Source organism: Nostoc sp. UHCC 0251 (assembly GCF_034932245.1).
Classification (GTDB): domain Bacteria; phylum Cyanobacteriota; class Cyanobacteriia; order Cyanobacteriales; family Nostocaceae; genus Nostoc.
In genome coordinates this window covers 1-52,407 of sequence record NZ_JAYGHD010000287.1, presented here as the reverse complement: position 1 = coordinate 52,407, position 52,407 = coordinate 1, and the positions used below count along the sequence as shown (strand labels likewise).

36 protein-coding genes, 1 tRNA gene and 3 pseudogenes are annotated in these 52,407 nt (G+C 38.9%); 26 read left to right on the top strand and 14 right to left on the bottom strand.

Annotated features, from left to right (window positions below):
- Positions 1–140 precede the first annotated feature (140 nt).
- Complete coding sequence (locus VB740_RS18955; RefSeq protein WP_323201484.1) at positions 141–1,337, top strand: serine hydrolase domain-containing protein; 1,197 nt, start codon at positions 141–143, stop codon at positions 1,335–1,337.
- A gap of 164 nt (positions 1,338–1,501) precedes the next feature.
- Here the strand turns inward: VB740_RS18955 and VB740_RS18950 are convergent, their stop codons facing one another.
- Both VB740_RS18950 and VB740_RS18945 read right to left on the bottom strand, forming a co-directional pair.
- Complete coding sequence (locus VB740_RS18950) at positions 1,502–2,533, bottom strand: VOC family protein (protein WP_323201483.1); 1,032 nt, start codon at positions 2,531–2,533, stop codon at positions 1,502–1,504.
- Between the two features lie 347 nt (positions 2,534–2,880).
- Complete coding sequence (locus VB740_RS18945; protein ID WP_323201482.1) at positions 2,881–3,501, bottom strand: rRNA large subunit pseudouridine synthase E; 621 nt, start codon at positions 3,499–3,501, stop codon at positions 2,881–2,883.
- Between the two features lie 351 nt (positions 3,502–3,852).
- Here VB740_RS18945 and hisC point away from each other — a divergent pair, with 351 nt between their 5' ends.
- Positions 3,853–4,908 carry a histidinol-phosphate transaminase gene (gene hisC / locus VB740_RS18940; protein WP_323201481.1) on the top strand — a complete coding sequence of 352 codons (1,056 nt, stop codon included), beginning with the start codon at positions 3,853–3,855 and terminating at the stop codon, positions 4,906–4,908.
- A gap of 174 nt (positions 4,909–5,082) precedes the next feature.
- On the opposite strand, the gene VB740_RS18935 is transcribed toward hisC, so the two are convergent.
- The 3 genes from VB740_RS18935 to VB740_RS18925 form a co-directional block, all read right to left on the bottom strand.
- The gene (locus VB740_RS18935; protein WP_323201480.1) at positions 5,083–5,334 is read right to left on the bottom strand and encodes a hypothetical protein; all 252 of its coding nucleotides are present in this window, start codon (positions 5,332–5,334) and stop codon (positions 5,083–5,085) included.
- 462 nt (positions 5,335–5,796) lie between these two features.
- The gene (locus VB740_RS18930; RefSeq protein ID WP_323201479.1) at positions 5,797–11,238 is read right to left on the bottom strand and encodes an AAA family ATPase; all 5,442 of its coding nucleotides are present in this window, start codon (positions 11,236–11,238) and stop codon (positions 5,797–5,799) included.
- 511 nt (positions 11,239–11,749) lie between these two features.
- A complete protein-coding gene (locus VB740_RS18925) occupies positions 11,750–12,232 on the bottom strand; it encodes a hypothetical protein (RefSeq protein ID WP_323201478.1) in 483 nt (160 codons plus the stop codon).
- Positions 12,233–12,398: 166 nt separating this feature from the next.
- On the opposite strand from VB740_RS18925, the gene VB740_RS18920 reads away from it, so the two are divergent.
- Positions 12,399–13,952, top strand: a complete 1,554-nt coding sequence (locus VB740_RS18920) for an ATP-binding protein (RefSeq protein ID WP_323201477.1) — start codon at positions 12,399–12,401, stop codon at positions 13,950–13,952.
- 109 nt (positions 13,953–14,061) lie between these two features.
- Positions 14,062–14,433, top strand: a complete 372-nt coding sequence (locus tag VB740_RS18915; RefSeq protein ID WP_323201476.1) for a response regulator — start codon at positions 14,062–14,064, stop codon at positions 14,431–14,433.
- Positions 14,434–14,920: 487 nt separating this feature from the next.
- Here the strand turns inward: VB740_RS18915 and VB740_RS18910 are convergent, their stop codons facing one another.
- The 4 genes and pseudogenes from VB740_RS18910 to VB740_RS18895 form a co-directional block, all read right to left on the bottom strand.
- Positions 14,921–15,952: a sugar transferase gene (locus VB740_RS18910; protein ID WP_323201511.1), complete on the bottom strand. Its 1,032-nt coding sequence runs from the start codon at positions 15,950–15,952 to the stop codon at positions 14,921–14,923.
- A gap of 129 nt (positions 15,953–16,081) precedes the next feature.
- Positions 16,082–17,098 (bottom strand): annotated as a pseudogene (locus VB740_RS18905) (glycosyltransferase family 4 protein); the annotation flags it as partial.
- 315 nt (positions 17,099–17,413) lie between these two features.
- On the bottom strand, positions 17,414–17,665 hold the full coding sequence (locus VB740_RS18900) for a choice-of-anchor Q domain-containing protein (protein WP_323201475.1): 252 nt from the start codon (positions 17,663–17,665) through the stop codon (positions 17,414–17,416).
- Between the two features lie 140 nt (positions 17,666–17,805).
- A complete protein-coding gene (locus tag VB740_RS18895; protein WP_323201474.1) occupies positions 17,806–18,006 on the bottom strand; it encodes a hypothetical protein in 201 nt (66 codons plus the stop codon).
- A gap of 772 nt (positions 18,007–18,778) precedes the next feature.
- On the opposite strand from VB740_RS18895, the gene VB740_RS18890 reads away from it, so the two are divergent.
- The 16 genes from VB740_RS18890 (at position 18,779) to VB740_RS18815 (ending at position 42,119) form a co-directional block, all read left to right on the top strand.
- Positions 18,779–20,089: a WecB/TagA/CpsF family glycosyltransferase gene (locus VB740_RS18890; protein WP_323201473.1), complete on the top strand. Its 1,311-nt coding sequence runs from the start codon at positions 18,779–18,781 to the stop codon at positions 20,087–20,089.
- Positions 20,090–20,201: 112 nt separating this feature from the next.
- On the top strand, positions 20,202–24,125 hold the full coding sequence (locus VB740_RS18885) for a malectin domain-containing carbohydrate-binding protein (RefSeq protein WP_323201472.1): 3,924 nt from the start codon (positions 20,202–20,204) through the stop codon (positions 24,123–24,125).
- A gap of 189 nt (positions 24,126–24,314) precedes the next feature.
- Complete coding sequence (locus tag VB740_RS18880) at positions 24,315–25,235, top strand: capsular polysaccharide synthesis protein (RefSeq protein ID WP_323201471.1); 921 nt, start codon at positions 24,315–24,317, stop codon at positions 25,233–25,235.
- Between the two features lie 63 nt (positions 25,236–25,298).
- On the top strand, positions 25,299–26,351 hold the full coding sequence (locus VB740_RS18875) for a glycosyltransferase family A protein (RefSeq protein ID WP_323201470.1): 1,053 nt from the start codon (positions 25,299–25,301) through the stop codon (positions 26,349–26,351).
- A 9-nt stretch (positions 26,352–26,360) separates the two neighbouring features.
- Positions 26,361–28,175, top strand: coding sequence for an ABC transporter ATP-binding protein (locus VB740_RS18870; protein ID WP_323201469.1), 1,815 nt, complete (start codon positions 26,361–26,363; stop codon positions 28,173–28,175).
- Between the two features lie 161 nt (positions 28,176–28,336).
- Entirely contained in the window at positions 28,337–29,494 is a 1,158-nt protein-coding gene (locus VB740_RS18865; RefSeq protein ID WP_323201468.1) for a glycosyltransferase family 4 protein, read from the top strand.
- 46 nt (positions 29,495–29,540) lie between these two features.
- Complete coding sequence (locus VB740_RS18860) at positions 29,541–30,596, top strand: glycosyltransferase (RefSeq protein ID WP_323201467.1); 1,056 nt, start codon at positions 29,541–29,543, stop codon at positions 30,594–30,596.
- Positions 30,597–30,621: 25 nt separating this feature from the next.
- Entirely contained in the window at positions 30,622–31,833 is a 1,212-nt protein-coding gene (locus VB740_RS18855) for a glycosyltransferase (RefSeq protein ID WP_323201466.1), read from the top strand.
- A 79-nt stretch (positions 31,834–31,912) separates the two neighbouring features.
- The gene (locus tag VB740_RS18850) at positions 31,913–33,223 is read left to right on the top strand and encodes a DegT/DnrJ/EryC1/StrS aminotransferase family protein (protein WP_323201465.1); all 1,311 of its coding nucleotides are present in this window, start codon (positions 31,913–31,915) and stop codon (positions 33,221–33,223) included.
- A gap of 92 nt (positions 33,224–33,315) precedes the next feature.
- Positions 33,316–34,380 (top strand): acyltransferase family protein, encoded by a 1,065-nt coding sequence (locus VB740_RS18845; protein WP_323201510.1) that lies wholly within the window; start codon positions 33,316–33,318, stop codon positions 34,378–34,380.
- Between the two features lie 84 nt (positions 34,381–34,464).
- Complete coding sequence (locus VB740_RS18840) at positions 34,465–36,141, top strand: FAD-dependent oxidoreductase (RefSeq protein WP_323201464.1); 1,677 nt, start codon at positions 34,465–34,467, stop codon at positions 36,139–36,141.
- 459 nt (positions 36,142–36,600) lie between these two features.
- Positions 36,601–37,626: a hypothetical protein gene (locus VB740_RS18835; protein WP_323201463.1), complete on the top strand. Its 1,026-nt coding sequence runs from the start codon at positions 36,601–36,603 to the stop codon at positions 37,624–37,626.
- A gap of 63 nt (positions 37,627–37,689) precedes the next feature.
- Complete coding sequence (locus VB740_RS18830; protein ID WP_323201462.1) at positions 37,690–38,811, top strand: glycosyltransferase family 1 protein; 1,122 nt, start codon at positions 37,690–37,692, stop codon at positions 38,809–38,811.
- 163 nt (positions 38,812–38,974) lie between these two features.
- Positions 38,975–39,514, top strand: a complete 540-nt coding sequence (locus VB740_RS18825) for a hypothetical protein (protein ID WP_323201461.1) — start codon at positions 38,975–38,977, stop codon at positions 39,512–39,514.
- Positions 39,515–39,545: 31 nt separating this feature from the next.
- Positions 39,546–40,676 (top strand): acyltransferase, encoded by a 1,131-nt coding sequence (locus VB740_RS18820; protein ID WP_323201460.1) that lies wholly within the window; start codon positions 39,546–39,548, stop codon positions 40,674–40,676.
- A 192-nt stretch (positions 40,677–40,868) separates the two neighbouring features.
- On the top strand, positions 40,869–42,119 hold the full coding sequence (locus VB740_RS18815; RefSeq protein ID WP_323201459.1) for a glycosyltransferase: 1,251 nt from the start codon (positions 40,869–40,871) through the stop codon (positions 42,117–42,119).
- 311 nt (positions 42,120–42,430) lie between these two features.
- On the opposite strand, the gene VB740_RS18810 is transcribed toward VB740_RS18815, so the two are convergent.
- Positions 42,431–42,661 carry a hypothetical protein gene (locus VB740_RS18810; protein WP_323201458.1) on the bottom strand — a complete coding sequence of 77 codons (231 nt, stop codon included), beginning with the start codon at positions 42,659–42,661 and terminating at the stop codon, positions 42,431–42,433.
- Between the two features lie 73 nt (positions 42,662–42,734).
- On the opposite strand from VB740_RS18810, the gene VB740_RS18805 reads away from it, so the two are divergent.
- Both VB740_RS18805 and VB740_RS18800 read left to right on the top strand, forming a co-directional pair.
- The gene (locus VB740_RS18805; protein WP_323201457.1) at positions 42,735–43,691 is read left to right on the top strand and encodes a hypothetical protein; all 957 of its coding nucleotides are present in this window, start codon (positions 42,735–42,737) and stop codon (positions 43,689–43,691) included.
- Between the two features lie 38 nt (positions 43,692–43,729).
- Entirely contained in the window at positions 43,730–45,676 is a 1,947-nt protein-coding gene (locus VB740_RS18800; protein ID WP_323201456.1) for a right-handed parallel beta-helix repeat-containing protein, read from the top strand.
- Between the two features lie 260 nt (positions 45,677–45,936).
- Here VB740_RS18800 and VB740_RS18795 read toward each other — a convergent pair whose 3' ends face one another.
- Complete coding sequence (locus VB740_RS18795) at positions 45,937–48,063, bottom strand: GumC family protein (protein ID WP_323201455.1); 2,127 nt, start codon at positions 48,061–48,063, stop codon at positions 45,937–45,939.
- Positions 48,064–48,123: 60 nt separating this feature from the next.
- Between VB740_RS18795 and VB740_RS18790 the strand changes: the two genes are divergently transcribed.
- Positions 48,124–48,270: a hypothetical protein gene (locus VB740_RS18790; protein WP_323201454.1), complete on the top strand. Its 147-nt coding sequence runs from the start codon at positions 48,124–48,126 to the stop codon at positions 48,268–48,270.
- A 329-nt stretch (positions 48,271–48,599) separates the two neighbouring features.
- Here VB740_RS18790 and VB740_RS36820 read toward each other — a convergent pair.
- Positions 48,600–48,846, bottom strand: a pseudogene (locus VB740_RS36820) (transposase); the annotation flags it as partial.
- Between the two features lie 849 nt (positions 48,847–49,695).
- On the opposite strand from VB740_RS36820, the pseudogene VB740_RS18785 reads away from it, so the two are divergent.
- From VB740_RS18785 to VB740_RS18775, 3 genes and pseudogenes are all read left to right on the top strand, one after another.
- A pseudogene (locus tag VB740_RS18785) lies at positions 49,696–49,896 on the top strand (reverse transcriptase domain-containing protein); the annotation flags it as partial.
- Between the two features lie 335 nt (positions 49,897–50,231).
- Positions 50,232–50,489 carry a hypothetical protein gene (locus tag VB740_RS18780; RefSeq protein ID WP_323201453.1) on the top strand — a complete coding sequence of 86 codons (258 nt, stop codon included), beginning with the start codon at positions 50,232–50,234 and terminating at the stop codon, positions 50,487–50,489.
- 15 nt (positions 50,490–50,504) lie between these two features.
- Positions 50,505–51,113, top strand: coding sequence for a HEAT repeat domain-containing protein (locus VB740_RS18775; RefSeq protein WP_323201452.1), 609 nt, complete (start codon positions 50,505–50,507; stop codon positions 51,111–51,113).
- A 246-nt stretch (positions 51,114–51,359) separates the two neighbouring features.
- On the opposite strand, the gene VB740_RS18770 is transcribed toward VB740_RS18775, so the two are convergent.
- Together VB740_RS18770 and VB740_RS18765 are read right to left on the bottom strand one after the other, a co-directional pair.
- A tRNA-Cys gene (locus VB740_RS18770) sits at positions 51,360–51,430 on the bottom strand.
- Positions 51,431–51,704: 274 nt separating this feature from the next.
- Positions 51,705–52,295 (bottom strand): chromophore lyase CpcT/CpeT, encoded by a 591-nt coding sequence (locus VB740_RS18765; protein ID WP_323201451.1) that lies wholly within the window; start codon positions 52,293–52,295, stop codon positions 51,705–51,707.
- Positions 52,296–52,407: the final 112 nt, after the last annotated feature.

Sequence of the window (52,407 nt, the reverse complement as noted above, 5' to 3'; positions counted from 1 at the left end):
TATAACGCACAAACATTCAACATGACCCTTGGCAGAATTTTAAGTACAGGAAACAGCAAAGATATAACGCAATACGGTTCAGTTAAGGCTAAAACAGTTTGTCAAAGTCAATTGTTGTAACGATGAGGATATAGCTTAATATGAATTTTTCTTTAAAAAGCCGTCGGCGATTTATGCAGTTAATGGGCATGGGTTCAGCCACAGTAATTCTGGCTGATTTATTCCCAAATCAACGGGTAAATGGTTACACTATCAACGGTCAAGACACAGATGCTGCTCTCTGGAAAAGTCAAAAGGCTTATAAGTCTTCAGAACTAAAAGCCATTGATCAAACTGTGGCTGAGTATATGCAAAATTATGATGTTCCCGGTCTTTCCTTCGCTATTGCTAAAGATGAGCTATTAGTCTTATCCAGAAGCTACGGCTTTGCTGACAAATCGACAGGTGAAAAAGTCACACCGCGTCACCGCTTCCGCATTGCCAGTGTATCAAAACCAATTACCGCGATCGCCATTATGAAACTGGTAGAACTAGGCCAGTTACAATTAAGCGATCGCATTTTCGGTGAAGGTGGCATCTTAAGCACTACCTACGGCACAACCCCCTATAATACCAATATCGAAAACATCACCGTAGAACATTTACTCACCCATTTGGGTGGCGGTTGGCCTAACGATAACGATGACCCGATGTTTCATAATCTCTTCATGAACCAGACCCAACTAATTAGTTGGGTATTAGATAACCGTCCTTTAGATAATGTACCAGGGACTACACATACTTACTCTAATTTTGGTTTCTGTCTTTTGGGGCGGGTAATCGAACGGGTCACAGGGCAAACCTACGAAAATTATGTCAAAACTAATATTCTCAAACCATCCGGTATCACCGATATGGAAATTGGCGGTGATACCCTAGAGGAGAAAAAAGCCAATGAAGTTACTTATTACGGTCAAGATGGTCAAAATCCTTACGATATGAAAATAGCACGGATGGATGCTCACGGCGGTTGGATTGCTAAACCTAGTGACCTAGTACGGTTGGCAGTGCGGGTAGATGGTTTGAATTCCAAACCTGATATTCTTAGTGCTAATGCGATCGCTACTATGTATCAAGGCTCAAGTGTCAACCCTGGATACGCTAAAGGATGGGCTATAAATACAGCCAATAACCGTTGGCACACTGGCAGTTTACGCGGAGAACAAGCATTACTAATCAATACTGGCGATGGTTTCTCGTGGGCAGTGCTAGTTAATACCCGCAGTCCAAAACCAGACTTCGGTTTACACCTCGACCAACTCATGTGGAACATTAGAAGCAAAGTTCCTAATTGGTAATCCATCTAGACCTCGGCAAGGGTACTCCCACCACACCGGAAAGTCAATCTCAAGGGTGGCGCTTACGCCGGGTTTTGACTAATCCAAAGAGCTTTTGATGTTCAACAAGATAAGGAACAGCAAGACAAGCATCACCACGGAAAAACTTTTTGGTTTACTGATAGTTAATTACCTTCTAGCAAAGTCCAGAAGTAGCCATCTGGTGCAACAAAGGAAAAACTCATCTCACCAAACTCATTACTAATGATGTTTGTAACTTTTTGTACAGTACTTGCTTTGATGCGATCGTAATATTCCTGTATTCCCTTAACTCGATAGGTATATAAAGACATACCCAAGCTACCTGGTTGGGCTGCCTCAAAGTGCGATTCTAAATTAATCTTTTCTGGGAATCGAACAATATAAAGCCTACCACTACGTGTAGCCATCAGATCAGACTTAGAAGAACGGGGATCATCAAAGGTAGTGACAATAAACTTTTCACCAGGGTTAAGGTCAAAAATATCTCGACCGGCTGGCGAAGATTCATAGCTAGTTTCAACATCATCACGCACACGCAGTAAACCTAAAACTTCTTCATAAAACTTTAGGGTTTCTTTGCTATCATCTTGAACAATAATCCCAATATGGGTAAACTGACTAGTCTTGAGAGCAGCATTATGGTTAACTTGTCCGTAATGCGGTAGCGTATAGCCAAACCGTTGAAATAAAACCTGTCGAGCTAACGGTTGCAGTAATAGCATTTCTCGCACACCAACTGCTGGCTCAATAAAAGGACGGCTTTTCCTCTCTTTGTTGTAGATAACTTCCCAATAAGGGATAGAGTATCTAATAGGCAAACCTGCGGATTTTGCATTCTCTATATGATTTAAGATACTTAACACATCCGCCGTTAAACTTGTCGCCCAGCGATTTCCTTTAATTTTCATCGACGCTATTCCCAAACCTTCATGGGTGGGATTTTGCCAAACCATTAGCCGAATCAAACCATGATCTGCATTTTGGTGGTAGAGGCGAATTGAGCGTAAAGATGAATTCACACCATATAATTGATTAGCTATATCTGCGGTTAATTCACCTACCTCACCAATACGATAGCCAAATTGCTCCCAATACTGAATTGCAGAAATTGGCTCTGGGATACCAATACAGACTTCATAGATACCTTCAATTGCGGTTTGTTGTTTGTGAGTCATACCAATTTTGAATTTTAGATTTTACATTGGGTCAAAATTGTCAAAATTACTTGTTTCTTTGTTACCGTGATCTGCATGGGAACAAAAGAAGAGCAATAAAGTGTTTACAAAAGGATCTCTTAAAGAATCTGAAAAGCAACAACTTTATTTTGTAGCTTATAATCTACTTACAAAAATAAGATATCTAACGCTTTTCAAGTGTGCCATTCGGTAAGGTGTCGTAAACTCTTTGCTGGAATATGTTGTATATTGTTCAAAGTTTTGGTTAATATAACCACGCATCGCAAATCTGCAAAATGCCCCTCAGACTGGAAGTTACTGACTTACAATAGAAGGTCGAATTCCTGTTAGAAAGCATTCGCCTTTGGAGAAATACTTTTCGATTTACTGAAATTATGCAGAAATTGAAGTTCAGATGTGGTGAGGTCGCGCCATTGACCCAATTGTAGGTCATCTAATTGTAGATGGGCTATACTTACCCTGACCAGCCGCAAAGTCGGAAACCCAACAGCCGCAGTCATACGCCGTACTTGGCGGTTTTTTCCCTCTGTCAAGGTCATTTCTAGCCAAGCTGTCGGTACATTTTTGCGAAATCTAATCGGTGGGGTACGTTCAGGTAGCTGTGGCTCTTGTGGTAATAGCCTAACTTCTGCTGGCTGAGTGCGGTAATTTTGAATTTCTACACCTGTTTGCAACTTTTTTATGGCATCTGCATCTGGAATTCGCTCTACCTGTACCCAGTAAGTACGTTGATGACCAAAACGCGGATGGGCGAGACGATGTTGCAATTGCCCATCGTTTGTTAACAGCAGCAACCCTTCACTATCCCAATCTAAGCGTCCTACAGGATACACATCAGGTACGTCAATATAATCTTTCAAGGTGCTATGTGTGGGAGCATCTTTTGTAAACTGGCTGAGAACGCCATAGGGTTTATAAAAAATAATATATCGATAATGATTTGTCATTAGTCATTTGTCATTGGGCATTAATCAATAATTCTTCTTCCCCTGCTCTCCTGCCCCCTCTGAATACTTCTGGGTTAAGCCCAAAATCAGGTAGATTAACAGTTATTCGATAATACCTTTTATGCGGAACATTACGCGTAGCTTGCTTCCCTTGAACCAAGGATTGAATGTCTAGTGGTCTGGCAAGTCAATTTTGATGGGTGAGGACTGGGGAAAGGAGAAAGGGGAAAGGGTAAGGGATTTAAACCCTTTCCCCCTTCCCCCTTACCCTTTACCCCGCCAAGTTCACTTGGCGAACTACTAGTGAACTCCTAAGTAATAAAATTCTGTTTTTTCCATATCTCATGCTCTATGACCAACTACTTTCGCTCTAATATAGATGCAATGGCTAGCTACATTCCCGGTGAGCAGCCTCAACGCGGTACACAGATCATTAAACTCAACAGTAACGAGAATCCCTATCCTCCTTCGCCTGCGGCGCTAGCTGTGCTGCGGAATATCGATGGCGAATGGTTGCGGCGGTATCCAGAACCTTTCGGGGGGGAGTTTCGGCAAGCTGCAAGTAAAGTTTTAGGAGTTCCTAGTGATTGGATCATTGTAGGAAATGGCAGTGACGAATTATTGAGTGTAGTGATTCGAGCCTGTGCAGAACCTGGGAAGAAGGTAGTTTATCCGATGCCAACTTACGTGCTATATCGCACATTAACAGAAATGCAAGCTGCGGAAATTATTGAGATTCCCTACAGCGAGGACTACAGTTTACCTTTGGAAGAACTAGTTGCTGCCAATGGCTCTGTGACATTCATTGCGTCGCCTAATAGTCCATCTGGGCATGTGGTAGCAATCAATGATTTACGAAAATTAGCCAGCCAGTTATCTGGAGTTTTAGTGATTGACGAAGCATACGTCGATTTTACCGAAGAGGATGCATTGGCTTTGGTAAAGGAATATGAAAACGTCATTGTAATTCGCACACTTTCTAAAGGGTACTCATTGGCAGGATTGCGGCTGGGATTTGGGGTGGCGAATCCCAAGCTGTTGCAGGGATTGTTTAAGGTGAAAGATAGCTATAACATTGATGCGATCGCTTGTGCAATTGGCACGGCTGCTATTACCGATCAAGCTTATAAAAATGCTTGTGTGGCAAAGATTAAAGCATCACGGACTAAGTTAGCAACAGACTTAAAACAATTAGGTTTTCATCTTTGGGATTCTCAAACTAACTTTTTACTGGTACAGCCAAGAGAAGCAAACGCAGAATATCTCTATCAAAAACTGAAGGAACGGGGCATTTTAATCCGCTACTTCAAGCAGCCTGGACTAGATGATAAATTACGCATTACTGTTGGCACCGATGAACAAAATCAGGCTCTCGTGGAGGCACTAATTTATTTGTTGGCGACTTAGAGTAAGGGAGGAGGGGAAGCAAGGGAAGTAGAGGGAGTAGGCTACGGTGTACACACAAGTCGGAAAAACTTCATCTACCAAAGATTTACGGTGCGTTACGCTGGCGTGACAAAGCTAAATTGTTGCAATCATGGCGATGCTTGCGGTGGTCACTGAGCTTTGTCGAAGTGCGGGCTACACCAACGCATTTGTTATTTCGGCGAACTCATTTGTTACTTCGGCGGACACATTTGTTAATTTGGCGTTCGCATTTGTTGATTCGGAGTTCGCATTTGTTGATTCGGCGATCGCATTTGTTGATTTAGCGTTCGCATTTGTTGATTCGGCGATCGCATTTGTTAATTCGGCGTTCGCATTTGTTGATTTAGCGTTCGCATTTGTTGATTCGGCGATCGCATTTGTTACTTCGGCGTGTCCATAACGCACCCTACGAAACTACTAAAAGAGTTGAAACCTGTACTGGTCATACTTGTGTGTACATCCTAGCCGATGTATTGGGAAGGGAACTAGATTTTCCGGTTTCTCCCCAATGCATCGGTGGGATTAAGGGGGGTAATCCGACTTGTTGTACACCGTAGGGGGAGCAGGGGGAGCATTGGTGTCAACTTAAGCTCAAATGCATGTCCCACAGGCGTTTTACCCCCCTTAGTCCCCCCTTGTCAAGGGGGGAAACAGGAAATTTGTTCCCTCCCCTTGACAAGGGGAGGGTTAGGGTGGGGTGACGCGGATAGTGATGGGAAGCCAAAGAACTGAATATCACATCATTACAAGGGTTTCACGTTAAGTTGACACGTATGCAGGGGGAGAAAAAAGGGTTAACTGAACCGTATTCAGATATAAAGTATGTTTTACTCGTGACTCCTAATATCAATATTTATATTAGAGAAATTAGAGACTTAGGGCTTCTAGCTTCGCCTGAAGCGGGATAGAGATAATAAATTCAGCCCCTTGTCCTAAAACGGATACACACTCTAACTGTCCTCGATGCTTATTGGTCACAATCTGGTAACTAATAGATAGCCCTAAACCAGTGCCTTTACCAACAGGTTTGGTGGTAAAAAAGGGTGTGAAGAGTTGTCGCCGCACATTTTCGTCGATACCAGAACCGTTGTCAGCAATGCGAATGACGGCGGCATCTCCTTCAACAGTAGTACGAATTGTAATGATACTTGGCTGACGTGCGATATCAGTATAAGTTCGGTGTTCGTTAAATTCCTCTAACGAGTCGATCGCATTTGCGATTAAATTCATAAATACCTGATTTAGTTGCCCAGGGTAACATTCTACGGGTGGCAGGTTGCCGTACTCCTGTATTACCTGAATTCCCGGAGAATCTGGGTGGGGTTTTAGCCGATTTTGCAAAATCATTAAGGTGCTATCAATGCCCTCATGGATATCAACGGCTTTAACTTCGGCTTCGTCTAGGCGGGAAAAGTTTCGTAAAGATAATACAATTTGGCGAATGCGATCGGTTCCCACTTGCATTGAAGCCAACAACTTAGGTAAGTCTTCCATCAAAAAATCTAAATCAACCGCATCTATCTCACTTTGAACTTTAGGTGGTAAATTCTGGTTTTGCTGTTGATAAAGTTGTACTACACTCATCAAGTCTTTGACATAATTATTGGCGTAAGTAAGGTTGCCGTAGATAAAGCTGACTGGGTTATTGATTTCGTGAGCAACACCCGCCACTAACTGCCCCAGACTAGACATTTTTTCGCTTTGCACCATCTGGGACTGGGTGAGCTTCAATTCATTCAGCGTCTGCTCTAGCTGCTTTGCTTTCTCACGCGCTTGTGTTTCCGAAATCTCTAACTCCTGGGAGTATATGTGCAAATTTGTGTAGAGCCGAGCATTTTCTATAGAGATGGAAACTTGTGAAGTCAGTAAATTCAGTACTTCTAATCGCTCTGCATTAAAGGCTCCGGTAGTGAGGTTATTTTCCAGGTAAAGAACTCCAGTTAGTTTACCCTGATGAGCGAAAGGCGAACACAAAACTGATTTGGGTTGATTGGCAACAATATAGTCGTCACTCGCAAAACGCTTTGTGTGGCTAGCATTGTCTAAAACCAAATTTTCTTTTGTTCTTTCAACATAGTTAATTAGCAAAAGTGGTAGTTTATGCTTTACTTGAAAAAGACTGGACGATCGCACTGTCACTTCATCTCGATCAATGCTTCCTTCGGCTTCAATCACCCACTGGTTCTCCCGTTTTACAAGTAGATAACCCATTTGGGCCCCAGCATTCTCGATCGCAATTGTCATCATCTTCTCTAGCAGCCGACTTAGCTCCATCTCACTTGAGAGTGCCTGCGATGCTTTAATCGCTGTGCTGATATCTAGAGCTTGGGTTTTAGCTTCAGAAATGTCCTGAATCTGCTTTGTAGCCATACGCCGCTCGACTGTATCTCTAAAAATTTGGGAATATTGTTCGTCTAGTTGCCGAACTTTACCCGTAGCTTGCCACTTTAAATAGCCATAGCGGGCTTCTTTTAAATAAATTTTGGCAAAGTTTTTCCTATCCTTGGCTAAGTAAAATCGAAATGCCAGTTCGTTTGCTAAGGCTTCATTTTGTAAATAACCATTTTCGGCAGCAGAAGCGATCGCCTTATCATACAGCTCCATTGCCTGATAATCTTGTTGGTGAATCCGAGCCACTTCTGCTTGAATCAGCAGGAACTTGTGTTGATAATTAGTTGGGCAGTGCATTGCCCATTGCTGGAATTTTTCTAAGTTGGTATTTAGTTTATCCAGATAAATCACTTGAGTTGTGGTATCTACCTCCGCATAAGCTCCAGCCAAGGCAATACTTTGGTGAAAGTAGAAAACAGGATTAATAAAAATTCCTCGCGATCCCCCAACAAATTTTTCGGCATTGTCTGCATACTCAACAGCTTTGGTAGATTCTCCATACCAGTTACAGAGCGCAAGTTTATAGATGTAAACTACAAATGCACTCAACATATCCGAAGATGCCAACGCAAACTCTAGCACTTGCTGTTCATCTGCCCAAGCTCCAACAAGCTCATCAATCTTTCCTGCTGGCTTAGTTAGGTTAGCGATCGCTTCCCTAGCCAGCAGATGGTAGTTCAACATATTTTTGTCAATCTTGCGGAGGGTAGGAATAAAATCGTCGGCTACTTCTGCGGTTTTTTCCAAAGATTCATTCCCAAATAAGCATTGCCATAAAAAATTAACTGAACAATAACCAGACCATTGATAAGAACCTGTTTCTAAACCACTATTAAATCCCTTTAATAAATAAGGTTTTCCCTGGCTAATATGGTCTTTATAGTGACAGATTAAACCTCCCCACATATTCAAAATATTTGCTTCTAATTCCTTTGTTCTTAAAATTTCATGCAAACGCAGAGAAAGCTCACCAAACTCATAACCTGAATCTACCTCACCATATTGAAAAACTAAGTTGAAAGAATACAGCATATAACCAAATACTGAAATTGGTGAGTTGCCATACTGAACAGAAAGTTGAGTTATATTCATCGATGTGATATGCAACGCTTTAGATCCTAAAAAGTAGGCAATGGGCCAGACTTCTTTTAAGATGCGTTGAGCCATTAACTTCTCTTCGTCTTGCATTTGTGGTAGTTCTGCAAGACTAGAAGTTGAGCGATCGCCAATAATTTTTTTTGTCTGATTAAGTTTTGCCAACAGATATGCATCATCAGGATAAGCTGTAAACTTCAAACCTAAAAGTTCCAAGGTATTTAACCCAATTTCATAGGCGGAGTTTAAGTCATTCTCCATGCGATAACACATAATCCGATATTCATTCACGCGACACATATCAAGAGTAGTTTTAACTTGGCTGAAAGTCCCCTCAAAAATCAGCAAAGCTTCTTCATATTTACCATTTAAAAATTCCGCTTCTCCAGATTGTAAATATAAAGTTAATGTAAGCGAATATTTATCTTCCCAGCTATTTTCAGGTAGATAGCTCATCCCTATTTTCAGCAATTTTAGTGCAGTTACAAATGCCGAAGATGATTTTGCTCGCTGACCTGCTTTCAGATTTAGTTCTGCCAGTTCGTATCTTTCTGCTTGCTCTACAATCAATGAACTGCCAGCATTGAGATGATTGACGATCTCAAAAAGATGCTCCTCTAACTGGGATTTTTCAGTATTATGTAATAGTAATTTTCCTACCTTTAGGTGGACTTGCTGTTGCTGATCAGTTGGAATTAAAGAATAGGCAGCTTGCTGAACGCGATCGTGCAAAAACTTATAGTCAACTTGTACGGCAGTATCGCAGTATGTTGCCAATTCCGACTGATTCAACAACTGGGGAATTTTGTAAGTATCGCTTAAGGGAAGAATTAATCCTGCCTGCAAAGCTTCCCATAAATCAACTGCTGTTGCTGATGGAGATTTTTCGTTTACTACAGCTAGAATTTCTAAATCAAATCGGTTACCAACACAAGCAGCTAATTGTAAAACTTGCTGCGTCGGTTCTGACAGCCTCTGAATTTTATTCACCATTAAATCGACAACATTATCGGTAATGGCTTGTTCCTGAATCCTGTTGAGATCCCACTTCCAGAAACCCGAACGATAATCAAATGTTAAAAGATTATCTTGATGCAGTACTTTTAGTAACTGAGTCAAGAAAAAGGGATTACCTTGGGTTTTTTGAAATAGCAAATTAGCTAAAGGTTCTGCTTGAGATGATTCGCAATTGAACGTGTCAGTAACCAGTTGAGTAATATGAGGTGCTGCTAATGGCTTCAAAAGTAACTCTTCAACGGTTGCTCCAAATGCTTGAATTGTCTCTAGCATTAGCATCAGCGGATGGGTGGGACTAACTTCGTTATCTCGGTAAGCCCCAATTAGCAAGAGATACTGACTTTCTGGGTCAGTCATCAGATTCTCGACCAGGTTCACAGAGGCAGCATCTGCCCATTGGAGGTCATCTAAAAACAGTACTAAGGGATGTCCAACAGCAGTAAAGGCATGGATAAATTGCTTAAACACCCGATTAAAACGGTTTTGAGACTCAGCAACTCCCAACTGCGGTACAGGCGCTTGCTGCCCAATAATCAGTTCTACTTCCGGGATGACATCAATAATAACTTGACCATTAACTCCTAATGCTCGTAGTAATTTATTTTTCCAAACCTCAATTCTGGCTTGACTTTCAGTTAATAGTTGTCGCATCAATTCTCGAAATGCTTGAATCAAAGAAGCATAAGGAATATCTCGCTTGAGTTGGTCAAATTTGCCACCGATAAAGTAACCTCGTTGTCGCACAATCGGTTTGTGAACTTCGTTAACTAGTGAGGATTTGCCGATACCTGAGTATCCTCCTACCAACACAATTTCGCTGGAACCAAGGCTAACTTTTTCAAAGGCAGCCATTAAAGCCGCTACTTCTACTTCCCGACCGTAAAGTTTTTGAGCTATTTGGAATTGATGCGAAAAATCTTGCTGGCCTAAGTTAAAAAGGTCAATGCTGCCTTTTGTTTGCAGTTGTATCGCTGCTTGCTCTAGGTCAGCCTTTAATCCGTGAGCACTCTGATAACGGTCTTCAGCAGTTTTGCTCAGAAGTTTCATAGCGATCGCAGAGATTGCCAGTGGTACTTTAGGATTAATCTCATGCGGAGCTACTGGAATTTTCGCAATGTGACAATGCACCAACTCCATTGGGTCTTGAGCATTCTGGAAGGGGAGCCGACCCGTGAGCATTTCGTAGAAAATGACACCTAATGAGTAAAAATCTGTCCGATAATCTAAGGTTCGGTTGATGCGTCCGGTTTGCTCTGGCGACATATAAGCCAGTGTTCCTTCTAGGAGGTTGAGGCTACTGATTTCTGGGCTTTCTTTTGACAGCAGCGAAGCGATGCTGAAGTCAATCAATTTTATTTTTTCGGTATTGGGGTTATAAAGAATGTTTTCGGGCTGAAGATCCTTATGGATAATGTGGTGGGTATGTAACTCTCCTAAAGTCTCAGTAATTTGACGAGCAATGTTGAGAAATTTTATAAGTTCAAAGCCTGTATTAGATATCTGAGCTTTTAAAGATTCTCCACCAAAGTCTTCTAAAATAAGTGCTAGACCATTACTATAGCCGTTGTCGTAACTAATTAATTCATGAGCTTTGATGACACCTGTAATGTTTAAGTTTTGGATAATTTCGTATTCATGCTTGATCTGAGCAATCTCTTTGACAGTAGGATACTCTGCTTTAAGCACTTTAATAACAACTGAGTGTCCGTTAGCCTTGGAGTATGCTCGATAAATTATTGTGGCAGTAGCTTCATAAATTAAACCTGTAATACTATAATCTGGAATGCGAGAAATTAATTTAGACATTATTACTTCGCTGAATGTTGTCTTATAAGAGATTTTGGTGGCTCTTATAATAATTCCCGAAATTAAGGTTAAATTAACTCTTTAAGCCGTAAGTGAAGAACGCAGAAGGCAGTTCTTGCTATCTTGCTGGAGTTAAGAATTTAGATAAAGCTTCTCTACAAAACGTTTTAATCTCAACCCCATCTAATTCCAAGCAACCCTTACGGGTAAGGCTCATTCCGATGCTACCGATATGAAAATAGCCAGTTGTCTCAGTATGGAGACGACTATATTTACTGCTTCCCTGCGTGTCATAACTATCCCTATAACTTACTGTTTCTGCTTTTTTTACTGATTATACTCTTGACGTAGTAACAAAAGAGGGATAATTCGTAATTAATGAAATTATATTTAATTAGCGATCGCAGCCCTAATTTTAGAATTTTTTGACAAATAAAAAGTATAAATATAAAAAAATAAGCGTTTAATTTGCATGGTCTAGTACCCATACAGATTAAACGCTTAGAGTTGATTAATTTGTTGCTAAAGCTGGTTCTGCCAAGAAATATTTCAGATTTTCTTGCTGAGTGGCAAATTTCAAATACTGAGATGCCATTTCTGGTGTTAGCAATTCTATCATTAATCTGTTTTCCACCCAGAACTCAATCACATCAAAGAAAGAATCGCGGTTACAGCGCACTACACGCCAACCTTCACGGACACCGATTTGTTCAATTTCTTTTTGACTAATGGGTACAGAAATAGCTGCATGAATATCTGTAAATATAGAGGTAATTGCAGTATGCACAAATACACATTGTTCATCGCCTTCTCCAGGTTCAATTTGAGAGCCTAAAGGATAAAGTTCAATGGCTGTACCGTATTCATCAAAAGGTAGAACCATGTAGCTTCCTGGGTTGGGAGGAAAGGGAACAGCTTGCGCTTTTAAGATTTCTGCCAGAACTTGAGCAACATGGCTAGGGTTTCTAACAGCAATTGAAATATGATGAATCATAGAATAACCTCAGTTCGATATTTTATAAATTAGGAAACAATCGGGGAGAACTAGGGGAGATAAATAGGTAATTGATATTTTTTTGTAAATGATTATTAAGACATAGAACTAAGGTTAAATTACTAGAGTGAATTAGTAGCCGATTCTGGCTAAAGTCGATATTGCCATGCCTAAAGAGCCACTCAACTTGCCAAAAGCAGACATACTGGTAATTGATGACACGCCAGAAAACCTAATCCTCCTATCTACCATGCTGACGGAACAGGGATATAAAGTTCGCAGCGTAACTAAAGGTTCTACTGGGTTACGGGGGGCAAATGCAGTTCCCCCCGACTTGATTTTGTTGGATGTGAATATGCCTGAGATGAATGGCTATGAAGTCTGCCAACAACTGAAGGCAAACGATCGCACCCGCGAAATCCCAGTAATTTTTATCAGCGCTTTGGGTGATGTACTGGATAAGGTAAAGGCGTTTGCAGTTGGTGGGGTGGACTATATAACTAAGCCTTTTCAACTAGAAGAAGTCTTAGCACGAATTGAAAATCACTTGACAATTTGGAAACTGCAACAACAACTCCAAGCTCAAAATGAGTGCTTGCAGCAGGAAATTCACGACCGCGCCAAAGCAGAAGAGAAATTTACTAAAGTTTTTCGCTCTAGTCCCAATCCGATCGCGATCGCCACCATTTCTGAAGCACGCTTTATTGATGTCAATCCTAGTTTCTTGAGGATGAGTGGCTACTCGCTGGAGGAAGTAATTGGACAGACTGCTACTGTACTGAATTTGGGTAAGGATACAGTAGCGATCGCCCAGATCATCCAGCTTTTATCTGATACTGGGTCATTCCATAATCAGGAATTTGAATTTTCTACCAAGTCCGGAGAAGTCAAGACTATACTGCTATCTATCGAATTTATTGACCTGGGTGGGGTGCAATGCGCTTTATTGATTGCCAACGACATCACCGAACGTAAACGCTTAGAAAACGAGTTTATCTCTCTAGTTAGTCACGAATTACGTACACCTTTAACCTCTACAATGGGAGCATTAGATTTGTTGGGTTCAGGACAATTAGGAACTCTAACCGAACAAGGACAAAAAGTTCTCAGCATTGCTACTACTAATACTGAACGCCTGATCCGATTGATAAATGATATTCTCGATTTAGAGCGGATGAAATCAGTCAAAATCTTCATGCAGAAGGTGAAGTGCAACGTTGCTGATCTGTTAATTCTGGCAACAGAAACAATGCAAGCAATGGCAGATAAATTGCAAGTGAAACTGATTGTCCATCCTCTAACAATTGAACTTTGGGCAGACCCCGATCGCCTACTGCAAACTCTGACCAACTTAATAAGTAACGCTATTAAGTTTTCTGAACCAGGTGATACCGTGTGGATAAGTGCCACAGTCACAGAACACAAGGGTGTTGGGTTGGAAGAAAATGACCATTCTTCAACACAAGGCACTCCATTAACCAGTTTCCTGCTAATTAGTATCCGAGATGAAGGGCGAGGAATTCCTCAAGATAAATTACAAATAATCTTCGAGCGCTTTCAGCAGGTAGATGCATCCGACTCGCGCAACAAAGGAGGAACAGGTTTAGGACTGGCTATTTGCCGAAATATTGTCCAGCAACATAACGGTAAAATCTGGGTTGAGAGCATTTTGGGTGAAGGTAGCACGTTTTATGTACTGTTACCTTTGGCAACTTTCTAATAAATGGCTTCTCGCTGGTTAGTTCTCCCCAGCTTTTCCCCGATTTAGCTTTAGAATATCTCAAGAGCGATCAAGCAAATCAGCACGTACATTGTACAAGAGTGTCATTATGAGCAAAAATATCTTGATTGTTGATGATGAAGAAGATGTGCGGGCGATCGCAAAGTTGGGATTAGAAATGGGTGCTGGCTGGAATGTTTTAACAGCTAGTTCTGGTCAAGAAGCCTTAAACGTAGCTGTTAACCATAAACTAGATGTCATCTTACTAGATATGATGATGCCTGATATGGATGGGCGCGCAACTCTGCAACAACTGAAAGCTAACCCCACCACTAAGCAAATTCCAGTAATTTTATTAACAGCCAAATTTCAGCTATCGGATCGAGAGAGTTTTACTAACTTGGATGTTGCTGCTATTTTTGCCAAGCCTTTCCGTCCATTGAAACTGGCAGAGCAAATCAGTGAAGTACTGGATAGTTAGCCCGACTTTGATGAACGGCGGAGAATACATACTGGTTATATTCCTGCATCCCATGTAGTTTAATTATGGGTATTTAGTCAAATAAATGTGCAAATCAGACACATTATGGACATCAGGATAATCTGCACTTTCCTATTATCAATATTATATTTACTTATATTCCATCCCTTATGCCATTAAATCATTTACTGGTTGGGTATCTGAGGCGATCGCTAGGACATTAAAATACCCCAGTGGTTAACGGGGGTTTAATATGGCTATCAGTTTGAATATCATTTTTTGAGAATATTCGCAATTCCGTGTAATACATGGAAAATCTTCCTAATTCTATGTATTATTTGGTAGATTCTTGTACCTATTAATTTGTTTTAAACAGCCACACATACTTTCAATTTATTATTTAGCAATATTTTCAATAGATCCCAGGTTCTATCAATTAGTTGTACACTATTATTGATAATAGCTGTCATCATCAGAATTGCTGGTCTTAGTAAGCACCACTATTTTTAGTAAACAGAACGGCAAAAGTTCTAACAATCAACTTCAAATCGTACATCAGACTCCAGTTCTTTTGATAGAACAAATCCATACGAATTACATCTTCAAAACTATGGACTCTAGAACGACCATTTACTTGCCATTCTCCCGTCATACCTGGTTTGATGTCCAAACGCTGCCATTGTAGTACTTCATAGCGTTCTACTTCATCAGGTGTCGGTGGTCTTGTCCCAACTAAACTCATATCTCCTTTCAACACATTCCAAAATTGTGGCAGTTCATCAATACTGGTTCGCCGGATAAATTTACCGACTCTCGTAACTCTGGGGTCTTGTTCATTCTTAAAAAAAGCACCCTGTACTTGATTTTTAACTTGGGATTTTTTCGCTTCTGCATCTATACACATAGAGCGAAACTTCCAAATTCTGAACTTCTTACCCATCCAACCACAACGAATTTGGCTAAAGAAAATAGGCCCAGGATCATCGATTTGAATAGCAATTACAACCGGAACAAACACAATTCCTGTTATAACTAAACCAACTAAAGCACCAATAACATCTATAAATCTTTTAATCCAAGATTTTACAGAAAGATGAGTTGCTGGTAGTTTGTCTTTGTTCATGCGAAAAGCCCTCTCTTTATCCAAGGCATAATCTGCTACTATAAAATGCGTTTCAAAACTAGATTTAATAGAAAAAACTGTATCTAGCCCTGTCAGGCTTAACACTGACCAAACCTGGGGTGTAACATTCTTGAAAAGCACGATAACTCCCTTTGCTTGAGCAGTTTTCCAAATACTAACCAAAGCTCCTAAACCGCTACTGTCCATAAAAATGGTTTGGTAGAAGTCAATAATTATTTCTTTGAAACTAGCCTCTCCTTGGGTTATTTCTTGGCAAATGTGCTTTAAATTTACTGCTTCAAATACGCTCAATCTCTCAGGAATTTGTATGATAATTCCTTCATCTAAAGTAGTAACAGTAAATTTTACCTTAGTGAGTTTGTCAGTCTCTTGTATATTTTTCCAAAATTGGGTTTCTCCTTCCAAATTGAATCTAGAGTATAAGTTTAAATACTGTTTGGCTATATTTGATTTCTCAAAACGAAATACATTAGTATAGCTTGATAAACTAGACCTGTTGATAGATTGAATAATGGCTTGGACTAGATTAGCAACAGCATCATCTTCTAAAGAAAAATAAGTGCATTTATAAGTACCGATTTCTCTAAAAATTGGTATGTCAGAGCATACAATTTTATTACTCCAATACAACGCTTCAGCTAGGGGAAAGCAAAAACCTTCTGTAGAGGATGGGATTACAAAAGCTTGGCAATTTTGATATAGCCAGCATAATTCTGAATCATCGATGGCTGCTAGCAAAACTACTTTAGTCTCTAAAGATAAATCGCTAATTAAATTCTTAATATTTTGAGTTTCAGGCCCAGAAGTACCAACAATCACTAACTTAGCATCTGGATTTAATTTTTTGTTATCTAATAAGCAAGAATAAGCTTTAATCAATAAATCTAAATTTTTATTTTGACGGTGCTGGGCAACAGACAATAAAAATGAACTGTTTTTCGGTAGTTGTTGGGGTATCTTAGGTTCACACCTTTCAAAATCAACATAATTATAAATCACATCGATTTCTTTATGTGGATCAAGATGAGGAAAATAAACTTTTAGTTTTTCTAATGTAACTTGAGATACACAAGCAAGTCCATCGCTATTGTTAATGCATTGGTTTAAAAATAAACGATTAAACCAAGCTTGAGGAAAGCCAAAGTTTTCAGGACATTCGTAAGGGTATAAATCATGAATTGTAGTAACTACATAAGCGTTAAAACTAGCTCTAACAAAAGGTAAAGGAAAGGAAAGGTGAACAATATCTGAACCGAGATTATTTGCTAATTTAGGTAAACCACTAAAAAACCAACTATTCCTGACAACGGAACTGTTTTTTATGTTGACACTAATTAGTTTAATTTTCTCAGAATCAAGATAGAAAGCAGTTTTAAAATAATGTTGTTGCCAAGAGCCGATAACTAAACTGATTCTGGTAACTTCTTTATTTTCTGCTAAACAGTAGGCTAGATTAGCAGCATGTCTGCAAACACCAGTTGGTTGAATAGGTCTATGTAAAGCTGCTATTAAAATATGCATATTTAATTACTTTTTTAGGGTGTAATCTAAGCTCTGATTTGTTAAGAGAATTTAATAAAAAATATCTAATTTATCTAGGAGTAGGCTGTAGGCTAAATCGAGCCTAGTTTAATAGCTATAACCGACTATGCACGAGCAGTCGAAGTGTTATATCTTTGCAGATTCGCGTTGGGACGTTTAGGGACAATTGCCTTCACGAAGCGATTGAAAGAGTTGTCTTCAAGTTGTTTGGATAGACTATGACTATTCAAGAGCAAAGTTTGCTCAAGGATTTTTATACAGAAGTTGGTGAAGCAGTGATTTATAGCTCATTGATTAGTCTGATGGTAAAGAGAATGATGGATTAAGCTTTTGTTTACGAGTTGTATTTAAAGTCGAGCCAGCTTTCCAGATAGGTGCGCCTCGCTCGTATGCACCGATATCAGGTTTTTTTCCCACAAAATCATCTGTAATTCCAGGAATTATAGCCCCAGCATCTACAGCTGGAGAGTCTGACTGTAAAGTGAAGTTAGGAATAGACTGAGAAGCTTGTCTTGGAGGTTGGGAAAATCGAGCATCTTTATCCATAAACAAATTGTGAGACTTTTCACCTGTTCTGTTCCTAAAATAGTTACATTTTCGTTTTTATATGCTGCAAAGGTTATTAGTTTGGCATCTGTTCGCGAACCCCAAAGGCGCACAGTTTCTCGATAAATCCCTTCCTTCAGCTAACAGGCTTGTCCTGGTTGAACAATATTGGCGCATTTTTGAATGGTTTTGAATGAGCGATTGATTGTTCCAGGATTTTGATCTGAACCCTTAGGATAAACAAAATAGCTTTGATCATAGCTTGACATACCTAAATTTACAAAAATCCTAGTACCAATGCCCACAAGTGAAAGTCTAAATTGATTGATAAAAATAAACATTTTTTAACCAGAAAATTGTATGTTTTAAAAAAATATAATTTTGAGCGTATAGCGATTGCTTGTCTACCGAATGCTTTATAACCAGGATTAATAATCAATGATTTTGCCGATAAAAAATATCTGCAACTAAACTCTTTATAGCCTAAATTTCTATCCAATTTATCTACAATTTGTTGTCCAAAATAAAATGTTAATGAGGCAAATAGGCTACAGCTAACCTGATTTTAGGTTTACACTTCAGAATGCTTTTAGTTTCTTATACAAAACCACTGTCACCATTATCCACTATGATGTCAATGTTCAATCCCTAAATTTTACTTAGATTTTATTAAACATATCTAATATGTAAGAATTGAAACAACTTTGGTTTAATTGCACTAATATCTATTGACTTAAGCTGGTCATAATACTTAGCATACGAGGAAGATAAGTAACAACAAGTATAAAAATATGAAATAAATAAACTATCTAGGTAAAGATAAGTAAATCCCTATGATGTATCTACCAAGCTAATAGCTACATGAATAGCCGTTAAAGGGTATTGAAAACTCTGTTTAACTTGAAAATGACAGATGTACCGCAGAAAATAAAAGATCGAGCAGAAGTAATCAGATTGAACGCAGATAATTGATATGTAATGAGAATAGCGGCTCATTTTGATTGGAATGCACAAACGGCGAGAGCAGTTATAAGCTGACATTTACGTTTCCTTGTGATAGTTGCATAAGCACTATAAAACTTTACGAATATCTAAATACTACTGATAAAACCAATGATACCCAAGAAAGGTTTGTTTAATGTCCCTATTACGTGTTTGCCTTTGGATGAGCAGATTATGTTAATTTTGCGCTGGGCAAATATGAGGGCTAGTAAGGTTGTCTATTTAGCCAATGTTCATATGCTTATGGAAGCCCATTGGAACTTTTCATTTAGAAAAATTTTAAATAAAGCAGATTTGGTTACCCCTGATGGCAAGCCTTTAGTGTTGATGTTACGCCAATTGGGGATTTATCACCAAAATCAAGTATCAGGAATGGATGTTTTCCTTAATTTGTGTGCTTTAGCTGAAATCACTGGAAAGCCAGTTTATTTTCTTGGCTCTACACAAGAGATTTTAGACAAAATTAAGCGAAAACTAGACGAAGAATATCCGATTTTAAAAGTTGCAGGAATGAAATCTATTCCTTTTGTTCCTATTGATGAGATTGACAAAAGTCATAATACAGAATTAATTGAAGAAATTAATCAAAGCGGTGCGGGAATTATTTTTGTTTGTTTGGGATGTCCTAAACAGGAAATTTGGATGTCTCACTATCACGGAAAAATTCAAGCAGTAATGGTTGGTGTAGGTGCAGTATTCTCTATGTACGCAGGGATTACTCCACGCGCTCCCCATTGGGTTCAACAATTATGTTTGGAATGGTTGTATCGGTTAACACAAGAGCCACTTCGTCTTTGGAAGCGTTACGCTTCAACAATTCCATATTTTATCTATTTAGCTACTAAGGAGTTGGCAATCGCCCATAAGCAGAATTCTAGTCAAACAAAGAATCTTTTATTAGGGACAGATATAGAAAACTTAGATTTTACGCCTGAAAAAATTGGTGAAATTTTTATTCGGCAAAATATTGTAACTAGAGAAGATATCAGACAAGCTTTACTAGAGCAAAGCTTAAACCCAAATTTAAAAATTGGTGAGATTTTAGTGTCAAAGCAATTAATATCTTTAAAACAGTTAAAGTTTTATCTGAAGAACCAAAATATTCAATTTGGTAGCCTTGTATTAGAAAAAAAGCTTGTAAGAAAGCAGTTTCTGGATAAAATTCTAGCGTTACAAAGTGCTACTAACCATAAGTTAGGAGAGCTTCTTGTCCGGCAAGGACAGTTTTCTGAAGATATTTTAAAGGAGGTTCTTATTGAACAATCCCTAAGACGCAAGGGGCTATTTTTAGTTGAAAATACCTCAGATAAAAACACTTCTCAAGTTGAGCAACAACAACTGTATTTTACTTGTGGTCAACAAAAATTAAAAATAAAAATTTGGGAGCATCCCAATTTGGAAAAAATAAAAGAGCCAAGATAATTCGCGAGCAATAATCGCGAATTATCTTGGTGTCATTAATCCTGTGGCTCTTCTGACTCTTGCTCAGATCCAGAACTAATGTCTAGCAGACAATCATCAAGCAGCAAAAAATATGGCAATTATTGATGACGTTCCCGGTTCGATTTTCATCAATACAGGTGGCGGCACTTACACGGATAATTTAGGACAGGTATGGAGCGCTGATCAACTGTTTACTGGTGGTAGCACATATTCAACCACCTCTGCCATTGCCAACACTACTAGTGACCCACTGTTCCAAACGGAGCGCACTGGAACTAACTTCTCCTACGCCATTCCGGTTGCCAACGGCAGCTATGAAGTAGACCTGGGCTTTGCAGAACTGTATTGGAATAGCGCGAATAATCGGGTGTTTAGCGTCACAGCCGAAGGGCAAACCCTGCTAAGTAATTATGACATCTGGACAGATGCAGGGGGAGCTAATATAGCCGTCATTAAAAAGTTCACAGTCAATGTCACCGACGGTGTTCTCAACCTCAACTTCACCGCCAGCAAAGACCAGGCGAAAGTTGACTTTATTCAGGTCACACCAACAACACTCGCTCCGGGAGTAACTCCAGTCCAAACGGGTGGTAGCACAACTGTGACAGAAGGCGGTGCAACTGACAGCTACAGTTTGGTTTTGAACACCCAACCGACGGACAATGTGACTCTCACACTCAATACAGGGACTCAGTTGACGACCAGTGCAACCACACTGACCTTCACCCCTACCAACTGGAATGTGGCTCAAACTGTGACGGTGACGGCAGTGGATGACTTTGTAGTTGAAGGCAATCACACGGGGATAATCACCCATACTGTCACCAGTACAGACCCCAACTACAGCGGAGTGACTATTGCACCCATCACCATTGCCATTACCGATAACGACACCAACACCGTTCCCGGTTCGATTTTCATCAATACAGGTAGCGGCACTTACACGGATAATTTAGGACAGGTATGGAGCGCTGATCAACTGTTTACTGGTGGTAGCACATATTCAACCACCTCTGCCATTGCCAACACTACTAGTGACCCACTGTTCCAAACGGAGCGCACTGGAACTAACTTCTCCTACGCCATTCCGGTTGCCAACGGCAGCTATGAAGTAGACCTGGGCTTTGCAGAACTGTATTGGAATAGCGCGAATAATCGGGTGTTTAGCGTCACAGCCGAAGGGCAAACCCTGCTAAGTAATTATGACATCTGGACAGATGCAGGGGGAGCTAATATAGCCGTCATTAAAAAGTTCACAGTCAATGTCACCGACGGTGTTCTCAACCTCAACTTCACCGCCAGCAAAGACCAGGCGAAAGTTGACTTTATTCAGGTCACACCAACAACACTCGCTCCGGGAGTAACTCCAGTCCAAACGGGTGGTAGCACAACTGTGACAGAAGGCGGTGCAACTGACAGCTACAGTTTGGTTTTGAACACCCAACCGACGGACAATGTGACTCTCACACTCAATACAGGGACTCAGTTGACGACCAGTGCAACCACACTGACCTTCACCCCTACCAACTGGAATGTGGCTCAAACTGTGACGGTGACGGCAGTGGATGACTTTGTAGTTGAAGGCAATCACACGGGGATAATCACCCATACTGTCACCAGTACAGACCCCAACTACAGCGAAGTGACTATCAACCCCGTCAATGTCTCCATCACTGATAATGACGGAGCTATTCGCATCAACGTAGGCGGTGGAGCCTACACTGATACAGTCGGTAACATTTGGCAGGCAGATAGCTTCTTCACTGGAGGCAGCACGTACTCAATTACTGACCCTATTTTCAAAACAGAAGATGACCCGCTCTACCAAAGCGAGCGCTCCGCTGCTAACTTGTCCTACCAAATACCTGTTGCCAATGGCAACTACCTGGTAAAATTTCATTTTGCGGAAACTTACTGGGATGATTTTCAGAAGCGGGTCTTTGATATATCGATAGAGAACAATCTAGCCTTTGACGACGTTGATATCTTCGCTAAATCAAAGAATGCTTTCTTCCCTGGCAAAGACTCAGCGTTAGTGCTTTCTAAACCCACAGTTAACGTATCTGACGGGCTACTGAATCTCGATCTTTTAGCATCTGTTGATAATGCCAAACTCTCTGCAATTGAGATTATTCCTCTAGAAGGTCCTCAAGTTATTTTTCAGGAAACCAACGGGCAAACAGTTGTTTCAGAGGCTGGTGCAACAGATACATATTCGGTTGTTCTCAATACGCAACCCTCTGCTGATGTAACAATTAAAATTGGTGTTGACAGTCAAATTAACACCAGTAAAATAGCGCTGACTTTTACCTCGGCGAACTGGAATATTCCCCAAACTGTGACAGTTTCCGCAGTAAATGACATCCTGCAAGAAGGGACTCACTTTAGTAGCATTACTCATACAGTAACCAGTACTGATAGCAGCTACAGTAGTTTGAACCTGACGGCACTGCCCGTCACAGTTCAAGATAATGATGTGGTTGCGATTAGCTTTACCAAAAAGACTGTTGCAACCAATGTAGATGCTCTCGGTACTTATGCTAAAGGTGCGACCACTGGAGCTTGGGGACCTGATGGTCGCTTATATGTCGGAACCTACAGCGGGGAGATTAAGGCATACACATTTGATGACAATTACAACGTCATTGCCATCCAGTCGATTACTACAATGACAGGGTTATACAACAAAGATATCTTAGGGATTGCGTTTAACCCCTTTGACGATCCCTCTGGTCCCATCAGGATATATGTTGCCCATAGCCAACTGTATGGCAATGGTGGAGCTTCCTTTCCAGTTACGGAACAGTCTAAATACAGCGGACAAGTTTCGATTCTTGAAGGTCTAAACTTTTCGACAGTGACACCATTAATTACAGGGTTGCCAGTCTCAAATCACGATCATGGCATCAACGGGATGGATTTTGATTCGGCAGGGAATCTTTATATTTCGGTAGGGAGCAATACTAATGCGGGTATTCCAGACACTGCCCTTGGCGGTATTCCGGAATCGCCCTTGACTGCTGCAATTCTCAAGGCTACAGTTAATAAGTCTAACTTTAATGGCGCAATTACCTATTCGCTTCCGTCCGATTTCGTACCGCCTGATGGACTAACCTTTGCTCCAGAAACCAGTCAAGTATTTGGAAATATTGCAAACATTGTCCCTGGAAACGATGTATCAGTTTACGCAAGTGGTTTCCGTAATCCCTATGATGTGGTATGGACAACAAAGGGATTGTTATACGCCACGAATAATGGTTCTAATACTGGGTTTGGAGATGTTTCAACTTCGGCAACAACTCAAAAGCCTTACACCGGGACTGACGCTGATGAATTGAATCTTGTAATTCAGGACGCTTATTACGGACATCCTAATCGAAATCGAGGACAATATGATGATCGTCAAAATGTCTTCTACAGCGCTTTTGATAATGGAATTCCAGGTGTAGTCACTGCTCCTCTAGCAACTATATCTGCTTCGACTAATGGGGTAACTGAGTATCGAGCAATAACCTTTGGCGGACAGTTGAGAGGAAATTTGTTAGCTCAACAGTGGAATGGCTCTATCTATAATTTTTCTATTTCACCAGATGGTCAGGCGGTCACTAAAACAGAAATACTTGATGGCATCTCTGACGGCCTCGATATTCTGACTGGACCAGGAGGTGCAATTGTGGGAATTGACTTTAGCGACAATTCGATTACGGTGGCTCTTCCCAATGATGTAACTGCAATTGGCGCGACAGCTTACGATATCTTTCCTTGGAGAGCTCCAGCAATTGGAGGAAGTAGCTTTGTAATCGGAGGGGTTAATTTTGGCAATCTTGGCGATACTAGTGTCACAATTGGTGGGCAACTAGCACCATTGACATCAGTTAGTTCAAATCGGATTACAGGAATTTTTCCGTCACTATCTGTTCCAGTTGGCAATGATTTGGTAGACCTTGTGGTTCAGAGTGGAGGACAAATCTCTACAATCCCAAATGCTTTCTTACCTCTACCAGTTCTAGCATGATGTAGTCTTATTGAGGAATATAGGGTCTCATTTGAAGTTAATTAAAAATTGTCTAAAGAAGTTATCAAATGGTACGTAAGTTTTAAGCTTGGTCTTAAAATAAAATATGTGAATCCCTGTCGGAAGCCGCTAAAAGCAACTTGCTTTCTCATAATATCAAGTACCTCGACTCATTATGTCATTGAAGATATGTTAAACAAAAAAATATGGCTACTTTGGTTTCAAGGATGGAAAAATGCGCCGTGGTTAGTTAAACAAATTGCAGAATCATGGGTCATAAATAATCCAGACTGGAATATTGAATATCTTACATTAGACAACCTTCACAATTATGTTCATGATATAGATTACATATATGAAACAACTAAAGAAATAGGACCTCAAGCTAAATCTGATATCATTCGGTTAAGCTTGCTAAAAAATCATGGCGGCGTTTGGGCTGACGCTACTATGCTATGTATGCAGCCATTAGACACATGGGTGCAAGAGGCTGTAAAACCTGCTGGCTTGTGGATGTATCATGGTCATGGTGGTGGAATGAATTGCAAAGATGGGCCAGCCAGTTGGCTTATCGTAGCTGAAGAAAATTCTTTAATAATAGATAAGTGGAAAAGTGCATGTGATGAATACTGGAAATATAGAACCCATGCTGATAGTTATTACTGGCTCGACGGACTATTTAGAAAATTATATGAATCTGATGTGAAATTTCGGGATAAATGGAAGCTTGCACCTCACTTGTATTGCGAATCAAAAGGACAAGCCCATTCCTTAGCTCCTTTTCATTACAGAATGGAATCAAATAATAAAGACATAAAAAAGATTTTTCTAGAAAAACCTCCATATGCTCTTAAATTTTGGTGGAAAGATTGGCAAGATAAGTTTCCTGATGTAAATAATACTGAATGTAAAAAATCTAATGGATATTATGCTATAGAAATGTCTAAAAGGAAATTTATATTCAAACATGTAATGATCTCCAAATACTCTGTGTTTTTTCGTATAAAAATGTTCATATTGAATGTGTGGTTTGCTTTTATAATGTTCAAGCTAGATCGTTTGATGCTACTTAAGCGGATTATCCGTAAGGTAAAGATTAGTTTTTTATGACAATACTTAGTCCATGTCGGAACACATATGAGGTTACCACATTCTCCAGAAAAGTCGAAAATTATGAACTTAGAAACTTGTCCTCTGGTGAGCATCATTATCAATAACTACAACTATGAATCCTTTCTCCAGATAGCGATCAATAGTGCTTTAAAGCAGACTTATTCAAACATCGAAGTAGTAGTAGTAGATGATGGCTCTACTGATCGCTCACGAGAAATCATTGAAAGTTATGGCGATCACATTATTCCTGTACTGAAGAATAATGGAGGTCAAGCATCCTCGCTTAATACTGGGGTTCAAGTAAGTTCAGGTAGTATTCTATGTTTTTTAGATGCAGATGATATTTTCTGTTCTCAAAAAGTGGAGGCGATAGTTAATCTATTCTCGGAGATAGGCTGGCGAAATAAATATATTTTATTGAATGATTTTTTACAAGTCATTGATCAAAATGAAGTGCCTATAAAAGTGGATCTTGTAAACGAAGTTTTGAGTGATCCAGGAGAGTGGCGGTTTCTGTCTGAACTGGGAGGCAAGCCTGTATTTTTTGATGGTCAGCTTAACCAGGTGTCAACGCCAGAGCAAGTTTATCGATTTGCAGCCAATTACCGATTTGTTCCTTACTTAGGAGTGCAGACCAGCGGAATCACTATGACAAAATCGCTGGCAAACAAGGTATTTCCCTTACCTGAGGAGGGCATTAGAGTTTCGGCAGATGTTTTTTTGGTTAAAGCCGCATCTCTATATGGCACAGTTTATTCAACAAGCAATACACTAACTAAGTATCGAGTGCATGGAAGTAATAATTGGTTTGGCCGTAAAAATCAAACAGGATTTGATGAAATTAAATATTTTTTTTCGGAATTGAATAATTTTTTGAATTTAAAGCTGGTGGATCTCGGAAAAAAGCCCGTTTTCTCTTATCTTGATTCAATGAGCGCCAAAGGCTACTATCGTTCTTGCTTCGGATTTCAAAGTTATAAGCAGCTTTTGGATTTGTCTTTTAAGGTTTTAAGCTGGCACGTTAATTCTACAACTATTCATTTTTTTACCAAGACCACTTTATTGGCAATCTACTTTAAGTTTAGATGTTTTCTTAGCACGAATAAATCTTGATTGAACATTATGGCTCAATTTCTACCTAAGTTATTATACCTGACTAAAGAACATCACAAGTCACTGATTTTGGTGATGGTTACATTCATTTTTATCTCTGGGTTAGAAGTTTTCGGAACAGGAATTATTGGACCGTTCATCACTGTTGCAACTAACCCAGGTTTAGTTAAGACATCCTACTGGCTAAGTTTAGCTTACACACAGTTACATTTTGACTCGGAAAAAAATTTTTTAATTGCTCTGGGTGCGTTAGTCCTTTTTTCTTTCTACGTAAAAGCATTTTTTGCGTTTATTGCACAAAAATCAGTATTTGAATTTGGTTATAGATTAAAGGGTGAATTAGCTTATAAGCTCTTAAAGTCTTATCTCGAAGCTCCTTATAGTTTTCATTTACGAGTTAATTCAGCAACACTAATTCAAAACGTTATCACTACGACAGATAATGTATGTATTGGTGTAGTGATGCCTCTATTAACCTCTATTTCTAATGCGTTTATTGTCGTAACGTTGATCTTACTACTAGTCAATACTAGCTCGATGGCTTTAATTCTTATTGCCATACTTTTACCTGTTATTTTTGTATCTATAAAGATGTTGAAAAAATACTTGTTTTTCTGGAATAGAGAAGCATGGGAAGCTTGCAACGAGATGATTTGTATTCTAAACCACGGGTTAGGTAGCTTTAAGGAGACTCGTATAATTGGTTGTGAGTCTTATTTTGAGCAAAAAATGGAAGAGCAGACACACAGATATGCGGAAAATTGGACATTGAGTCAAAGTTATGGCAATCTTCCACGCTTTGTAATTGAAGCGTTTATGATGACCTTCCTAATTACCTTCACACTATTGTTTCTCGCTATCAACCAAGGGAAAGAACAAAATTTGACCGGCATTTTAGGAATTTTTGCACTTGCTTCAATTCGTCTTCTACCAGCAGTTAGTAACATGGTTGGCAATATCAACACTTTGAGATCTAATACCTTTGCTGTTGATCGTTTGTTCTTTGATCTTAGGGAGATAGAGGAGACGAAGGTTTTATCCACCGTCAAATTCACTGATAATTCAGAGTACTCAAAGTCTCTTTTAAGCCATAAAAGACCGTTCTTATCATTTAAGGATAAAATAGTTTTAAATGAAGTTAATTTTCAGTATCCAGACAGTTTAAATAAATCATTAGATCAGGTCTCAATAAAGATTGACAAGGGACAATCTATTGGATTAATTGGCAAGTCTGGTGCAGGAAAAACAACCTTGGTGGATGTTTTGCTAGGTTTGTTTATTCCTCAATCTGGGGATATAAAGGTTGATGGTGTTTCTATTTACGGTGATTTGCGTGCTTGGCAGAATATGCTTGGCTATGTTCCTCAATCTATATTTTTGACTGATGATACACTTGAGCGAAATGTTGCATTCGGAGTTCCAGATCACTTAATCGATAAGACTCGATTGCAAAAGGCTCTTGAGCTTGCACAGCTTAACGAAGTAGTCGATCAACTTCCAGATGGTATAAAAACAGTCGTTGGAGAAAGAGGAGTTCTTTTATCAGGGGGACAAAGACAACGTGTCGGTATTGCTCGTGTGCTTTATCATGAAAGAGAAATCTTGGTATTTGATGAAGCTACAGCAGCCCTAGATAATGAGACTGAAATGTTAATTACAGAAGCAACTAAATCTCTGAGCGGTATTAAAACAATTATCATCATTGCTCATCGTCTTTCAACTATTGAGCATTGCGATCGCATTTATCAACTCGATCAAGGCCGAATTATTAAATCAGGCAGTTATCAGGAAGTTGTTCTAGGTAAATTAGAAAATTGTAGTTAGATTAATGGTTTTTTTACTCATTTTTCTCGTTAGTTTAGAGTGTCAATAAATTTACGACTAATTTTTAACTACTAACTTTATTGCACTACCTAAAATCCATAAAATTAACCTCTTTGGCTATTTCAATAAAGCTATTCTCAACACATTTAAACCAAAAAGCTATGAAGTTAGCTTATGTTACTACTTACGATGCTAGGAATTTAAAAGGGTCTAATGAATGGTCTGGAACGGGGTACTATATTGCCCAGTCCTTGAAAAATCAATCAATTTCCATAGAATATATCGGTCCGTTGCAAGATGCTGTTACTTCGAGAACTATTCACAAGTTTAAACGTCATTACTATGATTTATTTAAGCAGAAGAATTATCAAAAAGATGCTGACTCTTTAACTTTGAAGCATTATGCCAATCAGGTTGCCAAAAAAATAAACACCACTAAATCAGATATAGTTTTTAGCGCCACCGTTAATCCTATTGCCTATTTAGAATGCGATCGCCCGATGGCGTTTTGGGCAGATGGAACTTTCGCTAATATCCAAAACTTTTATCCTCAATATAGCAATTTGCCTGAAGAGGTGATTCAAGACTGGCATCAAATGGAAAAACTGGCTCTACAAAAAAGTAAGCTAGCAATCTATTCCTCTGACTGGGCTGCTCAATCTGCTATTAATGATTATGGTGCAGATCCTAAGCGGGTCAAAGTTGTTGCCTTTGGTTCTAATACAGATAGTCCCTTTAACTCAGCAACGATTAAAGATGTAATTTCATCCCGAAAAAACGATTGCTGTAAGCTGTTGTTTCTAGGAGTCGATTGGATTAGAAAAGGAGGCAATATAGCTTATGAAGTTGCGGAAAAGTTAAATCAATCTGGGCTAAAAACTGAATTAACTATCGTTGGTTGTCCGCCAATGCTTGATTTACCACTACCTGACTTTATTAAGCCTTTAGGTTTTATCAACAAAGCTACCCAAGAAGGTCAGGATCGAATCAAGCAACTCCTTACGGGGTCTCATTTTCTCATGTTACCTACGATTGCTGATTGCACACCAATAGTCTTCGCTGAGGCAAACTCCTTGGGAATACCCTGTTTGTCTACTACTGTAGGTGGTGTACCAACCATGATTCGTAATGGCATTAATGGACAACTATTTTCACCAGACGGCAATATTTCAGATTACTGCGATTATATTACTAACTTATTTGCAAATTATGAGAACTATAAAAAGTTGGCTTTATCTGCTTTTAATGAATATGAGTCGCGGCTGAATTGGAGAGTCGCGGGACTAGAAGTTAAACATTTACTAGAGACAATACTATAAATTAAGTGAGAATAAACCGCCATTCATTACTTAGGTGTATTACAGTATGGATCGAAAATTGATCGTAAGTATCATCATTAACAATTATAACTACGATCGCTTTCTTAGCCAGGCAATCGATAGTGCCTTAAATCAGACATATCCTCAGATTGAAGTCATTGTAGTTGATGATGGATCGACTGATAACTCTCGTGAAATTATTGCTGGATATGCCGATCGCATCCTCCCTATCCTGCAACCAAATGGCAAACAGGCCGCAGCCTTCAATAGTGGATTTGCCAAAAGTAAAGGAGATATGATTATATTTTTAGATTCAGATGATTATTTATTTCCCCACACTGTTGAGCGGATTGTCTCGATTTGGAGTCCAGAACTTGCCAAAGTTCACTATCGTTTGCAAGTAGTAGATATCATTGGACGATCCCTAGGCTATTCATTGCCTCAAGGGACATCACCACTTTCCCAAGGTGAGGTCTGGAAGAGCATTCTCGATAAAGGTGGTTATGTAAGCACCCCAACAAGTGGTAATGCTTTAAATCGCCATGTTTTAGAAAAGTTGTTCCCCATACCCGATGCCTACAAGCTTACAGCCGATGATTACTTATCATTTCAAGTGCCTTTTTATGGCAATGTAGCAGCGATCAAAGAGGCTTTAGGAGCCTATAGAATTCATAATTCAAATCAGTGGGCTTTGTCTACTGTTACAGCGAAACACTTCCAGCGTTTTGTTCGCCACGATCTACAGAATTTTGGCTTAATAACTCAGAAAGCGGAAGAATTTGCTTATGATTGTCCATCTGACCTAGATCAGCGCTCGATCGGACGTTTATGGTCTCGTATGATCTCGTTGCGCCTTGATCCTCAAGAGCATCCGATCGCTGACGATCGCAGATTCAATTTAATTTACTACGGCATTCGCTCACTCTGGAAATATTCAGACTTTAACTGGCAAAAGCGTCTATTTTACAGCATATGGTTTCTCTGGGTAGGTTTACTACCATTACCTTTAGCTACTCCCGCAATCGCTTGGTTGTATGCTCCCCAATATCGACCAAAATTTATCGATTGGAGTGTTAACAAAATTCGGGCGCTGACCAAATAAAGCTATTAAATCGAGCGTTTAGGACATGAAAGAAACTCCCAATCATCCCTTACCCGTAGTTACTCCAAAATCTTCTAGCGATTCGTTGAGGGTACTTTTTATCAGCCATGCTTATGTGGTGGGGGTTAATCAAGGCAAACTAGATGCGATCGCTCAAGTTGAAGGTGTAGAAGTTGGACTACTTGCTCCTAGTAATTGGACAGCATTAGAATGGAATCGGAAATTACCATTAGAGTGTCCTTATCCTAATCTACACCTCTACTCCGCTCCCGTCCTATTTCCGGGGAGAGTTGGAGCACATTTTTATGCCCCATGGGTACTCTGGAAAGTCTTGAAAGACTTTAAACCCGATATTATCCAAGTCGAGGAAGAAGTATTTTCGATCTGTGCTTTTGAAGTGGCTATCTTAGCTCGGATCATAGGAAAACCGATTGTCATATTTGGATGGGAAAATCAATTACGACAATTGCCCCTAGCTCGGTGGAAAATTTGTCAGTATGTGCTTAATACTGCCAGTGCGATTATCCCAGGCAACCAAGACGGAGCCGATATCATGCGAAAGTGGGACTATCATGGTTTATTAGAAGTGATGCCCCAAATGGGTGTTGATCCAGAATTTTTTGCCCCACTCAGAAAATTTTCCACCTCTGATATCTCGACTTTTCGGGTGGGCTTTCTCGGTCGATTAGCTCAAAGTAAAGGAATTGATCTGATTTTTAGTGCTGTTGCTCAACTACGCGATCGCGGTATCAACAGTCAAATTATTCTTTGTGGTTCTGGATCTGAAGAAGTCGCACTGAGAAAACTAGCAGAAAATCTCCAAATTGGTGATCGCATCCTCTGGCGAGGTGCTGTTCCCCACAACAAAGCTCCCGATGAACTCAGTCAGTTTGATGTATTAGTATTACCTTCTCGGTCAACCGCAACTTGGAAAGAACAATTTGGTCATGTTCTGATTGAAGCGATGTCTATGGGAATTCCTGTGGTTGGTTCCTCTTCCGGCGAAATTCCTAATGTAATTGGGCGATCCGATCTGATATTTCAAGAAGATGATGTTTCAGGATTGGTAGCAATTTTAGAGCGTCTAGTTTGCGAACCAACTTGGCGTAAAGAAGTTGCCCAATATGGCATCAGTAGAGTGCATCAACAGTATTCCCATCAAAAAATTGCCAAACGGTTAGTCAATCTTTGGCAAAGTGTACTCGATGGTCAAAATGACTCAAATCTAGCGATATAGCAACAATTTATTGGGGCTATAAACTATGAACGCAGGAATTGACTATAAAAGCAATATTCAGAGGTAAATAAATAGACATATGTTGAATTTTAGACCTAATCCTAAAAATCGCCTTTATACAAATCTGAACAGCTACCTCACATTTTTGAATTACATCCTAGTTGGAAGATTATGGCCAGACAGAAAAAAAATTGACTTGTTCGAGAAGGCACTTTGCGAGAGATTTGGCACTGATTACGCAGTTTGTGTTTATCAATGTCGCCTTGGTATATACCTCGCCGTCAAAGCACTAATAAAGCCCGGACAAGAAGTAATTTTGTCGCCTTATACCATTGTTGATGTTATCAACATGGTGATTTTTGCTGGGGGTCGCCCCATATTTGCCGATGTTGATCAACAGACTTGTAATATCTCTGCGGTTGAAGTAGAGCGTCTAATTAATCCCAATACTGGGGCAGTCTTGATTACTCATTTACATGGGCTTGCTGCGGAAGCACACCACATTAAAGAAATTTGCGATCGCTCTAAAATTCCGTTGATCGAAGATGCCGCTCAGTCATTTGGCGTAAAAGAACAAGGAAAACCAGTTGGAACAATTGGCGATGTTGGTGTATTTAGTTTTGAAATGCACAAAAATGTACCTACATGGCTTGGAGGAGTTGTAGTCTCTAATCGGCAAGATGTGGTGGAAAAGATTCATGCTGAGTTAAAGGACTTTTCCCATCCTCCCCTTCCCGGTATCACCCAAAAAGTTAAGAAAGGTTTGATACATGACATTGCTAGTTTGCCTATTCTCTTTCAACTTTTAATCTACCCAATTCTGCGATTCAGTTACCTGAATAATGTTGAATTTATTAACAGTAGAGTTCGTAGAAAACCGCAGGAAAGCAAGCTTGCAAAAGAACTTCCTGATATTTATAAATCTCAGTTTACCCCATTACAGGCTAGCCTTGGCTTATCAAAGATTAAGAATGTTGATCGTGATATTAAAACAAGAATCGAGTATGCCCATATTTATTACGAGGGGCTAAAAGATATTGATGGTTTGATATTACCACCCCTGCGTACCGATGGCTCTCACACCTACCTTTGGTTCCCAGTTCTCTATTCTCACAGAGAGGATCTTCTCAGGTTTATGTTCGAGCAGGGAAGAGATATAGCTGCTGGACATTTTACTAGTACTGCTGATTCACCTCGTTTTGAGGAGTTTTATCGCGATTGCCCCAACTCCAAAAAAGTAGAAAAAGAGTTGTTGTACTTACCAACTTACCCTCGCTATTCTCACCACGAAGTTGAGAAAAATATTGAGGTCATCCGTAAGTACTTTAATTCTAAAGTAGCCTCTACTAATGAAATTACTAAGGAATTAGTTTATGAAGCCTCAAAATAATAATATAAATTTATTTGCTCAGAAAATATCAAGATGGACTTTTCAAATTGTATCTTAGGAACTTTTAATTTATGCCCCCTCCAAAACAATCGATTCGTTTGCATTCGCTAGATACTTTTCGTGGCATAACAATTGCAGGTATGCTCCTCGTTAATATAGCTAGCCTTGCCCCATCAATACACCCCTGGCTAGAGCATTCACATTGGAATGGTTGCACCTTAGCTGATTGGGTGTTTCCCTTCTTTTTGTTCATCGTCGGTGTGGCTATGGCTTTCTCTCTATCTAAATATAGCCAAGATAATAAACCTACAAGAGCATTATATTGGCGATTGCTAAGACGTAGTGTTTTCTTGTTTGCCCTAGGACTTATGATCAATGGTTTTTGGACTTACGAGTGGAGTGAGCTTGAGATATCAGGAGTACTGCAACGGATTAGTTTATCCTATCTAGCTACTGCTCTTATTGTCCTCAAATTTCCTCGCAAAGCTCAGTGGGGAATAGCAGCACTGCTGTTAATTGGATACTGGGCAGCATATGCCGCTTTTCCTGTTCCTGAGCCTAAAATAGCAGATGTACTGACTCACAAAGAAATTGGTACGTTTGGTTTAATGAGTTGGTTCGGGATGATGAGTACGATCGCCATTGTTCTGATGGGCTATTTTACGGGAGCTTGGCTCAAGGCCGAAGTAGTCACTAAAGCAATTCGTACATCTAGTCAAAGCATGACACTAGTCCTGTTTGGTCTTAGCAGCATTGTATTGGGACAACTTTGGAGCCTCTGGCTACCAATCAACAAAAAACTATGGACTAGCTCCTATGTACTCTTCACTGTTGGACTTGCATTACTTTTGTTGGCAACCTGTTATGAGTTGATTGAAGTGCGGAAACAAAACCGTTGGAGTCATGCAGCACAGGTTTTAGGATTAAACTCTATTTTTGTTTATGTCGGCTCGGAGTTGGTAATTAAACTTTTCGAGAAAAGCCATGTAGGTGTAGGTACTGATGCACCATCCATCTATAACTGGTTGGAGAAAAAGATTTTCTTAAGTTGGGTTGATCCCACAACTGCCGGATTTCTCTTTGCCTTAGTCACTCTGTTGTTCTGGTGGCTAGTTGCTTACTTTTTATATCGACGAAATTGGTCAATAGCTATTTAAATTAGGATTTTAGAGTTAGGATGTGGAGTGCTTAGTGCCGCACATTTTACAACTGGATATTAAACCAAAGGTATAATCATACAAATGTTTATTGATGCAGAAAGTCTTGAAAACAAAACTACTTTCAGGTCGGATATTGCGGTAGTTGGCTCAGGTCCTGCTGGTATTGTTTTAGCCTTAGAGTTGGCTAAAGCCGGATATGACGTTGCTCTCATAGAGAGTGGACGTTTAAATTTCTCGGAAGAGATCCAAAATCTCGGTGAAGCCAGCCATTTTGATCGCAAATTCCATGCACCCATGTCGGAATGTACTCGTAGGCAATTGGGTGGGACATCGATCATTTGGGGTGGGCGTTGTCTACCTTACGATCCTGTAGATTTTGATAAGCGACCATATATTCAGAATTCTGATTGGCCCGTTACCTATGAGGCGATCGCAGGTTACTTTCAAAGAGCATGTGACTATTTCTTTTGCGGCAAGTCAGAATTTAATATCAAAAATATCTCCAACATTCATCAAAAATCGATTGTTCCAGGGTTACCTGATGCAGAAGCTCTTACCTCAACCCTAGAAAGATGGTCTCTCCCTACCAACTTTGGTAAAGAATATTTTCATGATTTGCAGCAATCTAAAAAAATCAAACTACTTTATGGCTTAACTTGCACTGAAATTGAAACTAATGAGCAAGGTAATCAAGTTGAGTTACTGCATGGAAAGACCTTAGGAGGAAAGACTATTCATGTGAAATGTCAAAAATATGTGCTAGCAGGTGGTGCATTGAATACTACTCGTCTACTACTTGCCTCTGATCGCAAGCATCCAGGTGGCATCGGCAACCATAGTGGTATGTTAGGAAAATTCTACATGGGGCATCTTTCAGGAGACATCGCCCTTATACATTTCACGACACCTCCCAAGGATACTGTTTTTGGATTTGATCGAGATTCAGATAAAATCTATTTGCGCCGCCGCTTCTCCTTTACCCGTGAGTTTTTACATGAGAAGCAACTTCCAAACATTGTGGCTTGGTTAGGCTCTCCCAAGTTTGGCGATCCATCTCATCAAAATAGCATCTTGTCTTCTGCCTACCTAGCATTGAGTATGCCTGTACTGAGAAATTACTTGACCTCAACGGCGATGCGAAAAGCCGCCATTGGAAAAGAGGAGCAGGGGATCTATCGGGCGCATATCATAAATGTCTTGAAGGACTTTGGCCAAGCACTGACTTTTGTTCCTCGTTTTGGCTATGGGCGATATATTGCCAAAAGAAAAATTCCAGCATTATTTGTCTATAGTGCTGCTAATGAATATCCTTTTCACTATCACAGTGAGCAGATACCCAATCCCAATAGCGTCGTAACCCTATCCGATGAAAGGGATGCACTAAGAATGCGAAGGTTGAATATCAATCTTCAGTTCACACAGCAAGACATCGATGGTGTGGTTCAAGCTCATAAATATTGGGATCAGTACCTCAGAGAGCATAACTGTGGTTATTTAAAGTATGTGACAAATGATCCTGAATCTAGTGTCTGGGAGCAAGCTGGAGATGGATTTCATCAAGTTGGGACAACTCGAATGTCAGAACACCCTAAGGATGGTGTTGTAGGAACTAACTGCAACGTTCATAGTTTGGATAATTTGTTTGTTGTCAGTAGTTCTATTTTTGTAACTTCCGGGCAAGCTAATTCCACATTTATGATTGTGTCGTTTGCTTTAAGGCTAGCAGACCATTTGAAGAAGATAAAAGAGAAGGTATGAGCAAATAATAAAAGCATTGTCTAGCAAGGCTTTTAGAGACATATTGAAAATATGTAGAATACTTACTCCGTAATACTTTGATGAGACTTCATACTTATTATTGCTAAATAAATTAATCACTATTTCTGATATTTCTGTTGATCATTACATAAATATTTCCTCAATACGACGTGCAAATATGATAAAAAATAATTCATCCATATCACATCTAATCTATATTGATTCACTAAAAGGTTTAGCTACTTTATATATAGTAATTCACCATATCACACTTCAATTTAATATAGAAAAGCTAGAGTCAATTAGTTTTTTAATGAAATTTTTTGTCCCTTTATTTAATACTGGTCACTATGTAGTTGATCTGTTTATTGTACTTTAATGATCAATCCCAACAATCACAATTAGCAATAAAATGAACTTTGCGATTTTTTTTATCTATTTTTAAGGGAGTAGTTACATATGCGAAATAATTTAGAATTAATGCTAATTGAATCTGCCAAGCTTTCAAAAAATAATATCTGCATTATTACAGGAAATGCACCTAACCTCTTTCCAAAGATTAATAATGTTTTGCTGCGAACTTTTTTTAAAGTCATTACATTAGTCATAAATCATATTGATTTGGGGAGAAAAATAAATAAAGCCAAAGATAAAGATGCAGTCATAGTATATTCTTTCTCAACAGAATTTCTATTTTTCTCCTTTTTAGTTTCTTTTTGGACTAAAAATGTTTATTTAGTAAATAATCATAATATCCAACAAGCTTATGAAAACCCATTCATGAATTTGATGCTTAAAATATATCACTATCTAGGATACAAATTTATTATACTTGAGACCTCTTCTGTCCTAATGGATTTAGGTTATGAAAAACAAGATTTAAAAAGACATATTTCATTACCTCACTCTGTTGTAAGCAGTGTAAATATTGCCAATAAATCAGATTGGTTTAATACTGAGGAAATCGGAAAGAAAAAAGTTGGTATTATTGGAGAATCAAGACGAGGGAAAAATTTTTCTAATACCCTTGATTTAATTTTAAAAATTGCTAAAAAATTAGATATTTTATTAATTATTGGCACTGATAATTTTTCATGTTTTGAGGATATGGATTTGCAGGGAATAAAATTGATTGATACATCTACTAATGATGCCTATATGGCTGCTTTATCAGCCTGTGACGTTGTTGTATTGAATTATGAAAAATCAAAGTATTTTTACAGGTGTAGTGGTGTTGCGGCAGATGCAATTGGTGTACAAACTTATGTAGTATGTCCCGACTTTCCTTTTATGAGTAGCCAAGTTAACTATCCAGCAAAAGTTGGAGTAGTTTATCAAGATGAGACGGATTTAGAAATAGCTTTACAGCAAGCTTTAGCATTAAATATTCACTCTGATAATTCTACATTTGAAAGTCATTACATAGAGCGTTCTCTTGCCAAAACTGCCTCTATTCTAGATCAGGCTATTCAAGCTAATTCTTAAACAGAAATAAGCATGATTTAAGTAATTGTAGGGATATAAAATCAATTTATTGGGACATATGAGATGCGAGTAATGATTGTGCGACGAGTACCAGGATCTACGTTTAGTCTAGAGGTCTATGCTGACAACCTAATAGCAGAATTAAGGAAGGTGCGACCAAATTGGGAAATTGCCGAAATTGCTCCCATTGCCTGGAATAGCCCTGATAAACTCTATCTATCAGGCTTGGGCATTAAAAAATACTATGAAACTTTTTGGCGGCATCCTCTCGCTGTATCTCGATTAGAGGCAGATATTTTTCATGTAATTGATCAAAGTGATGCTCATATCGCCTATGGACTGCATCGAGCTAACAAGCCCGTAGTTGTCACCTGTCATGACTTGGTACAGTTTATCTACCCAGAAATTTTGCGAGATCAGTCACGTCTACCTGCATTGAGTATGGCTATGTGGAAATATTCCGTGGGTGGAATGGAAAAAGCTGATCATGTAATTACAGTTTCTAGAAATACAGCTAAAGATGTAAATCGGATTCTAAATATCAAGTCAGAGCAAATTACTGTTGCCCCAAATGGGATAAATCCAGAATTTCGTGTACTACCTGATGCAGAGGTTGCCAAGATTCGTGAGCAGTGCCAGCGATCGCCTGACACTTTTTGTTTGCTGAATGTTGGTAGCACCCATCAACGCAAAAACATTTTGACAATCCTACGAGTATTAAAAAATTTAAAAGAACAGGGATTCCCAATATGCTTATGGCGAACAGGAGGTAACTTTACTCAAGAGCAAAAAGCTTTTATTCGAGAGCATCATCTAGAGCCATATATTTGCGATTTCGGTAATCCAGATAAAGCCAAACTAGTACAAATTTACAATGCTGCCGATGTACTTTTAGCTCCCTCTTTATATGAAGGATTTGGATTGACAGTTGTAGAAGCAATGGCCTGTGGCACTCCTGTGATTACTTCTAATGTTTCGTCTTTGCCAGAAGTCGTAGGAGATGCGGGGATCATGATTGATCCCAATTGTCCGCAAGCGATCGCAGATGCAGTTATTGAGCTTTATAAAAACCCCACTCTTTATAAGAACTCAATTGAGAAAGGACTTGCGAGAGCCAAGTTGTTTTCCTGGCAAAATACAGCAGAACAGGTAGCAACGGTTTACGAAAAAATTTTGAACCTATAGAGATCCTAAATGATTTCTGAAAAAGATTAACCAGAAATCTCGCCAAATTGTCAACAATAATTCATACACTAGTATTAGTTTAAACCTAGATAATTATTTATAACCTGAGAGATTTTTACTCAACTTATAACTTTTCAAATATCCTCTTAAAATCTGAAACATCATGAACCCCAAAACTATTGTAGGTAGCATTCTCAGCCGTATTTATAATCAGATTATTACTAGTATACCGTCCCGTAAAATACGCATGGCTTATCTCAATGCGTACCTAGCACGAGTAGGAACTGGTACTTCAGTACAGATGGGATGTAAATTTCTAAATGGGAGAACAGTTTATTTAGGGGATCGCAATGTCATTAACTTTGGCTGTTTATTAGATGGTCGCCATTCCAAAATTCAAACGGGTGCTGATGTTTCTATTGGACCTGAAGCTAGTATTCTCACATTAGGTCATGATCCACAATCCCCAGACTTTGCTGATAGGGGTGGCGATGTTAATATTGGCGATCACGCTTGGATTGCCTATCGGGCAATAATTTTGCCAGGAGTCAATATAGGAGAAGGTGCTGTGGTTGGTGCTGGTTCAGTAGTTTCACGGTCTGTTAATCCTTATTGTATTGTCGCAGGTAATCCAGCCAAAGTAGTTGGAGAAAGATCACATGATCTAACTTATCAACTTAATTATTTTCCTTGGCTACTTTGATCAGAGTACGCTACTCGTTCCTCTCTGAAGAATGTATGAAAATCAGGATAATACGTTTATCACGATGAATAAAAAGAAATTATTGGGTATTGAATTTTGCCGAGGACTATCGACCTATGCAGTTATTCTGGTTCATTCAGGAGATGAAACTTGGGGGCTTCCTACTAATCCCAGTGCTATAGAATTTCGGTTACATTTCTATTTTGCTGTTCCATTCTTTCTTGCAGCAGCTTTTTATTTCATGACTGCTAAACCAGGGATTGCCTACTCATCAAAGTTCTGGCGAGCGAGAGTTGAACGGATTTTAATTCCCTATGCAATTTGGAGTGTTATCTTCTTGGTATCCAGAGTAATCATTTTCACTCTTACCAATAAGTCTGATCGAATGCAACAACTTTTACAAGATCCTCTATCAATTGTTTTCTTTGGCGGTGCTTCCTACCATCTTTATTTCTTAACTCTTCTGTTTGCTGGAACATCTCTAGTATTGTTAATTCCATTTCTGGAAAGGTTGAAAATTAGCAATTATGGGTTACTGTTACTATCAGTTTTAAGTATAGCCTTATATCACTTTATTGAAGCTTCTGACAATTCATTTCAACTAGGCACAAATGTTGCTTTTCAAAGTTTATTAAGTTATTTACGAATTAATGCAGAACAGCATCCTCTACTCCGGCTAATTCTGGTTGAGGTTGCTTGGATAATTAGGTGTCTACCCTATTTTTTTGTCGCGTTAACATTAAATCGACTCCTTCAGAAAGTAAAATTATTACATACTAAATTTGCTACTTTTTTATTGGCTATTTTATTCCTATGCAGTAATATGTTCGGAAGTTTTTTCTTGCCTGGAGCCTTACAATCACTCCTCATAGCATATGCCATGCTCCTATTCAGTATTTCCCTATCCAGATATTTTGGGGAAAATACTGTAGACAGCTTGGTAACTAGTGTGGGAGCATGTTCCTTTGGTATTTACTTAATTCATCCATTTGTGCTGAATACTGTGAAATATTTAGTATGTAAAGTATTACCTGAACTTACAAATTCCATCTCAATTCCTTCCATGCTAGCTCTTTCTATACCTTGCTTTTTGATATCTTGGGTAGTCGTTGCTTATTTCACTAGAAATAAGCTGACAGCAAAATATCTATTTGGCATCTAAAAATTTGAAGTTATCTAGATTGTCAATATTTTTGCAATTTGGATATGAAGATCAGGGTAGTATGCTGAGCGGTAGGTGAGGCCTGCGTCAAAAAAAGCGTTCCACTGCGGAAAAACCCTTCTCTTCATGACACTACCAACATAAGTTTGATTGTAAGACTAAAAGTGTATATTCTCTGTGGACGTTAATATTATGAAGGTTCTAATCTCTGCCTATTCCTGTGAACCTGGTAAAGGTTCAGAACGAGGTGTTGGTTGGAATGTTGCTCGCGAAGTCGCCAAATATCACGAGGTTTGGGTACTAACTCGACCCGACGAAAGTAAAGAAGCGATTGAAGCAGAACTTTCACTCAATCCGATTCCCAATTTACATTTTGTTTACCTCACACTTCCCTTTTGGAAAGATAGCCTACGATGGGGGCAATCTGGGGCAATGCAATTGCACTACTACCTTTGGCAAATTCAGGCATATTTAGTTGGCAAGAAACTACATGAGAACATTGGATTTGATGTGATTCATCATGTTACATTTGTTCGCTATGCTTGCCCTAGTTTTTTGTCCTTTCTACCTGTACCTTTCGTGTGGGGACCGGTAGGTGGTGGCGAATCAGCTCCTTTGCCATTTTGGACAGACTTTAACTGGAAAAATAAGCTCTACGAAGTGGCTCGGTTAGCATGGCGATCGCTTGGAGAACTCGATCCTTTTACGCGGTTAACTGCGCGGCGCAGTGCGATCGCCTATGCAACAACAGAAGACACAGCAAAGCGGGTACGAAAGATGGGCGCTTCCTGCGTTCAGGTCGATGCAGCGATCGGTATGTTCGCAGAAGAATTTGAACAGCTTGCTCAGTACCCACCCCCTGACAATTCTTCCGTGAGGTTTATCAGCATTGCCCGTCTACTGCATTGGAAAGGTCTACATTTAGGCTTGCGTGCTTTTGCCAAGGCCAAGCTTTCTGATGCCGAATACTGGATTTTAGGGGATGGGGCTGAAATAGATCGACTGCAAGACCTCGCACTCAATCTAGGTATTGCTAGTCAAGTTAAGTTCTGGGGTTTATTACCTCGCGAAGAGGTACTTGCCAAATTAGGTCAGTGCTCTGTTTTAGTCCATCCCAGTCTGCACGATTCAGGAGCGGGGGTCTGTTTAGAAGCTATGGCTGCTGGAAGACCCGTTATCTGCCTAGACTTGGGAGGACCAGCAGCGCAAGTTACCTCAGAAACTGGTTTTAAAGTGCTAGCAGATAACCCAGAACAATCAGTTAGTGGACTATGTGAAGCAATGATTCGTCTTGCCAGCGATCATAATCTGCGATTACAAATGGGGCAATCAGGACAACAGCGCGTGAGGGAATGCTATAGCTGGGAAGTCAAGGGCAAACAACTAGCCCAAATTTATGAAGAAATTTTTGCTGGAAAATCTCTAAATCATCAATCATCATGAACGTTTGTTTTAATTTCTGCATTACACAGATATTCAAAACCAATATCTAATAAAAAAAATCTTCCAAAATAGCTAGCTACCTAATTTTTTCAAGGTAAAAACTCGTAACCCAATATGTAAATTTTTATTTGGATTAAACTAGATTGAAGTTATATTTTTTGTAGCTATTTTTTGATTGTCAGTACTTTCTCGGCTGCACTACACTAGGATATAAACTTATACTTCATAAGATAACACTGCTAGATGTCTATGAAAAACAAAGGATATATCCAAAATTCACTTTTGATCATTTTGACATTCTGTAGTATTTTTTATTCGCGTATTATAGCGACAGCAATTCGTTTTTCACTGTTAAATCTATTCCATTTTGCCTTAGTACCAGCAGTGTGCGTAATTGCTTTAACTACAACTCGAATTAAAGAACCTAAACAAATTTCGCTTTGTTTTTCATTTATATTGGCTTTGATCGTGTTGTTTGGAGTTACCCTCGCCAGCGCACTTTGGAATAATGCAGGTTTAATTAATGCGATCGTCAGTTTCATGATGCTAGGAGAACCTTATATGTTTCTGCTTGCCATGACATGCATCCCTATTACCGAGCAAATTGTCGGGAAAATGAAAAAATTATTGTACTGGTCTGTACTGATTAATTTTTTGTTAGCTGCCGCTCAAAAGCTCCTGATTGATAGTGGCAAGCTCTATGCTGGTGGATTAGATGGAACTGACGGATGCGGGGGAGTATTTTTTGTATCAGGAGCTGGAAACTATATTTCAGCTACTGTCTCAATTGTGTTTGCTCTTTACTTTTGGACATCTGGCAAAGATAAACCCCTATGGCTCAAAATTGCTGTAGCAATGGCAGCTATCTGGCAACTTTTATTTTCTGACTCCAAACAGTTAGTACTTGCTTATGGAGTTGCATGGGGGCTGTTGATTATAATCAATTCAAAGAATATTGTTAAAACCTTAAAACTTGTTCTTGGTCTAGTACTAATTGTAATTATAGGTGTTTGGTGTGTAACAAATGTAGAAGCATTTAAAGCCTATACAGCTTGGGCTAGACCCGAACTCTATGGCTTAGATGGTCTTGCTTGGTATGCCAAGTTCTACTCTATTCGCACGATTCTCGCTCACTTCCAATCTCCTTTCAACTGGTTAGTAGGTCTAGGTCCTGGACACACAGTCAGCCGTCTTGGAGCATGGTTTTTAAGAGATTATGCAGCACTTTTAGGTCCTTTAGGAGCCACTACAACAGGTATTGGTCAAGACTCTATGGACTTTGTCGCTGGTTTTTGGCTAACCAGTGGGTCTAGTCTATTTAGCCCCATCTTTGGCTGGTCTGGTATTTGGGGTGATCTAGGTTTATTTGGATTAGGTGCATACTTTTATCTTGCATTTTTAACTTGGCGATTTTTTGCCTGGAATGATATTGCAAAGGTGACTATTTTAAGTGTATTTGTCATGGGTTGCATTTTTACACAAATGGAAGAACCTGGATATATGATTTTTATTGCTTTTATTTTGGGATTGTCATGGCATGAACACCAAATGCACTTAGGAACACGCAAGTAAACTCAAAATAAATCAATCCTTATACCCAATCTAGACACATGACTAATAAACTATTTAAATACTCAATCTTTTCTCTTTGCTTTGCTACTTCTCTTGGCATTTTAATTTTTTTCAGTAAAAGTGTTGCAATACCTAATAATAATTATTATATTATCGCACCAACTGGTTCAGATAAAAATCCTGGAACAATCGATCGCCCATTTAAAACCATTCAAAAATGTGCCACTGTTGTTCAGCCAGGGGAAACTTGTTGGCTAAGAGCAGGTATTTATCGTGAACAAGTTCGTCCTGGGGTTTCAGGGACAGCAGAAGCACCCATAACCTTTGCAGCTTATAAAAATGAAAATGTCACTATTTCTGGAACTGAACCAGTTGAAGGATGGACTATAGATCGCAACTCAGTTTATCGTAGCCAGGTGAATTTACCTGTTAATGGCTATAGCGATATAAATTTCTTTGCCAATCAGTTATTTATCAATCGGGAAATGATGCCGGAAGCCCGTTTTCCCAACATGGATGAAAAACAACGAGATTTTCTGCGTCCGAGTCTCATAGGTGGAGGTGTCAAAAGTCAGGGAGAACTATTAGCTAGTATTGAAAACAAAGAAATCCCTAATTTGTCTGAGGGATGGACTGGTGCGAAAGTCTGGACTAATGAATGGTACACCACCCGCACAGGTACAATCACTGGTGGAACAGCAGGAAAATTAACTGCTCAAATGAGTGCTCCTTGGGATAGGGGTGGATTTTGGTTTTATCTGTTTGGCAAATTAGAATTACTTGATAGTCCAGGAGAATGGTTTTACGACTATAAAAGTCGAATTCTTTACCTCTGGTCGCCTGACAGTAAGCTCCCAAGTAACGTAGAAGTAAAACAGCGGAACTTTGCTTTTGATTTAAGCGATCGCTCTTATATCTCTTTACGTAATTTAAACCTATTTGCTAACACAATTACCACGAGCGATCGCAGCATTAATATAGTTATTGATGGTATTCGGGCTAAATATGTGTCCCACCACATGACTCTGCCACCCCTACCCCAGTCAGAACAAGCTCCTACTTCTGATAATGCTTTGGTTGTAGCTTCTCATGCCCATGATACTGGAATTCAATTACGTGGAAACAGTCATACATTAAAAAACTCAATAATCGAATTGAGTTCTGGTAATGGTGTTCTGCTAGAAGGTAGCAATCACACAGTAACCAATAATATTATTATCAATAGTAATTACATGGTGTCCTATGCGGCTCCTGTCCGCATCAATGGCAATGGTCATAAAATTACTCATAACACAATCTATCGTGCTGGTCGTGACGCAATTAATATTGATTGGCATACCGCAGGTACAGATGGTCGTAACATTGAAATTGCCTACAATGACATTTCTCAGTTTGGTATGCTCAGTACTGACTTGGGTGCTATTTATATTTGCTGCCACGTTAATTTAGAAGGTGGTTCGATTCATCATAACTGGATTCGAGATGCCCAAGCTTTTAGTCCATTCTGGGGAACTCGTGGTATTTATTTAGACATCGAAACCTTTAACAGCACCATTCATCATAATGTAGTCTGGAATTTAACTGGAGGAAAGGACAACCATAACTTAGTGGTAGGTAGTCCTCGGGGATACGACCGAGTCTTTAATAATACTTTTATGGGAGATGTGGTTACGGGTGGAGGTTCGATTGAAACGCGTAATAATATTTTTGCAGTATCTAAAACTATAGCTGCCAATAAACAATCCAATAACTTGTTTATCAATAAAAATCCTAAGTTTTCTCAACCTCCTACAGAAGCCTCCCAATCTATTCCCGACTTTACCTTACAGTCAAACTCTCCAGCCGTGGATGCTGGGGTGATGATTCCCGGAATTACAGAAAATTTTGTGGGTAATGCACCCGATATTGGTGCATACGAACGAGGAGCTCCTATATGGAAAGCTGGTTCGATTTTAGATAACACTCTGAAAAAAAATAATTTATGAGAAATATGGGTTTTAAGACCCCGAAAGTAGCCGTAACTGGCAGCCTAAAACTGGTTATAGAGCAGGGGAAACGCACCTTATTTCCTAACAAAAACTAATAAGGATTTCAAAGTAATCTATACAAGTGCAAAACTTGACAAAATTATAAACAAAATAAATCAGTTAATTCAATCCATGTTGGCTACTTGTATTACACAAAATCAAAAAATATTTGCCTATTTACCTGCAATGCCCTCTGCCATTTTTTAGTTTAGTCGAACTTATATTAACTTATTAACTACTACGCCCAAAACAGGTATTTTAGACATACTCAATGGCGAGCTTGCTTCTTTAAGCTTTGAAGCTTGTAATTTACCTAAACCAGTTACTAAAATCACTCCGTCAGTATGATTAGCTAATAAATTTACATCAGCATAATCAACAATAGAAGCAACGTCGTAGATGATTAAATCAAAGCTATATTGTAATACTTCCATCAAGTCTCGCATTTTTGAGGAAGCTAATAGTTTACTAGTATCAACATCACTACTTGCCTTTATAGAAGATAGGATAAATAAGTTATTATCTACCAAAGATTGTTGAATAAGGGTTTGAGTATTTAAATTCTTAGATGATAAAACATCGCTTAAACCTATGGTTGAATGTAATGCCACAAAACTAGTTAAATTATTTGGATTACGCATATCAGCATCGACGACTAAGACTTTCGCTCCTACAGCAGCTATTGCTCTAGCTAAATTAAGTGCCACGGTAGATTTCCCTTCGCCGGATACCGCAGATGTAATAATTAAGGAATGGATATCTTTATTTTTTTTAAATAAACCTAAGTTAGAACCTAAAGAGATATAAGCCTCTATAGATTGTAGTTGTAGGTTTTTGAAAGCATAATTTTCATTATAATTATTATTTATTAACTGCTCTGCTTTTGAATTTGATAGTTTAATTAAACTATTTTTTTTATAAAAATTAACTCTCTTTTTCTGAGATTTATCAAAGGGAATGATACCTAAAATAGGTTGATTAGTAATTTTTTCAATTTCATTAGGATTATAAACTAAATTTTGGTATTGCTCAAAGAGCAATGCTGCGCCTATACCAAGTAACAGTCCTAACAACGTACCTAGTATCATATAATTAACGACACTTGTAGCATCAGCTTTAGGTTCTTCTGGGAGAGTAAGTAATTTCCAAGGAGCATCTCTTTGAGCAGATTCCAGTTTTAAGATTTCTCTTTTAACTAGAAGTTCATCTAGTGGTTGTGCTGTAATTTTCATTCGTCGTTCAATAATTTCATATTCCCTTGTGATCTCCAACCATTCTTGGAGAGTTTGTTGCATCTTTGCTATTTCTTCATTAATATTTTGTAACTGTTTTTTTTCTAAGTTAATCTGATTACCAAGTTTTTGCTGAATAGTGGGTATTTCTAGATTTATTAGAGAAACTATAGCTCGTCTTTGTTCTTGTAGATTTTGAAACTCAATACTTTGATCTGTAAAAATAGCAGATTTTTTGGCAATTTCACTATCGATTTTTTGTAAATCTTCTAAGAGTGCATTGTATCGGGAAGTACCAACTAGCATGGTTGTGGTTGATGCAGTAGACTTTTCTTCAAGTTCTTTTTTAGCAAGAGCAGCTAATCTTTGAGTTTTTTCTAATTGTGATTTGTATTCTATTTGCTTAACGATTAAGCTATCTATCCTTTGAGGTATTTGAGAACCCTGAACTTGAGGATCAAGAAAATTGTATTTTTTTCTTAATTGTTGTAATTGCTGATTGAATATATTAACCTGAGTCTGTATTCTGGGAATTTGCTCTTCTAAAAAATCCAGTCCTCGATTTAGCCCAGATTGTCTTCTTTTTAAACTATATGTTAAATAAGCTTTTGCTAAGGCTTGGGAAACATCTTTTACCTGCTGGTGATCACCATGTTGATAATAAACTTGTAAAATATTTTTGTCTTTATTAGTTGTTAAGGTGAGTGTGCTAATAATGGAATCGTAATCAATCTCTGGATATTTATGTTTCATATTTAAAACAATAGGCATGATTATCTCAGGGCTTTTTAATTTTTTCAGTTGTACTTCATCTAAATCAACAGAAGTGATTTCTTCTGTAGTTTTTCCCGAATCTGTAGCAGAAGCACTAACTTTTGTTTCAATAGTGACTGGTTCAGAAAATATTTCAAAACTAGATTCATAAGTAGGAGAGCGGTTGCTCGCGCTAAAAAAAGCCAAAGAAGACATAAAAATAGCCATTCCAGCTACTATATGAATTTGCCGAATAATCTTATCTTTTAAATCAGCTAAATTTAATCCGCCTTCGGCAGTTTCGTCATTTTGAAAATTTTGATTCATGTGCGCTATTTGGTGAGATTTATTTACGTCCATGTTTTTGCTTTAGTGAAATATTTCAGATAATGTTTTAAAAGTTGAAACGAGTTAAAAATCATGCAAACCTCTGGGACATGTACATTAACATTTTCAGAAGGCTGGAATATTTTGATAGAGGCTTACCCTGAATTTTTCACATACCTTCAAAAACAAGAAGCCAAAAACTACCAACCTTTATATGGCAAAATCAGTCCAGCAGTTTGAGCATGGCTTGAAATAAAATAAAACAGAGCATATACTAAAACACTTTAGATTTGATGTAACTTAGACACAGTAGGAGGAGCATCCCCTCTGCTTCTCAAATGCAAAATTTAGGAAGGCATAACTGAGTGTAGTGAAATCATTTTCACCAGTATTTTGGATATATACGTGTATTAGACAATGAAGTGCAGAAAGCTGGATAAAATAATCACTGGAAAAATAATCAAAACTATCAGCAAACTCAATGAACTGCCACCCCGAACAAAATTAATAAGTCTGTAGTTTTCTTAAGCATAAACCATAGTATTAAAGTTCATTTGTGAAGTAAATATTTAGACGGATATACGATGTAACATAATGCGGATCATAGAGGCATATATAGTAGCTTCACTTGTTTCAAGAAGATGTTCGTAATTCTTATTTAGTATGGTACTGGTTAAATTAGCCAAATGTCATTTTTACGACCTAACGCTTGGGTAAAACTTTAAAATCTTCATAGGTAAAGGACATAGCCTTAACATGAGCTTGAATTATCAACCCAAGAGCTAGTGCAAACTTATAACCGTTATAGCCTGAGTCAGCCTAAATGGCTTTAAATTTATTGATTAAGAGAGCGATTTTTTTCGGGGGAGATGGGGCTGGCAATGCGGTAAGATGACCCAATGAGCGATTCTGAGCAACTTGTCATCTACCAGCTTCATATTTTATCCTGAGCATCAGTCCCATAATTTGGCGTAGGGTCAAAATCCGCAGCGACAGCACAATCGCTGATTTGCACTATTTCATTCAGATAGAGGTAAATATAGCGAAGACACTTTTGGCGAATTTGCTTTGGGTTTTTAATCCATCTTTTATACACAGTACAATTACACAATTACTCCCCCAATTACTGTTGGTGTTTTCGCTTGCAAGCTCATAGGAGCTTCATTGTGAATATTTAAGTGATGGAAATTACCTGCTAAAAAGTTTAACCCCTGTTACAGGTGTTACAGAATAGACCCAAACCTTAATCAGGAGTGTAAGCTGATGCAAAAAAAGCAAATGAAAGATATGGTAGTGTTGTTGCCTGGAATTTTGGGCAGCGTACTACAAAGAAACGGTTCAGATATCTGGAATCTATCACTCTAAGCAGCCATCAGAGCAACTGGGGAGATAGTTTTTCGACGTTCGTTATTTGAAGAACTAATAGTAAGAGAAGACGATCCAGAAAGAGATTACTTGGATGATGGTATCAAAGCGACAGGTTTAATCCAAGATGCAACCTTAGTTCCTGGGTTTTTCAGGGTTGACGGTTACTCGTATTTAAGAAATCAGCTGATCAAAAATTTTCAAGTCACACTTGGTAAAATTGACTCTCATACCCCCGCTAACTTTAATAACCTTAACTCCTATGCCAACGGAATAGAAAAACGAGTTATTGAACTAAATATCACACCTAAAACATCGGCAGAAAAAATTGCCGAGCCATCAATCCGATACGCGGATGACATGGTTATTATACTCCGACCCGAAGATGACGCAACAGAGATACTTGAAAGAATCAGCGAGTTCCTCCGCAAACGCGGAATGAAGGTAAGCCAAAAGAAGACCAAAGTTACCGCCGCGACAGATGGGTTTGATTTCCTCGGCAATCCAGCAGTAAAAGCCAAGGAAAACGACTAGTAATAGTTGGCGACCCTGGCGGTGGAAAAAGCACGCTATTACAAAAAATTGCTGATTGGATAATAAATGAAAAACAAGGGCTGCCAATTTGGATTTCTTTAGCTCAAGATGAGTTTAACGATGAATCAACTAAGACAAAAGATGTAAGTGATGAGGGTTGATTATATAAATATTTATCAAACAATTGGCTGAGAAATGCATCTAAGGAACCAGAAGTTACACCAAAAATATGGCGGCAAATTTTTAAATTAGAAATTCTTCAAGGTAATTAGTTATGGCTGATATTAGATGGTGCTGATGAAATGGCTGTTAGTTCTCCTCTGAAAAAGATTAAAGAACAATTAACACTCGGATGGACTGGTTCAGTCAGAGTAGTATTAAGTTGCCGTTTAAATTTATGGTCGGAGTCAAAAGATGTTCTCAGCGATAAATTTGATGTTTATCGTACTTTAGATTTTAATTATCCCAATCAAGTACATCAATTTATTAAAAATTGGTTTGGAGTCGATAATAAATTAGCAAATAATCTTCAGGAGCAACTAGAAGAACCAAATCGATAACGCTTACGAAACCTGGTGAGAAATCCCTTAAGATTAGCGCTTTTATGTTCCATTTGGGAAGCAAGCTTAAAGAATGAATTTATTCAAAAATTAATTAATTTCAAATCCGGGTGTGGTGATTTTTATTGGTATCGAGCCTATTTTCTCGCCGCAGCAGGACTTGGAGAATTTGAAAAATGTAATGCAGCAAAACAAATAGTCAATAAAATTGTTAAGTGGCGCTTTGAAAACATCAACTTGAAGAGCGAAGAAATTAGAGAAGAGGCTAATACAGCATTGCTTCAGACTCATAGAAAAAATGCGATCGCTGCCTTAGTCGAGCTAACCCGCAAGGCACAGGATGAATTCACCCGTTGGAAAGCAGCAGAATCTTTAGGGAAAATCGACCCTGGCAACTCGGATGCGATCGCAGCCTTAGTTGAGCTAACCTGCAACGTGCTGGATGGATATATGCCAAAGAGAGCAGTGTCAAGTTTGAAGGAGATTTTAACAGTGGATCAGATGCCTTTCGTTGTTACTAAGTTGAAGAATGATTCAAAGCTCTATCCCTCAAGTTACTCAGTCATCTGGTACTGCGCCCAATCTCTCAGCTACCCTGAATTCTATCAAGCTTGGCATCGTTAGTAGATTTTTACAGATTGATGCCCCAGTTTCTCAAAATTATGTCAGATTAACCTGCTAACCTATTCATCAACTGCTGATAAATCACGTCTAGCCACACCTGAATCACAGGTTTACCTTCATTTAAAAATGCGATTCCTGTTTTCGGTCATCCGCTACAAGACAAAGCGATCGTTTTTGGCGATCGCTTTGACTATCATTTACCCCAGTTTATCTGTTTTCGATTATCCTAAAAGGTTGAAAGCCTTAAGGCGGCACCCGGATTTGAACCGGGGGTGGAGGTTTTGCAGACCTCTGCCTTACCACTTGGCTATGCCGCCACAGCAAGATTCCCTGAGCTACTTTAATCTTTCTAAGGTATCTTAGTAGCCATAGGACGCTAGTTAAACCATGATAGCATAGGATTCTGAGGTAGAGATAGTGGGTTAAGTGGATGTTTCTGGTAGTTTTTAAGCGATCGCTAGATGGACGTCATAAACCAAATCCAAAGTTTTTGAGGTAGAGATAATAGGATGGTAGTATTTAGGCGATCGCTAGAGAGTCCTGATTACAGGATAAATAAGTTATGAGTTATGAGTTTTAATTCCTCACTTCTTAAACCTTGACTTCATCGGCAAAACTGCCCCATCTGACAAAGTGAAATGGGCCAGCGATAGAACCCCACAGATGTTCATCAGTGTCTAAATCCCTTCCCCGGTCGAGGCTGAAAAATTTTTGAGCATCAATCTCAAATTCGTTATCCAGATAAGTATTTTTGCCGTCACGAAACACAATGCAGCATTTTCCAGGTTCAACCCTGCCTTTAAAGCTGTTACCTGTCCACTCTACAACCATGTTGCAACCTGACATTTTTTCCAATTGGTCAACGGATAAACCTTTTAAACGTTCAGGATCGCGAGATGCGCCGTAAAATTTTTGTTCTTCTTTAACTGTGTAGTGTTCAATAACAATGTGGTTTTCTACCGGAATCAATTTCATTACCCGCATCCGGTAGGGTTGATTGAGCATAAAATCATAAGCTTGTTCGAGAAACAAACTTACTCCTGAGAAGAATTCCAACGGAAGGGGACGGATACACACACGAATGTGGGCATAAAAAGGCGGATTTTCAAAAGCTTGTTCTTGATTACTAAAGTCAGCTGCCATCCACCGGGCTAAAGTGGCAATATCAGTAGAATGAGTCACGTCGCTTCGCTCCGAATTCAAAATTTAAAATTCAAAATTCAAAATTAATAATCCCCATACTTCTCTACGTTCCCTGCGGGATGCTACGCAAACGCGCAGCGTGTCGCAGACA

Excerpts from the sequence above, each read along its gene's own strand:
- VB740_RS18955 (WP_323201484.1), top strand. The coding sequence starts at position 141 with ATGAATTTTTCTTTAAAAAGCCGTCGGCGATTTATGCAGTTAATGGGC.
- VB740_RS18950 (WP_323201483.1), bottom strand. The coding sequence starts at position 2,533 with ATGACTCACAAACAACAAACCGCAATTGAAGGTATCTATGAAGTCTGT.
- VB740_RS18945 (WP_323201482.1), bottom strand. The coding sequence starts at position 3,501 with ATGACAAATCATTATCGATATATTATTTTTTATAAACCCTATGGCGTT.
- hisC (WP_323201481.1), top strand. The coding sequence starts at position 3,853 with ATGACCAACTACTTTCGCTCTAATATAGATGCAATGGCTAGCTACATT.
- VB740_RS18930 (WP_323201479.1), bottom strand. The coding sequence starts at position 11,238 with ATGTCTAAATTAATTTCTCGCATTCCAGATTATAGTATTACAGGTTTA.
- VB740_RS18925 (WP_323201478.1), bottom strand. The coding sequence starts at position 12,232 with ATGATTCATCATATTTCAATTGCTGTTAGAAACCCTAGCCATGTTGCT.
- VB740_RS18920 (WP_323201477.1), top strand. The coding sequence starts at position 12,399 with ATGCCTAAAGAGCCACTCAACTTGCCAAAAGCAGACATACTGGTAATT.
- VB740_RS18915 (WP_323201476.1), top strand. The coding sequence starts at position 14,062 with ATGAGCAAAAATATCTTGATTGTTGATGATGAAGAAGATGTGCGGGCG.
- VB740_RS18900 (WP_323201475.1), bottom strand. The coding sequence starts at position 17,665 with ATGGATAAAGATGCTCGATTTTCCCAACCTCCAAGACAAGCTTCTCAG.
- VB740_RS18895 (WP_323201474.1), bottom strand. The coding sequence starts at position 18,006 with ATGTTTATTTTTATCAATCAATTTAGACTTTCACTTGTGGGCATTGGT.
- VB740_RS18890 (WP_323201473.1), top strand. The coding sequence starts at position 18,779 with ATGATACCCAAGAAAGGTTTGTTTAATGTCCCTATTACGTGTTTGCCT.
- VB740_RS18885 (WP_323201472.1), top strand. The coding sequence starts at position 20,202 with ATGGCAATTATTGATGACGTTCCCGGTTCGATTTTCATCAATACAGGT.
- VB740_RS18880 (WP_323201471.1), top strand. The coding sequence starts at position 24,315 with ATGTTAAACAAAAAAATATGGCTACTTTGGTTTCAAGGATGGAAAAAT.
- VB740_RS18875 (WP_323201470.1), top strand. The coding sequence starts at position 25,299 with ATGAACTTAGAAACTTGTCCTCTGGTGAGCATCATTATCAATAACTAC.
- VB740_RS18870 (WP_323201469.1), top strand. The coding sequence starts at position 26,361 with ATGGCTCAATTTCTACCTAAGTTATTATACCTGACTAAAGAACATCAC.
- VB740_RS18865 (WP_323201468.1), top strand. The coding sequence starts at position 28,337 with ATGAAGTTAGCTTATGTTACTACTTACGATGCTAGGAATTTAAAAGGG.
- VB740_RS18860 (WP_323201467.1), top strand. The coding sequence starts at position 29,541 with ATGGATCGAAAATTGATCGTAAGTATCATCATTAACAATTATAACTAC.
- VB740_RS18855 (WP_323201466.1), top strand. The coding sequence starts at position 30,622 with ATGAAAGAAACTCCCAATCATCCCTTACCCGTAGTTACTCCAAAATCT.
- VB740_RS18850 (WP_323201465.1), top strand. The coding sequence starts at position 31,913 with ATGTTGAATTTTAGACCTAATCCTAAAAATCGCCTTTATACAAATCTG.
- VB740_RS18840 (WP_323201464.1), top strand. The coding sequence starts at position 34,465 with ATGTTTATTGATGCAGAAAGTCTTGAAAACAAAACTACTTTCAGGTCG.
- VB740_RS18835 (WP_323201463.1), top strand. The coding sequence starts at position 36,601 with ATGCGAAATAATTTAGAATTAATGCTAATTGAATCTGCCAAGCTTTCA.
- VB740_RS18830 (WP_323201462.1), top strand. The coding sequence starts at position 37,690 with ATGCGAGTAATGATTGTGCGACGAGTACCAGGATCTACGTTTAGTCTA.
- VB740_RS18825 (WP_323201461.1), top strand. The coding sequence starts at position 38,975 with ATGAACCCCAAAACTATTGTAGGTAGCATTCTCAGCCGTATTTATAAT.
- VB740_RS18820 (WP_323201460.1), top strand. The coding sequence starts at position 39,546 with ATGTATGAAAATCAGGATAATACGTTTATCACGATGAATAAAAAGAAA.
- VB740_RS18815 (WP_323201459.1), top strand. The coding sequence starts at position 40,869 with ATGAAGGTTCTAATCTCTGCCTATTCCTGTGAACCTGGTAAAGGTTCA.
- VB740_RS18810 (WP_323201458.1), bottom strand. The coding sequence starts at position 42,661 with ATGAAACTGACGATCGCATTAATTAAACCTGCATTATTCCAAAGTGCG.
- VB740_RS18805 (WP_323201457.1), top strand. The coding sequence starts at position 42,735 with ATGAAAAAATTATTGTACTGGTCTGTACTGATTAATTTTTTGTTAGCT.
- VB740_RS18800 (WP_323201456.1), top strand. The coding sequence starts at position 43,730 with ATGACTAATAAACTATTTAAATACTCAATCTTTTCTCTTTGCTTTGCT.
- VB740_RS18795 (WP_323201455.1), bottom strand. The coding sequence starts at position 48,063 with ATGGACGTAAATAAATCTCACCAAATAGCGCACATGAATCAAAATTTT.
- VB740_RS18790 (WP_323201454.1), top strand. The coding sequence starts at position 48,124 with ATGCAAACCTCTGGGACATGTACATTAACATTTTCAGAAGGCTGGAAT.
- VB740_RS18780 (WP_323201453.1), top strand. The coding sequence starts at position 50,232 with ATGGCTGTTAGTTCTCCTCTGAAAAAGATTAAAGAACAATTAACACTC.